Source organism: Kribbella sp. NPDC050820 (assembly GCF_040653975.1).
Lineage (GTDB): Bacteria > Actinomycetota > Actinomycetes > Propionibacteriales > Kribbellaceae > Kribbella.
The window spans coordinates 1-54,677 of record NZ_JBFAHB010000060.1 but is presented as its reverse complement, the minus strand read 5'-3'; the positions used below and the strand labels follow the sequence as shown (position 1 = coordinate 54,677).

At 68.6% G+C, this 54,677-nt stretch carries 56 protein-coding genes and 1 tRNA gene (1 of these 57 running past the window's edge); 22 read left to right on the top strand and 35 right to left on the bottom strand.

The features are described from left to right. Positions 1-308: the 5' portion of a DUF4913 domain-containing protein gene (locus tag AB0H36_RS35980; protein WP_360534277.1), read on the bottom strand. 43 nt of this gene lie to the left of the window's left edge; only the first 308 of its 351 coding nucleotides appear in the window; it begins with the start codon at positions 306-308; its stop codon lies off the left edge, out of view. On the opposite strand from AB0H36_RS35980, the gene AB0H36_RS35975 reads away from it, so the two are divergent. Next, positions 303-533 carry a hypothetical protein gene (locus AB0H36_RS35975; RefSeq protein WP_360534275.1) on the top strand — a complete coding sequence of 77 codons (231 nt, stop codon included), beginning with the start codon at positions 303-305 and terminating at the stop codon, positions 531-533. The genes AB0H36_RS35980 and AB0H36_RS35975 overlap by 6 nt on opposite strands. Here AB0H36_RS35975 and AB0H36_RS35970 read toward each other — a convergent pair. After that, positions 510-1,079 carry a TraG/TraD/VirD4 family protein gene (locus AB0H36_RS35970; protein ID WP_360534273.1) on the bottom strand — a complete coding sequence of 190 codons (570 nt, stop codon included), beginning with the start codon at positions 1,077-1,079 and terminating at the stop codon, positions 510-512. The two genes, AB0H36_RS35975 and AB0H36_RS35970, sit on opposite strands and share 24 nt — an antisense overlap. Positions 1,080-2,065: 986 nt before the next feature. On the opposite strand from AB0H36_RS35970, the gene AB0H36_RS35965 reads away from it, so the two are divergent. Beyond that, complete coding sequence (locus AB0H36_RS35965; protein WP_360534271.1) at positions 2,066-3,445, top strand: helix-turn-helix domain-containing protein; 1,380 nt, start codon at positions 2,066-2,068, stop codon at positions 3,443-3,445. A 98-nt stretch (positions 3,446-3,543) separates the two neighbouring features. On the opposite strand, the gene AB0H36_RS35960 is transcribed toward AB0H36_RS35965, so the two are convergent. Beyond that, positions 3,544-3,616, bottom strand: a tRNA-Thr gene (locus AB0H36_RS35960). A 36-nt stretch (positions 3,617-3,652) separates the two neighbouring features. On the opposite strand from AB0H36_RS35960, the gene AB0H36_RS35955 reads away from it, so the two are divergent. Continuing rightward, a complete protein-coding gene (locus tag AB0H36_RS35955) occupies positions 3,653-4,813 on the top strand; it encodes an MFS transporter (RefSeq protein WP_360534270.1) in 1,161 nt (386 codons plus the stop codon). Here the strand turns inward: AB0H36_RS35955 and AB0H36_RS35950 are convergent. Next, complete coding sequence (locus tag AB0H36_RS35950; RefSeq protein WP_360534268.1) at positions 4,770-6,008, bottom strand: MFS transporter; 1,239 nt, start codon at positions 6,006-6,008, stop codon at positions 4,770-4,772. The two genes, AB0H36_RS35955 and AB0H36_RS35950, sit on opposite strands and share 44 nt — an antisense overlap. An 82-nt stretch (positions 6,009-6,090) precedes the next feature. Between AB0H36_RS35950 and AB0H36_RS35945 the strand changes: the two genes are divergently transcribed. Continuing rightward, complete coding sequence (locus AB0H36_RS35945; protein ID WP_360534266.1) at positions 6,091-7,470, top strand: aminotransferase class V-fold PLP-dependent enzyme; 1,380 nt, start codon at positions 6,091-6,093, stop codon at positions 7,468-7,470. Here AB0H36_RS35945 and AB0H36_RS35940 read toward each other — a convergent pair. Next, the gene (locus AB0H36_RS35940; protein WP_360534264.1) at positions 7,450-8,043 is read right to left on the bottom strand and encodes a TetR/AcrR family transcriptional regulator; all 594 of its coding nucleotides are present in this window, start codon (positions 8,041-8,043) and stop codon (positions 7,450-7,452) included. The genes AB0H36_RS35945 and AB0H36_RS35940 overlap by 21 nt on opposite strands. 63 nt (positions 8,044-8,106) lie before the next feature. On the opposite strand from AB0H36_RS35940, the gene AB0H36_RS35935 reads away from it, so the two are divergent. After that, a complete protein-coding gene (locus AB0H36_RS35935; RefSeq protein ID WP_360534262.1) occupies positions 8,107-8,874 on the top strand; it encodes an ANTAR domain-containing protein in 768 nt (255 codons plus the stop codon). A gap of 67 nt (positions 8,875-8,941) precedes the next feature. Further along, positions 8,942-9,235: a DUF4287 domain-containing protein gene (locus AB0H36_RS35930; RefSeq protein WP_360534260.1), complete on the top strand. Its 294-nt coding sequence runs from the start codon at positions 8,942-8,944 to the stop codon at positions 9,233-9,235. Here AB0H36_RS35930 and AB0H36_RS35925 read toward each other — a convergent pair. Next, entirely contained in the window at positions 9,219-10,037 is an 819-nt protein-coding gene (locus tag AB0H36_RS35925; RefSeq protein ID WP_360534258.1) for an ACT domain-containing protein, read from the bottom strand. The genes AB0H36_RS35930 and AB0H36_RS35925 overlap by 17 nt on opposite strands. 64 nt (positions 10,038-10,101) lie before the next feature. Between AB0H36_RS35925 and AB0H36_RS35920 the strand changes: the two genes are divergently transcribed. After that, on the top strand, positions 10,102-10,842 hold the full coding sequence (locus AB0H36_RS35920) for an RNA methyltransferase (RefSeq protein ID WP_360534256.1): 741 nt from the start codon (positions 10,102-10,104) through the stop codon (positions 10,840-10,842). Here AB0H36_RS35920 and AB0H36_RS35915 read toward each other — a convergent pair. The 6 genes from AB0H36_RS35915 to AB0H36_RS35890 all read right to left on the bottom strand — a co-directional run bounded on the left by AB0H36_RS35915 (position 10,829) and on the right by AB0H36_RS35890 (position 15,559). Continuing rightward, positions 10,829-11,716 (bottom strand): nucleotidyltransferase domain-containing protein, encoded by an 888-nt coding sequence (locus AB0H36_RS35915; RefSeq protein ID WP_360534254.1) that lies wholly within the window; start codon positions 11,714-11,716, stop codon positions 10,829-10,831. The two genes, AB0H36_RS35920 and AB0H36_RS35915, sit on opposite strands and share 14 nt — an antisense overlap. Beyond that, on the bottom strand, positions 11,707-12,378 hold the full coding sequence (locus AB0H36_RS35910; RefSeq protein ID WP_360534252.1) for an HAD family hydrolase: 672 nt from the start codon (positions 12,376-12,378) through the stop codon (positions 11,707-11,709). Before AB0H36_RS35910 ends, AB0H36_RS35915 begins: the two co-directional genes overlap by 10 nt. Continuing rightward, a complete protein-coding gene (locus tag AB0H36_RS35905; RefSeq protein ID WP_360534250.1) occupies positions 12,372-13,166 on the bottom strand; it encodes a methyltransferase domain-containing protein in 795 nt (264 codons plus the stop codon). The genes AB0H36_RS35910 and AB0H36_RS35905 overlap by 7 nt, the downstream gene beginning before the upstream one ends. A gap of 141 nt (positions 13,167-13,307) precedes the next feature. Next, positions 13,308-14,258 (bottom strand): hypothetical protein, encoded by a 951-nt coding sequence (locus AB0H36_RS35900; RefSeq protein ID WP_360534248.1) that lies wholly within the window; start codon positions 14,256-14,258, stop codon positions 13,308-13,310. 129 nt (positions 14,259-14,387) lie between these two features. Then, the gene (locus AB0H36_RS35895; RefSeq protein WP_360534246.1) at positions 14,388-15,068 is read right to left on the bottom strand and encodes a hypothetical protein; all 681 of its coding nucleotides are present in this window, start codon (positions 15,066-15,068) and stop codon (positions 14,388-14,390) included. Beyond that, positions 15,065-15,559: a GNAT family N-acetyltransferase gene (locus AB0H36_RS35890; protein ID WP_360534244.1), complete on the bottom strand. Its 495-nt coding sequence runs from the start codon at positions 15,557-15,559 to the stop codon at positions 15,065-15,067. The genes AB0H36_RS35895 and AB0H36_RS35890 overlap by 4 nt, the downstream gene beginning before the upstream one ends. 87 nt (positions 15,560-15,646) lie before the next feature. On the opposite strand from AB0H36_RS35890, the gene AB0H36_RS35885 reads away from it, so the two are divergent. Beyond that, positions 15,647-17,929, top strand: coding sequence for a helix-turn-helix domain-containing protein (locus AB0H36_RS35885; RefSeq protein WP_360534242.1), 2,283 nt, complete (start codon positions 15,647-15,649; stop codon positions 17,927-17,929). On the opposite strand, the gene AB0H36_RS35880 is transcribed toward AB0H36_RS35885, so the two are convergent. Beyond that, the gene (locus tag AB0H36_RS35880) at positions 17,926-18,861 is read right to left on the bottom strand and encodes an alpha/beta hydrolase (protein WP_360534240.1); all 936 of its coding nucleotides are present in this window, start codon (positions 18,859-18,861) and stop codon (positions 17,926-17,928) included. The genes AB0H36_RS35885 and AB0H36_RS35880 overlap by 4 nt on opposite strands. A 72-nt stretch (positions 18,862-18,933) precedes the next feature. Between AB0H36_RS35880 and AB0H36_RS35875 the strand changes: the two genes are divergently transcribed. Continuing rightward, a complete protein-coding gene (locus AB0H36_RS35875; protein WP_360534238.1) occupies positions 18,934-19,485 on the top strand; it encodes a TetR/AcrR family transcriptional regulator in 552 nt (183 codons plus the stop codon). On the opposite strand, the gene AB0H36_RS35870 is transcribed toward AB0H36_RS35875, so the two are convergent. The 4 genes from AB0H36_RS35870 to AB0H36_RS35855 are packed head-to-tail and all read right to left on the bottom strand — an operon-like array spanning position 19,448 to position 22,448. Continuing rightward, positions 19,448-20,149 (bottom strand): hypothetical protein, encoded by a 702-nt coding sequence (locus AB0H36_RS35870; RefSeq protein ID WP_360534236.1) that lies wholly within the window; start codon positions 20,147-20,149, stop codon positions 19,448-19,450. The two genes, AB0H36_RS35875 and AB0H36_RS35870, sit on opposite strands and share 38 nt — an antisense overlap. After that, positions 20,146-20,457, bottom strand: coding sequence for a PadR family transcriptional regulator (locus AB0H36_RS35865; RefSeq protein ID WP_360534234.1), 312 nt, complete (start codon positions 20,455-20,457; stop codon positions 20,146-20,148). The genes AB0H36_RS35870 and AB0H36_RS35865 overlap by 4 nt, the downstream gene beginning before the upstream one ends. Before the next feature lie 52 nt (positions 20,458-20,509). Continuing rightward, complete coding sequence (locus AB0H36_RS35860) at positions 20,510-21,436, bottom strand: hypothetical protein (protein WP_360534232.1); 927 nt, start codon at positions 21,434-21,436, stop codon at positions 20,510-20,512. 13 nt (positions 21,437-21,449) lie between these two features. Continuing rightward, entirely contained in the window at positions 21,450-22,448 is a 999-nt protein-coding gene (locus AB0H36_RS35855) for a TerC family protein (RefSeq protein WP_360534230.1), read from the bottom strand. A gap of 199 nt (positions 22,449-22,647) precedes the next feature. On the opposite strand from AB0H36_RS35855, the gene AB0H36_RS35850 reads away from it, so the two are divergent. The 7 genes from AB0H36_RS35850 (at position 22,648) to AB0H36_RS35820 (ending at position 29,499) form a co-directional block, all read left to right on the top strand. Continuing rightward, positions 22,648-23,499, top strand: a complete 852-nt coding sequence (locus AB0H36_RS35850; RefSeq protein WP_360534228.1) for a hypothetical protein — start codon at positions 22,648-22,650, stop codon at positions 23,497-23,499. Positions 23,500-23,708: 209 nt separating this feature from the next. Then, positions 23,709-25,343 carry a sugar ABC transporter substrate-binding protein gene (locus AB0H36_RS35845; protein ID WP_360534226.1) on the top strand — a complete coding sequence of 545 codons (1,635 nt, stop codon included), beginning with the start codon at positions 23,709-23,711 and terminating at the stop codon, positions 25,341-25,343. 3 nt (positions 25,344-25,346) lie between these two features. Continuing rightward, positions 25,347-26,300 (top strand): ABC transporter permease subunit, encoded by a 954-nt coding sequence (locus tag AB0H36_RS35840; RefSeq protein ID WP_360534224.1) that lies wholly within the window; start codon positions 25,347-25,349, stop codon positions 26,298-26,300. Beyond that, positions 26,297-27,172, top strand: coding sequence for a carbohydrate ABC transporter permease (locus tag AB0H36_RS35835; RefSeq protein WP_360534222.1), 876 nt, complete (start codon positions 26,297-26,299; stop codon positions 27,170-27,172). The genes AB0H36_RS35840 and AB0H36_RS35835 overlap by 4 nt, the downstream gene beginning before the upstream one ends. 29 nt (positions 27,173-27,201) lie before the next feature. Continuing rightward, positions 27,202-28,218: a LacI family DNA-binding transcriptional regulator gene (locus AB0H36_RS35830; RefSeq protein ID WP_360534220.1), complete on the top strand. Its 1,017-nt coding sequence runs from the start codon at positions 27,202-27,204 to the stop codon at positions 28,216-28,218. After that, the gene (locus AB0H36_RS35825; RefSeq protein ID WP_360534218.1) at positions 28,199-28,948 is read left to right on the top strand and encodes an aminoglycoside 3'-phosphotransferase; all 750 of its coding nucleotides are present in this window, start codon (positions 28,199-28,201) and stop codon (positions 28,946-28,948) included. Before AB0H36_RS35830 ends, AB0H36_RS35825 begins: the two co-directional genes overlap by 20 nt. 5 nt (positions 28,949-28,953) lie before the next feature. Then, positions 28,954-29,499: a molybdenum cofactor biosysynthesis protein gene (locus AB0H36_RS35820; RefSeq protein ID WP_360534216.1), complete on the top strand. Its 546-nt coding sequence runs from the start codon at positions 28,954-28,956 to the stop codon at positions 29,497-29,499. A 30-nt stretch (positions 29,500-29,529) separates the two neighbouring features. Here the strand turns inward: AB0H36_RS35820 and AB0H36_RS35815 are convergent, their stop codons facing one another. Next, complete coding sequence (locus tag AB0H36_RS35815; protein WP_360534213.1) at positions 29,530-29,781, bottom strand: hypothetical protein; 252 nt, start codon at positions 29,779-29,781, stop codon at positions 29,530-29,532. Between AB0H36_RS35815 and AB0H36_RS35810 the strand changes: the two genes are divergently transcribed. Next, positions 29,780-30,277, top strand: coding sequence for a class E sortase (locus tag AB0H36_RS35810; protein ID WP_360534211.1), 498 nt, complete (start codon positions 29,780-29,782; stop codon positions 30,275-30,277). The genes AB0H36_RS35815 and AB0H36_RS35810 overlap by 2 nt on opposite strands. On the opposite strand, the gene AB0H36_RS35805 is transcribed toward AB0H36_RS35810, so the two are convergent. The 4 genes from AB0H36_RS35805 to AB0H36_RS35790 form a co-directional block, all read right to left on the bottom strand. Continuing rightward, positions 30,270-31,433, bottom strand: coding sequence for an FAD-dependent oxidoreductase (locus tag AB0H36_RS35805; RefSeq protein ID WP_360534209.1), 1,164 nt, complete (start codon positions 31,431-31,433; stop codon positions 30,270-30,272). The two genes, AB0H36_RS35810 and AB0H36_RS35805, sit on opposite strands and share 8 nt — an antisense overlap. Next, positions 31,430-31,987 (bottom strand): TetR/AcrR family transcriptional regulator, encoded by a 558-nt coding sequence (locus tag AB0H36_RS35800; RefSeq protein ID WP_360534207.1) that lies wholly within the window; start codon positions 31,985-31,987, stop codon positions 31,430-31,432. Before AB0H36_RS35800 ends, AB0H36_RS35805 begins: the two co-directional genes overlap by 4 nt. A 97-nt stretch (positions 31,988-32,084) precedes the next feature. Continuing rightward, on the bottom strand, positions 32,085-32,507 hold the full coding sequence (locus AB0H36_RS35795; RefSeq protein ID WP_360534205.1) for a hypothetical protein: 423 nt from the start codon (positions 32,505-32,507) through the stop codon (positions 32,085-32,087). 117 nt (positions 32,508-32,624) lie between these two features. Beyond that, entirely contained in the window at positions 32,625-33,368 is a 744-nt protein-coding gene (locus AB0H36_RS35790) for a methyltransferase domain-containing protein (RefSeq protein ID WP_360534203.1), read from the bottom strand. 210 nt (positions 33,369-33,578) lie between these two features. On the opposite strand from AB0H36_RS35790, the gene AB0H36_RS35785 reads away from it, so the two are divergent. Continuing rightward, entirely contained in the window at positions 33,579-34,772 is a 1,194-nt protein-coding gene (locus tag AB0H36_RS35785; protein WP_360534201.1) for a neutral zinc metallopeptidase, read from the top strand. Positions 34,773-34,802: 30 nt separating this feature from the next. Beyond that, complete coding sequence (locus tag AB0H36_RS35780; RefSeq protein WP_360534199.1) at positions 34,803-36,176, top strand: neutral zinc metallopeptidase; 1,374 nt, start codon at positions 34,803-34,805, stop codon at positions 36,174-36,176. Here the strand turns inward: AB0H36_RS35780 and AB0H36_RS35775 are convergent. After that, positions 36,169-36,651, bottom strand: coding sequence for a GNAT family N-acetyltransferase (locus AB0H36_RS35775; RefSeq protein WP_360534197.1), 483 nt, complete (start codon positions 36,649-36,651; stop codon positions 36,169-36,171). The two genes, AB0H36_RS35780 and AB0H36_RS35775, sit on opposite strands and share 8 nt — an antisense overlap. 242 nt (positions 36,652-36,893) lie before the next feature. On the opposite strand from AB0H36_RS35775, the gene AB0H36_RS35770 reads away from it, so the two are divergent. After that, the gene (locus AB0H36_RS35770; protein WP_360534195.1) at positions 36,894-37,778 is read left to right on the top strand and encodes a hypothetical protein; all 885 of its coding nucleotides are present in this window, start codon (positions 36,894-36,896) and stop codon (positions 37,776-37,778) included. A gap of 335 nt (positions 37,779-38,113) precedes the next feature. Here the strand turns inward: AB0H36_RS35770 and AB0H36_RS35765 are convergent, their stop codons facing one another. The 11 genes from AB0H36_RS35765 to AB0H36_RS35715 all read right to left on the bottom strand — a co-directional run bounded on the left by AB0H36_RS35765 (position 38,114) and on the right by AB0H36_RS35715 (position 50,061). Then, positions 38,114-38,902, bottom strand: coding sequence for an IclR family transcriptional regulator (locus AB0H36_RS35765; RefSeq protein ID WP_360534193.1), 789 nt, complete (start codon positions 38,900-38,902; stop codon positions 38,114-38,116). Positions 38,903-39,061: 159 nt separating this feature from the next. Then, the gene (locus AB0H36_RS35760; protein WP_360534191.1) at positions 39,062-39,961 is read right to left on the bottom strand and encodes a hypothetical protein; all 900 of its coding nucleotides are present in this window, start codon (positions 39,959-39,961) and stop codon (positions 39,062-39,064) included. After that, positions 39,958-41,208, bottom strand: a complete 1,251-nt coding sequence (locus tag AB0H36_RS35755) for a CaiB/BaiF CoA-transferase family protein (RefSeq protein ID WP_360534189.1) — start codon at positions 41,206-41,208, stop codon at positions 39,958-39,960. Before AB0H36_RS35755 ends, AB0H36_RS35760 begins: the two co-directional genes overlap by 4 nt. A gap of 31 nt (positions 41,209-41,239) precedes the next feature. Next, positions 41,240-42,667 carry an SLC13 family permease gene (locus AB0H36_RS35750; RefSeq protein ID WP_360534187.1) on the bottom strand — a complete coding sequence of 476 codons (1,428 nt, stop codon included), beginning with the start codon at positions 42,665-42,667 and terminating at the stop codon, positions 41,240-41,242. 234 nt (positions 42,668-42,901) lie between these two features. Further along, positions 42,902-43,432: a hypothetical protein gene (locus AB0H36_RS35745; protein ID WP_360534185.1), complete on the bottom strand. Its 531-nt coding sequence runs from the start codon at positions 43,430-43,432 to the stop codon at positions 42,902-42,904. Positions 43,433-43,442: 10 nt separating this feature from the next. Next, complete coding sequence (locus tag AB0H36_RS35740; protein ID WP_360534183.1) at positions 43,443-44,450, bottom strand: BadF/BadG/BcrA/BcrD ATPase family protein; 1,008 nt, start codon at positions 44,448-44,450, stop codon at positions 43,443-43,445. Beyond that, positions 44,447-45,703, bottom strand: coding sequence for a 6-phospho-beta-glucosidase (locus tag AB0H36_RS35735; RefSeq protein WP_360534181.1), 1,257 nt, complete (start codon positions 45,701-45,703; stop codon positions 44,447-44,449). The genes AB0H36_RS35740 and AB0H36_RS35735 overlap by 4 nt, the downstream gene beginning before the upstream one ends. After that, positions 45,700-46,584: a carbohydrate ABC transporter permease gene (locus AB0H36_RS35730; protein WP_360534179.1), complete on the bottom strand. Its 885-nt coding sequence runs from the start codon at positions 46,582-46,584 to the stop codon at positions 45,700-45,702. Before AB0H36_RS35730 ends, AB0H36_RS35735 begins: the two co-directional genes overlap by 4 nt. 11 nt (positions 46,585-46,595) lie before the next feature. Next, positions 46,596-47,537 carry a sugar ABC transporter permease gene (locus AB0H36_RS35725; protein ID WP_360534177.1) on the bottom strand — a complete coding sequence of 314 codons (942 nt, stop codon included), beginning with the start codon at positions 47,535-47,537 and terminating at the stop codon, positions 46,596-46,598. Next, on the bottom strand, positions 47,537-48,865 hold the full coding sequence (locus AB0H36_RS35720; RefSeq protein ID WP_360534175.1) for an ABC transporter substrate-binding protein: 1,329 nt from the start codon (positions 48,863-48,865) through the stop codon (positions 47,537-47,539). The genes AB0H36_RS35725 and AB0H36_RS35720 overlap by 1 nt, the downstream gene beginning before the upstream one ends. Before the next feature lie 8 nt (positions 48,866-48,873). Continuing rightward, positions 48,874-50,061, bottom strand: a complete 1,188-nt coding sequence (locus tag AB0H36_RS35715; RefSeq protein WP_360534173.1) for an ROK family transcriptional regulator — start codon at positions 50,059-50,061, stop codon at positions 48,874-48,876. A 146-nt stretch (positions 50,062-50,207) separates the two neighbouring features. On the opposite strand from AB0H36_RS35715, the gene AB0H36_RS35710 reads away from it, so the two are divergent. Both AB0H36_RS35710 and AB0H36_RS35705 read left to right on the top strand, forming a co-directional pair. Further along, positions 50,208-51,863: an ABC transporter ATP-binding protein gene (locus AB0H36_RS35710; protein WP_360534171.1), complete on the top strand. Its 1,656-nt coding sequence runs from the start codon at positions 50,208-50,210 to the stop codon at positions 51,861-51,863. Continuing rightward, positions 51,860-53,647: an ABC transporter ATP-binding protein gene (locus tag AB0H36_RS35705; protein ID WP_360534169.1), complete on the top strand. Its 1,788-nt coding sequence runs from the start codon at positions 51,860-51,862 to the stop codon at positions 53,645-53,647. The genes AB0H36_RS35710 and AB0H36_RS35705 overlap by 4 nt, the downstream gene beginning before the upstream one ends. Here the strand turns inward: AB0H36_RS35705 and AB0H36_RS35700 are convergent. Then, entirely contained in the window at positions 53,592-54,551 is a 960-nt protein-coding gene (locus AB0H36_RS35700) for a DUF2891 family protein (protein ID WP_360534167.1), read from the bottom strand. The genes AB0H36_RS35705 and AB0H36_RS35700 overlap by 56 nt on opposite strands. Positions 54,552-54,677 lie beyond the last annotated feature (126 nt).

The following is a 54,677-nucleotide window of genomic DNA, read 5'->3' as shown; positions in this document are numbered from 1 at the left end:
GTCGCCCATGGCAGCGGTTCGAGCTTGCCGTCCTGTTGGTGCTGGTCGCGGGTGCAGCCCTTGAAGGCGCCGTCGGTGGCGAGGAGTCGGGTCACCTGGTGGTCGGCGTGGTCGCGCCACCACACGCTCATGCCGGTGCCGGGTTCGTGGCGCAGTGCTTCCCAGGAGCGCCACAGCGCGGACAGCCGGAGGACGGCTTCGGGGTGGTTCCACCAGTCGGTGCACCAGGTGGCTTTGGCGGCGGTCTCGCGTCGGTAGGCCTTGGTGGGGAACTGGTCGACGAAGTCGGGCAGCTTCTCGAAGTGCACCCGCGGTTCGTCGGCTGCCTCTGCTTCGAGGGCGGCGCAGGCAGCCACGGCCTGCTGCTCGAGCTGGTCGGCCTGGAGCTCGCGGAGCGCCTGGTCGACGGCGGCCGCCATCCTCGGTACGGCGGGATCGGGCTCGACCTCGGCACCGTCGAGGACGGCCGCGAGCTGCCGATCGGCGGCCCCGTCCAGCCGGGCCCGGAGTCAGCGGCGGGCGGCGTCGACTAGCAGCGCCTGGTCGACCGTCGTACCGGCGGCCGCGGGTTGCGGGTCGTCCCATTCGGTGTTGGGCAAGCTGACGTGGGCTCCTGCGCGGTACGGCGGCCGGGGAGGCGGCGCGGGCGCCGGGTCGAACCGTGCGAGGGAGGCGCGGATCCGGTCGGCGTACGGCCGCTCCATCCAGGGGATGGACGGGATCAGCGTCGCACGCGATCCGGACGAGAACACGATCGGCCGGCCGGCCGGGAGGTCGGCGACGTCGAGGATCTGTTCGCGCTGCAGCTGCCGGTTGACCGACGTGCCCTGCTCGCTGGTCGACGTCGACGCGAGCAGCAGTTCGCGGTCGCCGATCAGCTTGCTGAGCCGGTCCAGGAACCCTGCGTCGGAGACACCGCCGCCGTAGATGCGCCGGTTGGCGGCCGACCAGAGCTTCTCCATGCCGCGCTCGCCCCAGCAGTCCACGCCCTGGGCCCAGGACTGCAGGATCGTCATCAGCACGATCCCGCGGGAGCCGTAGTGGCTGTAGAGGTCGGGCAGGTCCTTCCACCGGCACACGTTGGCGGCCTCGTCGAAACACCGATCATCGGGACCGGAGCCGGCCGCCGGCAGGCGGTGGCGTAGTCCTCGGCGGCCTTGACGACAGCGACGGTCAGCGCGGTGACCAGCGGCCCGGCGTTCCCGGCGCATTCCCGGGAGACGCTGAAGAGGTTGCCGCGGCGGCGGAGGAACTGGTGCGGGCTGAACTCCGGCCGGGGCGTCGGGCCGGGGTTGACCCAGGGCGCGACCCGGCTGGATCCGAGGCGGGCCGCCAGCTACGATGCGGCGTCCGGATGCCCCGACCGGCGCGTTCCCGGGCGAGGCATGGACGGCTCCGGGGGACGCGGCCAGTCGGCAGGTTGGCGGGTTGCGCGGCGGGTCAGCGGGCTGGGGTCAGACCGTCCTCCCGACACTGAGCGCGCGACCGGTCTGCTCCGTCACTGCTCCGTGGGGTAGCGCTAAACGATGGTCGTTGTAGCGAAATTGTGAGCACGGATGCAGGTTTGCATGGCGGATCGATGGGGCCTGATCCGCCGTGCAGATCACTTGATGGAGATGCCGTCCTTGTGCTTGGAGAACCACTCTTCGAAGGATTGGAGGGCGGGTTGAGCGCACGGACCTGGTCCTGGTCGCGATCGCCCGTGAAGCGGTCGGAGTTCTCGGCGTAGTACTGGAACTTCTGCGCAGAGTCCTGATGGGTGGCGTTAGCCGGCGCACGCGGGCGTTTCGTGCGGGCTCATACGCGTCTGCCCGGCGGACGGCCGTGCTTTCGGATGCTCGTCGCTATGCGGCCCGAGCGGTCGGACGACGCTGTCTTGCTTGGCGGATGACCACGCTGGTCCGCGGAGTTGATGGGCTCGATCGTTGAGCAGGCCTCGGAGTCGTTCGGCTTTGCCTGGGCGGCGTGTCGGTTGGGAGGTCTGATGGCGAGGGAGCCGTTGCCGTTGGGGACGTGGGGGAATATCACGTCGCGGGCGGTTCGATGGGACGAGAAAGGTCGGCCGGTGAAGTACGAGGCCCGTGCGTACTTCAGGGATTTGGATGGACGGACGAGGCTGGCGGCGCGGTGGGGTAAGACCTCCAACGAGGCGGAGAATCGGCTTCGTGCGGTGTTGAAGGAACGACGTCGGGCTGGGGGCTCAGGGCAGTTGAGCTCGAAGGACCGGATCACTGTCGCCGTCGAGCTGTACTTCGCTGAGCTGGAAGGGCTCGTTGAGCAGGATCTGCGGTCACCGGAGTCGTATCAGACGTATCGGTATCAGTACGACAAGAATCTCGAGTCGCGCATCGGTGAGCTTCGGTTGTTCGAGGTTACGACTCAGCGGGTGAGCGATGTGATCACTGCCATCCGGAATCAGGTGGGCGTCGCGACGGCGAGGACGTGCAAGAGCATCCTTACTGGAACGTTCGGCCTCGCTGTTCGGCATGGCGCGATGGACTCGAATCCGGTCCGTGAGATTCAGATCGGTCGCAAGGGTAAGCGGAAACCTCCGCGTGCGCTGGATGATGCAGAGGTTGAACGATGGTTCGAGTTGTTGGCGCAGGACGAGCGAGCGGTCCGAGCCGACCTCGTTGATCTGAGCAAGTTCATGCTTGCCACCGCCGAGCGGATCGGGGAGTGCCTGGCTGTGACGTGGGACGACCTCAACTGGGAGACCGCTGAGATCGACTGCAGTCATCAGATCCAGCGGATCAAGGGCCAAGGATTGGTGCGGCGCCGCCCGAAGTCGCTGGCCGGTGAGCGCGTGCTGGTCCTGCCGCAATGGTGTCTGACCATGCTGCAAGCTCGGTGGGTGCCTGGCACGACGCTGACATCGCCGATCTTCCCAAGCAGCACTGGTGGCTTCCGCGATCCTCACAATGTCCGCAAGGCCATTCGCGACGTGCGCAGACCGGTCGGAGGTCAGCGGCGGCTGGAGCTGGGGCGAACGCTTCGGGCTCACCGGCGTGAGGCAGGTCTGACTCAGGTCGACGTTGTCGAGAAGCTGGGCTGGCGTAAGACTCGCATCAGTCTCATCGAGACGGGTCGGGTGGCGCTCGAGCCTTCCGAAGCCGCCGCACTGGCCGGTCTCTACACTCTGTCCTCAGCTGGCCGGGCGGCACTGATGGAGCTGGTCGAGCTTGCGGGCCTTAGGTCTCTGGCGGATGAGCTGGCCTGGGTCACGTCTCATGTCTTCCGCAAGACGACGGCGACGGTGCTGGAGCGGTCCGGCCAAACGCCACGGCAGATCGCCGACCAGCTCGGACATGCGTTCACAAGCACCACGATGAACGACTATCTCGGGCGGAAGGCGCGCAACCCCGACGCTGCGCTGCACCTTGAGGAAGCGTTCCGAGAGATCGCTGATCAGCATCGGCAAACGACGGACGAGCCCGAGCTCTGATGGCATCCGGCGCTGCCTTCAACAGGCCAAAGTGATGAGTAAACGATGAGTTGAGGCTCCAGGCAGTATGCCTGAACGGGCATACTGCCTGGCCAGAGAGCCGGTGAGGGGACTCGAACCCCTAACCACCGCTTTACAAGAGCGGTGCGCTGCCAGTTGCGCCACACCGGCGGGTGTAACGTGCTGGACCATCTTAGAGGATGGTGGGTGGTGGGGTTTCGGCGGTTGTGGGTGGCTCGGGCGGTTTCGTTTCTGGGGGACTCGCTGGGGCTGGTGGCGTTGCTGCTGTACGTCGAGGGGGCGACGGGGGCGGGGTTGGCGGTGGCGTTGTTGCTGTTGGCGGGGGACTTCACACCGGGGTTGTTCGGGGCGTTCGCGGGGGCGATCGGGGATCGGTTCGACCTGCGCCGGGTGATGGTCACGTGTGACGTGCTGCAGGGTGGGCTGGTGGTGGCGATGGCGGTTACGTTGCCGCCGCTGCCCGTGCTGCTCGTGATGGTCGCCGTACGGAGTTTGGTGGCGCAGGTGTTTCAGGCGAGCTCGCGGAGTGCGGTGCCGGCGCTGGTGAAGGATGAGGAGCTGGAGCGGGCGAACTCTTGGCTCGGGGCGTGGACCAACGGGCTGGAGGCGATCGGGCCGCTGATTGCGGCGGGGTTGTTTCTGGTGGTTGACGTCCGGGGGATTCTGTTGGTCGACGCGGCGACGTTCTTCGTGTCGGCGGTCCTGCTGAGCGGGATGCCGAAGCTGCCGCCGAGCGGGCCGAGGGAGCACAGCCTGGTCAAGGATGCGAGGGATGGGCTCGGGTACATCTGGCGTACTAAGGCTGTCCGGGTCATCGGTCTCGGGTTCTTCGCGGTGGTGGCGTTCAGCGGGGTGGATGTCGTCGCGATGGTGTTCCTCGGCAAGGACGAGTTGCGGGGGAGCGACTCGGCTGTGGCGACGCTTTACGCGGGTGTGGGTATCGGGCTCGTTGCCGGGTACGCCGTACTCAGCCGGTATGCGGGCCGCTTCCGGATGCCGGCGTTGATGCTGGTCGGGTTCGCCGTGAGTTGCGCGGGGAATCTGTTTACGGGGCTTGCGTGGGCGGTGTGGGCCGCGCTCGCGCTTCAGGTCGTGCGTGGGATCGGGATCGCGGGGGTTGATGTGGCGATCAACACTCACCTTCAGCGCATTGTGCCGGCGCATATGCGGAGCCGTGTTTTCGGGAATCTGTACGGCGCTATCGGGCTGGCCGCCGGCGTGTCGTACGTAGGCGGTGGTCTGCTCCTCGAGCACACCGACGCGCGGGTCACGTTTGTTGCTGCGGGCATCGGTGGGTTGCTGGCTACTGCGGCGACGGCGGTTGGAGTTCGGCGATCGGCTGTTTGAGGGATCGGGCGCCTGGTACGGCGATCAGCGCGATCACTGCCATCACGAGGAATGCCGCGGTCGGGTGGTCGACGAGGAGGCCGACTACGACGGCTACGAGGAGGCCGCCGAGGTTGCCGGCCATCCAGATCAGGCCGGCTGCGGTGCCTTCGGCTTCTCCGGTACGGCGTTCTACGAGTTCCAGGACGATGGGGAGTGCCGGGAGGAGGAGCAGGCCGATCAGGGTGATGGCGACGAAGCCGGTCAGGACGCCGGGGGCTATGGCGAGTGTGAAGCAGGCGAGGGCGGTGAAGGTCAGGCTCAGGGCAAGGTGGGTTGATTCGGCTCGGTGGCGGGCGATGACGACGGGGATGATGGCGCTGCCTAGGACTCCTGCGACTACGTTGAGCAGGAGGATGGTGCTCGCGGTGGTGCTGCTCACTCCGGCTGGCTCCAGGAGGGCCTGGGCGAAGGTGCTTAGGGCAACGAAGACGCCGAAGGGGAAGATGGCGAGGACGGACAGGCGACGGATGAGCGGGTCCGCCCAGGCGATCCGAAGGGGACCGCGCTCACCGGGGCCGAGCCTTGTCGGGTCGAGGTTCGCGGGGCCGGCGGTGTTGTGGGCGGTGAGGCGGTTGGTGGCGGGCGTGAAGTTGCCGGCGGTGCGGAGGGTGGTGGCGAGGACGAGTGCCGCGGTTGCGCAGAAGGCGGCGCTCGCGGCCAGCATGGGGCGCAGGGAGGAGCCGAAAACGGCGCTGAGGAGGAAGGCGAGGATCATGCCGGCGAAGATGCTGGCAGTGCCGACGGCGATGCCTTTCGGCCGGTCGTCCGGGGACAGGTAGCGGCCGGTGATGCCGGTGACGGCGTTCAGGACGAGGGGTTGGGCGATCGAGGCGACGATCTGTCCGGCGAGCAGCCAGCTGTAGTCGTCGCCGATCAGCCGGACGGCAGCACCGGCAAAGGTCAGCCAGGCGCCGATGAGCAAGGCGGGGCGGAACCAGCGGTCCAGGAGCAGACCGCACGGGATCGCGAGTACGACGTACAGCAAGGGGAAGACCTGGGCGAGCCAGCCGATCGCGCTCTCGGAGACGCTGTAGTGCGCGGCAGCGTCGGTGGTGACGCCGGCGAAGTTGAGCCAGACCAACTGGGTGGCCGCACCGACCAGGGAATAACCGACGATCGCCGTCCAGCGACTCCCGGTCACGACTCGCGCCATCCACGCCCTCCCAAAGCCGGTCTGAGCGCACTGTAATGCCGTCACACGGCCCTTCACACGCGACCGGCGTACAAAAGGGGACATGACTGATTGGGAGGGCCCGCTCGGCGAGGCGTACGAGCGCGCGCAGGAATATCTCATCACGCTGCCAGAGCGACCGGTCGGCCCGCGGGCCACCGCGGCGGAGCTGTACGACGCGCTCGGCGGCGCGCTGCCGGAGCAGTCGACGGATCCGCAGGAGGTGATCGCGCATCTCGCCAAGGGCGTCGAGGAGGGGTTGTTGCCCAGCGGCAGTGGCCGGTTCTTCGGGTTCGTCTTCGGCGGCGCGACCCCCGCGGCGCTGGCGGCGGACTGGCTGACGACGGTCTGGGACCAGAACGCGGGCCTGTACGCCGCCTCGCCCGCGGCGGCTGTGGTCGAGGAGGTCGCGGCGCGCTGGCTGGTCGAGCTGTTCGGGCTGCCCGCACACACATCGGTGGGCTTCGTGACCGGGGCGCAGATGGCCAACTTCACCGGGCTCGCGGCGGCGCGGCACGCCGTACTCCAGAGCCGAGGTTGGGACGTCGAGCGGGACGGCCTCATCGGTGCGCCGCCGATCCGCGTGCTGGCCGGCGCCGAGCGGCACGACACGGTCGACCGAGCGTTGCGCTTCCTCGGCCTCGGCACCAGCTGCATCGAGCCGATCGAGGTCGACGGTCAGGGGCGGATGCGGGCCGATGCGCTCGCAGCGGCCCTTCAAGACAACGAGTCCACGATTGTCTGCGCCCAGGTCGGCAACGTGAACACTGGCGCGATCGATCCGATCGGGGAGATCTGCGAGGCAGCGCACAAGGCCGGCGCGTGGGTGCACGTGGACGCGGCGTTCGGTCTGTGGGCCGCGGTCAGCCCCACCCTTCAACCACACCTCCACGGCATCGAAAAGGCCGACTCCTGGGCGACGGACGCGCACAAGTGGCTCAACGTCCCGTACGACTCGGGCCTGGTGCTCTGCGCCCAGCCCCAAGCTCACCGCGCTGCGATGTCGGTCCGGGCGTCGTACCTGATCCATGACGAGAACGGGGAGCGCGACTCGCTCGAGTTCAACCCGGAGTTCTCCCGGCGGGCGCGTGGTTTCGCGGTGTACGCCGCCATCCGGGCGCTCGGGCGTGAAGGGATCGCCGAGATCGTCGACCGGTGTCACGCGATGGCGCGGCGGTTCGCGGACACGCTCGAAGCACACGGAGTCGCCGTACTGAACGATGTCGTGCTGAACCAGGTCCTGGTCCGCTTCGGCGACGACGACGAACTCACTCGCCGAGTCGTCAGTGAAGTGCAGCAGGAAGGCACCTGCTGGATGTCCGGCACCACCTGGCACGGCAAGGCCGCCATGCGCATCTCGGTCAGCAACTGGACCACGAACGAAGACGATGTCGACAAATCAGTCGCCGCGATCCTCCGCTGTCTAGCTCGCGAAGGACTCTAGTTGGGCGAGGGCGGCGTTGAGGGAGTCGCGGAGGGGGGCGGGGCGGCGGAGGGTTTGGGAGAGGAGTACGCCGCCCTGCATCGCGGCGAGGAGTGTGTTCGCGAGGGAGTCCGGTTCGGCGTCGGGGCGCAGCAGGCCCTGGTCGCGCATGCCGTGCAGGTCGTGCCGGAACTGGTCGAGCCAGCGGTCGTAGCCGTCGGCCAGGTGGGCGCGTGTCTCCGGGCTGGTCTCGGCGAGCTGGCCGGCGAGTGAGCCGAGCTCGCAGCCGCCCTGGAACTTCCGCGCCGTCTGCCGCGCCACCAGTTGGTCGGCCCACCGGTGCCACGCCTCGAACGAGTCCAGCACCGGCTCGCGTTCCAGCGCCGCATCGGTCTGCCACGCGATCACGTCGTCGATCAGCGTCTGCTTGTCGTGGAAGTAGTGCGTGAGCTGCGAGCCGCTCACACCCGCCGCCCGGCGGACGTCGTCGAGCCCGGTCCCGGCGACGCCCCGGCGCAGTACCAGGTCGGCCGCGGCCGCCAGGATCCGCTCGCGGGTCGCCCGGCCCTTGGCGGTCAGGCGCTCCTCGTCCATGACATCGAGGCTACCGCCCGTTTGGGTCTCGGAACCCAGAAAGCCATGGCGCATGATGGAGCCATGGGTGAGGGGATTCTGGAGCTGGCGCAGGAGCTGGTCGAAGTCAGCCGGCTGGTCGAGGACGACGATGTCGCCACCACGCTGGGCCGGTTCGTGAGCCGGGTGGTGCGGACCGTGCCGGAGTGCGAGGAGGCCTCGATCACCGTACTCACCGGCGACACGGCGGAGATCGTCGCGCGCTACCACAAGACCGCCGACCCGGTCGCCGAACCCACCCGCGCCACCCTCGGCGCCCAGCTGACCGAGATGGACGGCCCGCTGCACGACGTCCTGACGTACGGCGAGCCGCACCGGGTCGCCGACCTTGCCGCCGATCACCGCTGGCCGGAGTTCGCGGCGGCCGCCATCAACGCCGGGTACCGGAGCAGTCTGATGCTCCCGTTGCCGGCGGTCACCGGGTCCGCGTCCGCGTTCAGCCTGTTCTCGGCCAAGGTCGACGCTTTCGGGAGTACGTCGTACGACGTCGTGCTGCTGTTCGCGCTGCACGCCGGGGTCGCGTTCGACAACGTGCAACTGTTCAACGACAGCCGCAGCCTGGTCGAGCAGCTGCGTACGGCGCTCCTCACGCGGACCGTGATCGGCCAGGCGCAGGGCGTGCTCATGCACCGCTACGGGATCACGACCAGCGTCGCTTTCGACGTACTCAAGCGCGCCTCGCAGGACAGCAACGTCAAGCTCCGCCAGCTGTCCTCCGACCTCGTGGACGGGCAGAACCAGGGGCGCCTGGCCGACGCGCTCCGCAAGTACGGCCTGCAAACCGGCGAGTGAGGGTGTCGATTTCGGGCCGAGCCGTACGACGCACTGGTGCAAGCACACTTCGTGAAGGAGACACCAGATGTCGTTCCAGGCGTACTTGGACAAGATCGAGGAGAAGACCGGTCGCACCCCGCGGGAGCTGGTCGAGCAGGCGAAACAGCTCGGGTACGACGCTCCGGACGTCAAGGCCGGCGTGATCTGCGACTGGCTGAAGGCGGACTACGACCTCGGCCGCGGGCACGCGATGGCGCTGGTGCAGGTGATCAAGAACGGCACGGTAATCAGCGACAAGCACGTCGGCCGGAAGGGTCCGCACGGGGACGCGTCCAACGTCCTGTGGCTCGACGGCAAGGCGACTAACCCGGCCGGTTGACCAGGGCGAGCTCCGCCAGTTGGGCCAGGCGGTGGGCTCGGGCGGACTCGGCGGGCGTGAACGGCTCGCCGGGCCGGGTGAACGCGAACAGGCCGGTCCAGGGCGACGGGATCTTGAGCACGGTCCCGTCGGCGGGCAGCGGACCAGCCAGCGCGACCCGGTCGGTGACGAGCTGGGCGCCGAGCAGTTCGGCGACCGCGTGCGGGAGCTCACTCGGGTCGCCGACCACGCGCGCCGACAGGCTGAGGGCCTTCGTCTGGCCGTCGACGAGCGCGAGCGTGGTGGTCGGCCAGACGTGGACGTCGCGGCCGCCGGCCGACTCGATTGCTTCCAGCAACGATTCCGGGGTGGTCGGGTCCGGTGTCGAGACGACGAGCTCGTCGCGGACGCCGTCCGGTATCGGGTGCACGTGGAGCCCGAGGATGTTTGCATCCAGCTCGGCCAGCTCGTGCGTCAGCCGCTCGAGCGCGCCGGCCCGGTCCGTGAGAGTGACGCGGATCCGCCAGAGCGCGTCGATCCCGGCGTTGGGCCGGATGTGCGGGGCGTGCAACCACGAGCGGAGCAGCCGCATCGTCGACGGCTCGATGACCCAGATCACCAGGGCGGTGGTGGCGATCACGAGCAGTGTGACGGCGACGACGTACGGCGGATGGAACGCCAGCACGACCGCGTGGAGGGCGAACTCGACCGGGAAGATCGCGAGCAGCTTGGCCACGGTCAGCCGCATCCGGCGGGGATGGGGGAGCCGTCCGCACACCTCACAGGCGGTCCCGCCGACGAGCGCCGTACGTAAGGGTTCCATGCTTCCGAGCGTGCCGGACGGACGTTGCTCAGCTGTTGCGGCGATATGAAGTTACCGTAGGCGGGTGGAATCGAAGAGGTCGCCGCGGGACAAGTGGATCACCATCTACGGGCGGAAGCCGGTCCTCGAGGCGCTGCACGACCCGAAGCTGTCGGTGGCGAAGCTCGTCGTGGCCGACAACGCGACCGGGCAGTCGCTGCACGAGATCCTCCGGGCGGCATCGAAGTACGACGTACCGGTCGAGCGGGCGAGCGCCACGCGGGTGAAGTGGCTGGCGGGCAACGGGAAGCACGACCAGGGTGTGGTCGCCGACGTGGACGCGCCGCGGATGACGCCGCTGGAGGAGTTCGTCCGGGCCCGCGGGAAGCGGCCGACGAACGTGTTCCTGCTGGACGGGGTGACGAACCCGGGGAACGTCGGGATGATCCTGCGGACGGCGACCGGGGCGGGGTTCGACGGCGTGATCCTGCCGCGCGCGGGGACGCCGCACGTCGGGCCGCTGGTGATCAAGGCGTCGGCGGGGGTCGCGTTCCAGGCGCCGATCGTCAATACGTCCACTGCGCAGGCCGCGGTCGACTTCCTGCGTACGGCGGGCTACCACGTCTACGGCCTCTCGGCGCGCTCGCAGGAGTCGCTGTTCAAGGCCGACCTGGCGCCGCGGGCCGTTTATGTCCTCGGCGGCGAGACCAACGGCCTGACCGTCCGCACCGACTCCGACCTGCAGATCCCGCTGCACGCCAACGTCGAGTCCCTCAACGTCGCCATCGCCGCCGCCGTCGTCGCCTTCGAGGTCACCAACCGCTGACCTCGGCCAGCCGCTGGGTCGCGAGCTGCACCCGGTCCGGATCGCCGGAGGCGAGCTCGTCGAGCTGGTACTGCCGGTAGAGCCTGAGGAAGTGGTTCTGGAAGTCCAGCGCGCGGTCGCACATCGCGCGGAGTGTTTTGCGATCGGCTTCAACAGACGGGACCTCGTAGTGCCACTGGTTGCGGCACAGCTCGTGGACCTGGGCAACGAGCTCGGTCCACTCATCGGCGACGTGCTCTCGGTAGAGCTCGACGCAGGCAGTCTTGTCGCGCACGTACTGACCGCTGCGTAGCGCAACGATCGCGGTCGCCGTCCAGCCGACCGTGCCGACGAGCAGCTTGGTGCTGGGCTCGCCGTCCCATTGATCGAACCCGAAGAACGGTCCGTCGGGATCGACGTGCTCCAGCGGGTAGTTCAACGGCCCGCGAGGGTAGGAGTAGCTCAGGAACGGCGTGTGCACCACCGACCGCACGTAGGTGTCCGCATCGTACGGCGGCAACTCAGGCCGGATGTCCTCGCCGTACAGCAGCCGGGTCGACAGCTTGAGATTCAACGCGATCCCAATGCCCTCCGGCCGCCGAAGCCCACGCTCACCGACCAGCACAACCTCGAGCAACACCGGCGCCAGTCGCGCACAATGACTGACGAGCGCCTTGGCACGCTCGTACTCGCCGTCCACGAACCGATCCTTGAACACCACGAACAAGTCGAGATCACTCCCAACCACGCTCGTCCCACTGACCCGGCTTCCTCGCAGGTAGACCCCCCGCACCCGACCCGGAAACACCACCTCGAAGATCCCCACCACACCCTGCACGATCTGGTCGCACTGCGGATCTCCGGTGGACTCGACCAGGTCCGGCGTCATGAGCATTGCCCGAGGACGGCCGGCAGCTCTGTCAGGGAGGCGATCTCGGCGTCCGGGGTGCAGTCGGGGGGACAGGTTCTCGCGTCGCGGTTGAGCCAGATTCCGCGCCAGCCGGCGCGCTGCGCGGCGGTGACGTCGTTCTCAGGAGAGTCGCCGATCATCGCGATGCGGTCGGCTGTAGCGCCGATCGTGCCCGCGGCGATGTCGAACAGGCGGCGGTCCGGCTTGGCGACATCGTGGTCCTGGGCGAACACCACTGCGTCGAAGAGTCGTCCGAGGCCGAAGCGGTCGGGGTAACTGTTGCCGTTGGACAGTAGTCCGAGCTTGTACGTCGTACGCAACGCGGTGAGGGAGTCGAGGACCTCGGGGTAGAGGTCAAGGGCGCTGAAGCGTTGCTCGAGATAGAAGTCCGTGAGGTGGGCCGCGAGTCCGTTGTCCGGGATGCCCAGCCGGCGCAGCGTCCGTTGGAACGCCGCATATCTCAACTGCTCCATCGATCCGCGCAGTTCGCCAACCGCCTGCCGGTCAGCCACTGCCGCATCGACGTCGATCGCGACCTCTGGGTAGCGAGCTCTCAGTTCCTCCAACGTCGCACCCAGGGCCCGTCGCATCATCGCGTCGAAGTCCCACAAGGTTTGGTCGCCGTCGAAGAAGAGGGTGTTCAGCACGGTGGTTTACAGGCAGTCGTGGTGACGTGTTCGTAGAACCAGGTTCGGAGGTTCGGGTTCTGGGTCAGGGCGGCGTACTGGGTGAGGTCTTCGGTGGTGAGGGTGGTGTTGGTGGTGAGGATGTCCTGGATTTGGAGGATGTAGTTGCGGTGCAGGTGATTGGCGATGTCGCCGCCGTGGGTGGTGATGGTGGACGCGGTGGCATGGACGTCGCTCAGGCCGGCGGCTCTCAGGTGTGAGTCGACCTCGCGGACCCAGTCGTAGGAGATGCCGTGCGCGTGCGTGAGGTAGGTCGTCGTGACGTCCTGGACGCGCAGGAAGAGCTTGGCGTCCGCGTCGGTGGGCGCGGACAGGACGCGGACCCGCTGCCGGTCGAAATCGCCGAGGACCAGTACGCCGCCAGGCGCCAGCGCATCCAGCAGCGTCTGGAGAATCTCCTCCCGGCGCGAGAGGTGCATCAGCATCAGGCGCTCGTGGATCAGATCGAACTGACCGTCCACCGGCAGTCCTTCGTTGATGTCGTGGCGGTGCACCTCGACCCCCGGCACGTCGTCGAGCCAGGAAGTGTCCAGGTCCACCGCGACAACCGAGCCGTCCGGCCCGACGCGCTCGGCCAGCCAGCGGGTGATCGAGCCCCCGCCGGCGCCGACGTCCAGGCACCGCATCCCTGGTCGTACGCCGGCCGCGTCGAGACACCGTGTCGTCTGCGGATCCAGCAGTTCCGCCAGGTAGTCGAGCTGACGGCGGCCGAGGTCTGAACCGCTGTCGAGGACGTACTCCTTCTCCATACCGTTCCCCCATCCGTCGGTACGACGAGATTCGCCTTACAAAGCGGGCCATCCGTCAGCAGCGTAACCAAGCAAGGTGTCACCGGGAGAAGACGACACCGGCCGCCGGAAACGATTCCGGCGGCCGGCGGGTGGATCGGATCAGGGGCAGCGGGGTGCCTTCTTGCCGTCGGGGGCGATGGCGAACCAGGCGTTGGCGACGCCGTAGCCCGCGGTCTGGCCGAGCTTCTTGTCCTTGTGGAAGTAGTACAGCGGCCAGCCGTTCAGCGTGAGCTGCTTGCCTTCCGGGCGGTCGATCGTGCCGACGGAGGCGCGGTTGATCTTGCTGCTCAGGATCTTGACGCCGTTCTTGCCGGCCAGCACGGGCTCCCACTTCTTCGTGCACGCACCGAAGCAGGTGGTGCGCGAGGGCTTGGCGGAGTCGTTGTCGAACCGGTACACGGTCCGGCCGGCCTGGTTGGTGACGAACGGCATGAAACCGTCGACCACATTGACGGTCAGCGTCTGCACGTCCTTCTGGACCGGTGCCGTCGGCTCGGCCTGGGTGGTCGACTTCGCCTTGCCACCTTGCGGGTTGACCGCGAACCACACGCCACCACGGCCCTGGCCGGCGAGCTCGCCGAGCCGCAGGTCGTCCTTGAAGTAGTACAGCGGCCAGCCCTTCAGCGTGACCTGCTTGCCCTCCGGGCGGGCGATCGTGGAGATCAGCCGCTCGTCGACCCCGCCACCGTCGATCTCGACGCCGGACCCGGCGAGCACCGGCTCCCACTGCTCGGCGCAGGCGTCGAAACACGTCGACTTCGACGGGTTCGCGGAGTCGTTGTCGAACCGGTAGACGGTGCGGCCGCTTGCACTCGTCAGGATCGGCGTCAGGCCCGGCACCTGCGAGACGTTCAGCACCTTCGGCTCTTCCTGCTTCTCAGCACCGGCGGCAGCGGCCGGAGCGTTGGCGGCGGGAGCGTTGGCAGGTGCCGGAGCGGCCTTGTCCTGCTCGGTTTCGGGAGCGCTTTTGTCGGCGAACGCCGTACTGCAGGCTGACAGTGTCAGTACGGCGGCAAGCGCGGTGATCGTCGCGGCAAAAGACTTCCTCATCAGATCCTCCACAGGTCTGGAACGGTCTGGTTCGCGTGCTTTCTCGGACCAGGACACGTGCACTCCGGAGGATCGGTTCAACGGTCGCGAAGAATTTCCTCGCGACCGCCGAACCGTTGCTACAGGCAATCAGTCCTGCCTGAGCAGGCCGATCGCCGCGATGGTGAGCCACAGCGGCCCGGTCATCCCGGCCATGTACTGCGCCGGGCTGACTCCGAGGAAGACGGTGAGTCCGCCGAGGACGAGGCTGACCCAGGCGAGCCACGGTGCGACCGCCTTGAACTTCCGGCCGGCGATACCGACGGCGAGGGCGGCGACCCCGGCGCCGACCCACAGCCACGGCACGGTGCCGATCCAGTGCCCGAAGAACGCCGCGGTTTCCGGAACCAGCAGGTCCGGTTCCTTCACCCCGAACACGAACTCCGTGGTCAGCGCCGACCCCATCAGCAGCGCCACCGACACCAGCATCAGGCCGGACCCGGCCACCTGCGGGAGCAGGCTGCCTTCCGGCGTCGTGTTCACGAGCCGGCGACGCATCCCGGCGGCGAACACGAGCAGGAGTACGGCGGACAGCATGGCGGCAGTGTGCATCGCGAGGATCGGCCCGGTCTGCTCCGCCAGCTTCGCCGTGATGCCGGCAGCGTCTCCGGCGAGCTTGTCGTCGTACACGGCGTTCGCGAGGCTCGAGCCGACCACGGTGGCGATCCCCGCCAGGCCTGCGCCGATGCCGGCCAGGACCCATCCCTTCCCCTGTGAGTGATGGATCGTGGCGGCGTGACTGCCGCCGGTTGTCACGAACGTGCTGGTCATTTCAAGTCCCCCTGGTTCGAATACGGTGTCGAGTGGTGCGTGTAGTGCGGGTTGGTGAGCGGCCAGTCGGCCGCGATCCAGCGCGGCACGAGGTCGTCGAGGGCTGCCTCGATCGGCCCGCCGGTGAGCCAGTCGACGACCCACCAGGAGATCTCCGCGTCCGTCCCCTCGTGGATCGGCGGATCGATGTAGACGCAGCCGAGCAGTTCGGTCTCGCCGTTGTCGAACAGCGCGTAGTTGAACGACTCGTGGGTCTCCATCTCGGCCTCGTGCCGGGCCAGGTCCGCGCGGTCCTGCTCGGCGGACATCGTCGCGGGCGGCCACCCCCAGGCTTCGCCGTACAGCGACCAGAGCCGTTCCTGCGAGCCCATCACAGCCTGCATGTCCAGGTCGACGTCGGTCGCCCGGATCGGGCGGAGGTGGTGCCCTGTCGTCAGTGGCACCCGGAGCGGGTGGTTCCAGCCTGCCGGGAGCCAAGCGGTTGTTGTCATGGCTCCAGCGTCGGGGCCGAGCGCGCCACAGACCACGGGCAGGACTCGTACACTGCTCGCACAGTTCAAGGCGCGGGGGAGACCTGGATGTCCGAGGACGGGGCGACGTCGGATGGGCACTTCGGCCTGCTCCTGCGCTCGTTGCGCGAGCGGGCCGGCCTGACTCAGCAGGAGCTCGCCGAGCGGGCCGAGCTGACCACTCACGCCATCAGTTCGCTGGAGCGCGGCACTCGGACGCGCCCTTATCCACACACGGTCCGGTCACTGTCCGATGCGCTCGGCGCCACCGAAAGTGAGCGTACGGCGCTCATCGCCGCGATTCCTCGTCGCAAGACGGCTGCCGAGCCGGTGCGTCGGCAGACCGGCCTGTTGGTCCCGCCGACCCCGTTGTTCGGCCGTGAGGACGACATCGCGGCGATCGCCGAGCTCGTCCGCGACGGCGGCCGCCTGGTTACGCTCACCGGGCCCGGCGGTGTCGGCAAGACCCGGCTGACGGCTGCGGTGTCCGACGTACTCGCGGCTGACTTCCCGGACGGCGTCGTACAGGTGTCGCTTGCGCCGCTTGCCGATGCGTCGGCGTTGATGGCGACGATCGGGCGAGCGCTCGGTCTCGCGGGCGTCGATGCGCCGGGCGCCTTCGACCTGGTGGCTGCGCAGTTGCGGGACTCGCGCCTGCTGCTGGTGCTCGACAACTTCGAGCACCTGCTCAGCGCAGCCGCACCGACCGGGCAGCTTACGGCGCTGTGCCCGGGGCTGACCGTGCTCGTCTCGAGTCGCTCGCCGCTGCGGGTGCGGGGCGAGCGCGAGTACATCGTGGAGCCGCTCGATCTGCCGGCGCGGGACGCGGCCACGCTCGACGACATCCGCGCGCACGCGGCCGGTGCTCTCGTGCTGGACCGAGCCCTCGCGGTCGGAGCACGGCCGGCCGAGGACGACGTACCGGCGTACGCAGAGTTGTGTCATCGCCTCGCGGGCCTGCCGCTGGCCATCGAGCTCGCCGTCGCACAGTTGCGGCTGCTCTCGCCCAGAGCGCTTCTCGATCGGCTGGAGTCGGCGGGCAGGACGTCGGGAGCCCGCGACCTGCCCGAGCGGCAGCGCACCATGCGGGCCACTCTGGACTGGAGCTACAGCCTTCTGGATCCCGATCAGCAGCGGCTATTCACGCTGCTCGGCGTGTTCCGCGGTGGTGCCACGCTGGAGGCGGTCGAGGCGGTGGCGGACGACGGCGACGTTCTCGGGTTGCTGCAGGACCTCGCGGAGCACTCGCTCGTTCGCGTCCGGGGCGATCGTCTCGACTTGCTGGAGCCCATTGCGCAGTACGCCCGAAGCCTGCTCGTCGGTGACCGCGCTGCGGTGGTCGGGCGCGCTCACGCTCGCGTGTACCTCGGCCTCGCCGAGCAGGCGGCCGCCGGATACGAGCGCGCCGACCAAGTCGAATGGCTGGAGCGGATCGAGGAAGAGGAGGCGAACCTCCTGGTCGCCGTCGAACGCTCCCTCGACACCGGCGATGCCACCACCGCCGCGCGGATCACCTGGTTTATGTGGCTCTACTGGTGGATGCGCGGCCAGTTCACGATCGGCCGCCGGCTCGCCGAGCAGTGCCTCGCCACCGAGCTTCCGCCCTGGGAGCGCAGCCGCGTCAACCTGGCCGCCGCCACCATGACGTACGCCGCCGGCGATCAGGCGGCGGCCGCGTCGTACTGGGCCGCGGCCGATCTCTGCGCCGTCGACCAGGACGATCCCGAGGTCCGCGGCAAGGCTATCGCCGGGACCGGGCTCGCCGCGCTCGCGGGCGGCGACCTCAACCTGGCCGAGGATCGCTTCCGGGTCGCGCTCGGCTTCGCCCTGCACGACCGCGGCTCGCCCTGGATGGCTTCGCTCGTCCACGTTTGGCTCGGCACGGTGCAACTTCTGCGGGGCGACGCCGCGGCCGCCGTACCGGAGATCGAGCGCGGTCTTCAGCTGGCTCGCAAGCGTGGCGACCGGCTGGCGACGTACGTTGCCCTCTACAACCTTTCCCAGGCTGCCCTCGCGCTGGCCGACTACCAGCTCGCTCGTCGGCGGGTGGAGGAAGGCATCGCACTGTCCCGCGAGACCCGGGACCTGGCCAATCTCGCGTACTTCGTCGAGAGCCTGGCGGTCATCGAGTCGAAGGAGGGCAACCACCTCCGCGTCGCCACGCTGCTCGGAGCCGCGACCGGCCTGCGCGAGACGGTCGGTGCTGACGTGTACGCGTACTACATGCCTGACGAGAGCCTTCGGGACGCGGCCCAGCAGACAGCACAGCTCGCGCTGGGCGAGGAGGCGTACGACGCAGCCGTTGCTGCCGGCCGCTCCCTCGACCCAGCCGTCGTACCGGAGCTTGACTAGAGGTGGTTGCGGAGGAAGCCGGTGATCTGCGTCCGCGCAGCACGGGCCTGCGGCGCGACGCCCGGCATGCTCAGGAACGCGTGCCCAGCCCCTGCATGCTCGGACAGTTGCGCCGGCGTCCCGGCCTCCCGGAGTCGGTCGACGTACGTGCGCCCGTGGTCGGCCAGCGGATCGGCGGTCGGTACGACGACGAGCGCAGGAGCGAGCCCGGTCAGGTCGTCGGCGTACACGGGTGACACCGCGCGGGCGTCGGCGCTGTCCGGAACGGCGAGGTGGCGGAAGTGCTCCAGACGGCCCAGCGTGAGGGTCGGCGTCTCGGCGTACTCGTACATCGAGGTGTAGTCCAGCGCAGTCTTGGTCAGGTCGACAGCAGGGTTGACCAGCACTTGCGCCCGCAGCGGCAGGCTCGCGTCCCTGGCTCGGATCGCGGTCAGGGCGGTGATCAGTCCACCGGCGCTCTCGCCGGCGACGGCGACTCGCTCTGGGTCGATGCCCCACTCTGACGAGCGGTCGACCACGTGGCGCAGTACGTCCCAACCGTCGTCGGCCGCTGCTGACAGCGGTGTGGTGGCGTCGACGAGCCGGTGCTCGACGGACACGACCACAGCAGGGAGCTGAGCGGCCAGGTGGCTGTTGGCCCAGTCGCACTGCACCGCCGTACCCATGAAGCCGCCGCCGTGCACCTGGACGATCAGCGGCAGTGGGCCCGAGGTGGCCGGTCGGTAGACCCGGACAGGGATCACGCGGTCGGACAGCTTCACCTCCTGCCAGCTGATGGTGGCTCCGCGGTCGGGGAACCCGGTGATCAGGCGGGCCAGGCCGGACGCCACCTTGCGGTTCTGCGCATCCCGGAAGACGACCAGCTCGGCCTGCGACATCGCCGCGAAGTCCGGCTCCTTCCTCAGCGCCTGCAGTACCCGGATTCGGCTCATGTCCGCTCCTCACGAGATTTCGCTACCAGAAGTATCGATACCGAAAGTAGCATAACTCGCTAAGGTATGACCATGTCCACGTCCACCAGATCACCCGGCCGCCCGCGCTCGAGTGTCGACGCCGAGGTCTTCGCGGCGACCCTGCGCACGGTGCACGAGCTCGGCTACACGCGCGCCACCGTCGACCGGATCGCCGCGGCCGTGGGCGTCGCGAAGACGACGATCTACCGGCGCTGGCCGACGAAGGGCGCCCTGATCACCGCCTGCCTCGTCGACACCTTCGGCCCGCTGCCGCTGGAGCCGGGCGACACTCGGGACGACGTGATGGCGAAGGCGATCCGGTACGGCGCTGCCAAGATCGGCGAGCCCGGCGTCGCCGCAGCCTTCGCCGGCGTGTTCACCGACGCGATCAGCGATCCCGACCTGCGCGAGATCCTGTCCACCCAGCTGCAGGACCCCTACAAGTCCGTGCTCCAAGAGGCGCTCGGCGAATCGGAGCAGCGCGTCCTGTTCGTCATCGACGTCGTCATCGGCACCCTCCTGCACCGCATGGGGATGACCGGCCGCCCCATGGTCGAGCCCGACGTCAAGGCCCTGATCGAGATGATCCAACGCCAACTCTGACCAACCCCGCCCCGAGCAGCGGCCACGGCGCGGTGAACAGGAGGTAGAAGAACGTCAGGCCCTGCAACGCATCCTGCATCGCCGCCGTGGAGCCAGGTATACCGCCGACGGGGGAGTCGCCGTCCAGGATCCAGACGCCGGCTTCGTGGTACCAGCGCAACGACTCGGGTACGGCGATCACGAGGACGCCGGCCAGTGACGCAAGCAGCGCGCTCACGCCGTACTCGAGCCCCGTCCGGAAGGATCGTGTCACCCGGGCCGCGGTGAGAGCGATGCCGAAGAAGAGCAACTGCGGTACGCCGAACAGCACCGCCAGGACCCCGGTCCGGTCGCCGGCGAGCATCACCCGCGACGCGACCAACGTCGTGATGCCGAAGGCAACGAACGACGCGGTCGCGACCAGCAGTGCACGACGGTCGAGCCGTACGGCGGTCAGCGCGCAGCTGACCGCGAAGCGGCGGCGTTCCCGCGGGTCGTCGATACAGGCCAGCTCGGCGCGCATCGCCGTACCCCACTGCGCCTGCTGCCCGCGCTGACCGGCCGTTGCCAAGGCCAGCAACCGGGCAGGGAGATCGATGCCGTGGGCAACTCTGGCTACCTGGTGGACGACAACCGCAGCGGCGAGCAGCCAGAGGGTCAGCAAGACAGCCGCGGCGGGGTTCATCCTTCCTGGCCGATCGGACGGGGCGCGACAGCCCGCTTCGGTGTGCGGTGCAGTGATGCCACGAGCTCGGCTCCACTCGCGGAGAGGCGGTACAGGTGCCGCGGCGGGCGGCCGGGCGGTGGCTGTTGCTCCCAGGTCGTGTCGAGCTGGCCGCGCTCGGCCAGCCGGATCAGGATCGGGTACACCGTGCCGGCCTTCAGATCGACCGCCCGGCAGAGGTCGTAGCCGTACGACCAGCTCGCCGGTTCCTCGGCCAGCGCCAGCAACACCGCAACCGTCTGCGGCGAAGGCCTGCGACTACGTGCCATGCACCCAATGTCTACCTATATAGACTTATCCGTCAAGAAGCTGGTGACGGGTTCAGAAGCCGGTGGTGTAGCCGGTGCTGTACGGGAAATGGTGGGTGCGGGTCTTCTTCTCGATGTGCCGTTCGAGGTCGTAGCCGTCCAGCAGTCGGTAGCCCGTGGCCAGCAACCACCATTCGGTGAAGGGCATCCCGGCCGTCGCCGCCCGGACAGACTCCTGTACGCCGTCCTCCCACAGCAGTCTGGTCGTCGGTCCGCCGAGGCCTTTGGTGGATGCCAGCAGGTACCCCTTGACCCCCAAGCCCGGGATCGCCGGACCGTCGATCATGCCCGCCTCCCGCCACACCGGCTCCAGCTCGCGGGCCAACGCATCCGCGGTCAGCCGACCATCAGACGTCCGCCGGATCCGGATGACGACGCGCTTCGCCTCCCGGCTGACGTCGTACGCCCAGTTCGCCTGCTCGGCGAGTGAATGCGCCAGCCGGTTCTGCTCGGCCCGCAACGCTTCGACCTCCTGGCGTTGCCGCTCGAGCTTGTCGCGCTGCTCCTGGTCGCGTGCAGCCAGCACGTCGTGCACGGGGCGGTACTGCTGCTCCGCCGCGTCCGCGCGTGCCGCGTAGCGCTGCCGGGCCGCGGCTCGCCGACGCGCAAGAATCCTTGCTCCACCAGGAACAAGCACCAACGGATGGCCGATCGTCAGCGCGTACTCATCGAGCAGTTCGGCGTCGGCCGCCTCCCGCTCCGTGGTGTACCTGAGCTCCGCTTGCGTGTCACGACCGAAGGTGGGCAGCGGCTCGATCCAGGGCGGCAGGTCCGCGGTGAACCCGGGCCGGCGAACCAGTGCGACCGGCCGGCGGCGCCCGTGCTTCCAGCCCGCCGCGGCGCCGCTTCGCCAGTACCTGCGCAGTTCCGGGCGTCCGACGTAAGGCCAGAAGAACCACACGACGACGGCAACCCCGACGACGAGTCCCAGCGTTGCCATCCGTCCAGCGTAGTCAGTCCTGCGGGTCCTCGCGGTGGCCGTGCAGCGAGCCGGCGTGGGCCTTCGCGGTGGGGTCGTTGCGGGTCTTGATCAGGCTGGCGATCACGACGACGACCAGAATCGTGATGATGACGCCGAGGCTGAGCGGCGTCGGGACCTCGGGGATGCTCTCGTCGATGTCGACGTGCGCCCAGTGCAGGATCAGCTTGACGCCGATGAACGCGAGGATGACGGCCAGCCCGGCGGACAGGTACACGAGCCGGTCCAGCAATCCCTTGACCAGGAAGAACAACGCCCGCAGGCCGAGCAGCGCGAACGCGTTGGCGACGAAGACGATGTAAGCCTCCTCGGTGACGCCGAACACCGCGGGGATGGAGTCGAGTGCGAACAGCAGGTCGACGCCGCCGATCGCAACCAGGACGACGAACAGCGGCGTGACCACCTTCCGGCCGTCGACCCGGGCGAACAGCTTGCCGCCGACGTAGTCGTCGCTGACCGGCAGCACCCGGCGCGCGGACCGTACGACGACGTTGTTCTCGACGTCGGGATCCTCGTTGCGATGGCGGAACAGTTGCACCGCCGTGTACAGCAGCAGAAGACCGAACACCACGAACATGAACGAGAACAGTGACAGCAGCGTCGCCCCGAGCGCGATGAAGATCGCCCGCATCACCAGCGCCAGCACGATGCCGAACGTGAGCACCTTGTGCTGGTGCTCCTCGGGGACGGCGAACGTCGTCATGATGATCACGAACACGAACAGGTTGTCGACCGACAGGCTCTTCTCGACGATGTAGCCGGCGAAGTACTCGGCGCCGAAGTCACCGCCGTGCGCGGACATGAACCAGATCCCGAACCCGACCGCCACCAGCACGTAGAAGACCGACCAGGCGGCCGCCTCCTTGAACCCGACCCGGTGCGGGCGGAACGCGGCGACGACCAGGTCCACCGCCAGCAGCGCGACGATCAGGCCGATCGTGACAGCCCAGGTCAGGCCGGTGATCTCGAGCACGTGTCCTCCGGTTGTTGAGGGCAACCATCTCGCCACCGACGGTACCGGGCCGGGCCAAGTCCAGGCTGTTGCCGCTCGCAAACTCTCGGCACGCTGAGTAGTTGTGCCGGGTGGCCGGCCGGTCCATACTCGTCTCACCTGCGTTCAGCGGGTGTGGGGGAAGTCTGAATCTGGGGTGGGGGGCTTGACGATGCATGCCTTGAGACTGCTGCGTGCTGCGCTGGTGACAGCGGTGGCCGGAGCCGGCCTGGTGGCCGTGCCACAACTTGCGACGGCGGCGCCGCCGTCGAGTGCGATCGAGCTCAGTCCGACGTCGGCGCGTCCGGGCGAGACCTTCACGGTCACCCAGACGCTGCACAACGACCGGGACTTCACGGTGACCGGCGCGAAGGCCGGCCTGTACGGCAAGGAGACGTCGCTCCCGGGGCTGGTCGACCTGGTGTCGTGCCCGGGCGCGTTCGCCTGCGACATCCTCGGTGGCAGCATCCGCGGGGGCTTCGGTGACATGGCGCCCGGCGAGACCCGGACCGTGGTGTTCACCTTGCGGGTCAAGGACACCGCGCCGGCCGGGCCGGTGACGCTGCAGCACCAGTTCATCGGCGAGAACTACGCGTTCGAGACCTTCGACGGTCCGGTGCTGACGATCCTGCCGCCCGCGCCGGCCGACGCCGATATCGCGGTGTCGCTGAGCGCGTCGGTCCGCACCCTGCTCGTCTCCCGGATCACCTACACGGTGACCGTGAAGAACAACGGGCCCAGTGACGCCACCGGCGTCCGGGTGGTCGGCGCCTACCCGGCCGGCCTGGTGTACGCCGGTTCGTCGGGCTGCACCCGCGTGGGTACGACGCGGACGGTCAACTGCGACATTCCGGCGCTCGCGAGTGGGGCGACCGTGACCCGGACGTTCTCGGCCGACGCCGGCCTGCTCACGCTCGGATCGCTGGTCGCGACGGCGCAGCGTACGGCGAGTTCGCCGACCGACCCGAATGCGGCGAACGACCAGGCGAGCCGCACCTGCACCGCCCTCACCAGCCTGATCGTGCGGTGCTGACCCACACCTGTTCCTGAAATAGCTCCACCGGGTCGCGAGACCTGGTGTCCGGCCGGCGGCCGCGGGAGTCGTACCCCGCGGCCGCCTTCTTGTGGGACGAACACCGTTTTTTGGACTCACGCCTTGCATCCGGGGCGCGGAGCGGTTTACGGTCCGAGTTAACGTTTAAGTGTGCAGTAGTGAGCACTTGTTCATGACTTGGAGCAACTATGATCAGTCGGCGGCGATTTCTGCAGGTTGGCGGTGCCGTGACCGGCGCCATGCTGGCCGGACCCACGCTGGCCGCGTGCGGTGACGGCGGCGCGGCGAACGGTGGGGCGAAGGCATCGAGTGAGCTGACCCTGCCGACGTACAAGCCGTTCGAGGGCCTGCGGCCCGACCTGGCGGGCGCCGAGTCCGGCCTGGAGCCCGGGTTCCTGCAGTTCCCGCCGGACGCGATCTCGAGTGTGAAGGCGCCGCCGCTGAAGAACGCGGTGAGCGCGCTGACCGAGACGTTCGCGACCCCGCCGCCGCCGATGGGCAGCAACCCGATGTGGCAGTCGCTGAACCAGGCGCTCGGCGCCGAGCTCCGGCTCACCATCGGCACCGACCCGGGCTACCCGGAGAAGTTCGCCACGCTGCTGGCCAGCGACTCGCTGCCGGACCTGATGTGGCTGCCGCCGAACCAGGGCATCCCGAACATCGGCCCGATGCTGGAGGCCAAGTTCCAGGACCTGACCAAGTACCTGTCCGGCGACGCCGTCCTGGAGTACCCGAACCTGGCCGCGCTGAAGCCGGCCTCCTGGCGGACCGCGGTGGTGAACGGCAAGATCTGGGGCGCGCCGATCCCGTCGACGCCGTTCGGCCAGGTGATGATGGGCAACCCGCGGACCTGGCAGAAGGTCGGCGGCCTGCAGAGCAGCAGCGCGGACGAGTTCTTTGCCAAGTGCAAGGAGTTGTCGAACGGCACGAACTACGCGCTCGAGCCGGCGATCATCAACATGCTGCACATGTTCGGCGAGTGGTTCGGCGCCCCGAACGGCTGGCGGGTGAACCAGGACCGCTCGCTCACCCACCTGTACGAGACCGACAACTACCGGGCCGCGGTCGAGTACGCCGCCAAGCTCTGGGCGGCCAAGGTCTTCTACCCCGACCTGAACCTGGCCGACGCCACGCCGAAGACCGTGAACGGCCAGATCGCCGCGCAGGTCACCGTCGGCCCGCGGGCGACCGCCGACTTCCGGGCCCTCGACCCGACGCTGTTCGTCGACACGCTGATCCCGTTCGGCCACGACGGCAAGGCCAAGCCGATCTACGACATGGGCTACGGCACGGTCGGGTTCACGCCGTTCAAGAAGACCGACGAGGGCCGGATCCGCGAGCTGCTCGCGCTGGTCGACTACCTGTCCGCGCCGTTCGGCACCAAGGAGTACCTGCAAAAGAACTTCGGCGTCGCCGGCCAGCAGTACGAGCTGGACGCGAAGAAGAACCCGGTGCTGACGAAGTCCGGCACCCAGCAGGCGCCCGGACTGGTCAGCGCGCTGCAGATCATGACTGCGCCGGAGAGCGTGATATTCAACCCGGCGTTCCCCGAGGACACCAAGAAGATCTACGCCACCGAGCAGAAGCTGCTCGAGTTCGCGATGCGCAACCCGACCGCGGGCACCTACTCCGACACCAGCAGCAAGGTCGGCCCGAAGCTGACCGCGGGCTTCCGCGACACGATCGTCGACATCGTCACCGGCCGGCAGAAGATCTCGGCGTACGACGAAGCCCTCAAGCGCTGGAAGTCCGGCGGCGGCGACAAGATGCGCGGCGAGTTCGAGGCGGTGCTGCCGTCGAGCGTCCCGGTCACGGGGTCCTGACGGATGCTGAAGAAAGCAGTCACCCGGCGGCAGGCCAAGACCGGCCTGCCGCTCGCGGTGCGGTGGCGGCGGGACTGGCAGATGGTGCTGCTGATGATCCCCGGCGTGCTGTTCCTGCTGGTGTTCTTCTACCTGCCGGTGATCGGCAACGTGGTCGCGTTCCAGGACTTCCAGCCGTACCTCGGCATCATGCACAGCGAGTGGAACGGCCTGCAGAACTTCGTCAACCTGTACGGCAACCCGGACTTCTGGGACGCGTTGCGGAACACGCTGATCCTGGCCGGCGTGCAGCTGGTGCTGTTCTTCCCGGTTCCGCTCGCGCTCGCGCTGATCGTCGACTCCCTGGTCAGCAACCGGCTGCGGCGCTGGTTCCAGACCATCGCCTACCTGCCGCACTTCCTGTCCTGGGTGCTGGTGATCACGCTGTTCCAGCAGTCGCTCGGCGGGGCCGGGTTCGTCAACAACCTGCTCCGGCAGGCCGGGCTGGACCCGATCCCGTTCATGACGAACCCGGACACCTTCCCGCTGCTGGTGGTCGCGCAGCTGATCTGGAAGGACGCCGGCTGGGCGATGATCATCTTCCTGGCCGCGCTGACCGCGGTCGACGTCTCGCTGTACGAGGCCGCGGCGGCCGACGGCGCCGGGCGCTGGCGGCGGCTCTGGCACATCACGCTGCCGTCGATGCGGACCGTCATCGTGCTGCTGCTGATCCTGCGGATCGGCGACATCCTGAGCGTCGGGTTCGAGCAGTTCATCCTGCAGCGCGACTCGGTCGGTCCGGGCGCGGCCGAAGTACTGGACACCTTCACCTATTACGCGGGCGTCGTCGGCGGCGACTGGAGCAGTGGAGCCGCGGCCGGCCTCGCGAAGGGCGTGCTCGGCGCGCTGCTGCTGTGGGGCGCGAACTCGCTGGCGCACCGGCTCGGTGAGCCCGGAATCTTCCAGAGGCGCTCATGAGACCGATTTGGAAAGCGAACCCGTCCCCGCTGTACCAGACGATCAAGGCCGTCGTCCTCGGCGGCTTCGCGCTGGTGATCGTGATCCCGATCATGGTGGTGATCTCGACGTCGCTGGCCAGCGACCAGGACATCATCGACGCCGGCGGGTACGTGCTGTGGCCGTCGCACCCGACGCTGAAGGCCTACGACACGTTGTTCAGCGGCGGGTTGATGGGCCGGGCGATCATGGTCAGCATCTTCGTCACGGTCGTCGGTACGGTGATCGCGCTCGCGGTCACGATCGCGCTGGCGTACGCCACGTCGCGGCCGGTGCTGTTCGGCCGGCCGGTGCTGCTGATGGTGCTGTTCACCCTGCTGTTCGCGCCCGGGATCATCCCGATGTTCCTGGTGGTCAAGCAACTCGGGCTGCTCGACAGCCTGTGGTCGCTGATCCTGCCGGGGGCGCTCGGCGCGTTCAACTTCGTCGTACTGCGGACGTTCTTCATGAACGTGCCCGGTGAGCTGCTGGAGAGTGCGCGGATCGACGGGGCGAGTGACTTCACCATCCTGCGGCGGATCGTGATGCCGCTGTCGAAGGCGGTGATCGCGGTGGTCGGGCTGTTCTACGCGGTCGGGTTCTGGAACGCGTTCTTCAACGCGCTGCTGTACCTGAACGACACGTCGAAGTGGCCGGTCCAGGTGATCCTGCGAACGTACGTGCTGCAGGGCAAGTCGCTGTCCGCCGACCAGCTCGGCGTGGAACCTCTGCCGCAACCACAGTCGCTGCAGATGGCCGTCGTCGTGGTCGCCCTGGTGCCGATCGCCCTCGTCTACCCGTTCCTCCAACGCCACTTCACCAAGGGCGTCATCACGGGCGCCGTCAAGGGTTGAACATTTCTGCAAGAATCAATCACATGTCGATGGGGCAACGACCTGTGGCCGCTGACCGGCCGACGCTGCGGATGGTCGCGGCCGAGGCCGGAGTATCGGTCGCGACCGTGTCCTACGTGCTGTCCGGCCGGCATCGCAGCCACACGATCAAGGAATCGACCGCGGACCGGGTCCGCGAGGCGGCGGCCAAGCTCGGCTACCGGCGCAACGACGCGGCGCGCGCGATCCGCACCGGCAAGTCCGATCTCGTGCTGCTGTCGCTCAGCGTGCTCGCGGACCCGTGGTCGCAGGCCGTCGCGGAGACCGTCAGTCAGGCGGTCAGCCCGCTCGGCAAGACGGCGCTGATCGTGGCCGACGGCGACTGGCGGACCGTGCTGTCGAACCGGACGCCGGACGTGATCTTCATCGACAGCGTCAACCCGGACCCCGACCAGATCGCCGAGCTCGAGACGTTCGCGGCCCGAGGCGTGCAGATCGTCGCCTTCAGCGAGACGCTCGAGCCGCGCGGTTTCGACGTGATCCGTTCCGGCGCGGAGCCGCGCTGTCACCTGGCCGTGGAGCACCTGATCGAGCACCACGACCGCGTCGGCGCCCTGACCTCGCGTACGTCGGGATTCGCCCGGTACGACGCCTACGTCAACACGATGCGGAACGCGGGCCGGTCGATCCGGTCCGAGGACATCGAGATCTTCGAGCGGCACCCGGAAGGTGCGTACCGGGCCGCGATGGCGTTGCTCACCAAACCGGACCGCCCGACCGCGATCTACTGCACGACGGACTTCGCGGCGATCGCTGCCGTCCGGGCGGCCCATCGGCTGCGGCTCGACGTACCCGGGGATCTTGCGGTCGTCGGGGTCGGGAACACGCCGGAGGGCGAGCACCTGGACCCGTCGCTGTCCACGGTCGGGCCGGTCGGTTTCAACGAGGCGCTGGCGCGGATCATCGTCGGCCGGCTGACCGATCGCGAGGGTGCCGACGGCGAGGTCTTCGATTTCCCATGGCAGCTGATCGTGCGAGACTCGTCCCGTGTTCCGGCTGAAGGATGACGACTGGGAACCGGTGACGATCGGGGAGTCCGACGACTCGGTCTTCCGGCGGGGTGACGTCTTCGCCAAGTGCTGCGCGGTCTCCGGTGTCACTGCGTTGCGGGACGAACGGGACCGGGTCGAGTGGCTCGCCGGCACCAATGTGCCGGGGGCAACGGTCGCGGACTGGCTCGAGTCGCCTGACGGGGCCTGTCTGATCACGACGGCTGTGCCTGGCGTCGCAGGGACGGACCTGCCCGAGGCCACGCATTTCAAGGCGATGCGCAGCCTCGGGTCGACGCTGCGTGAGCTGCACTCGCTGCCCGACTGCCCCTTCGAGCGGCCGCTCGCGTCGGTGGTCGCGACGGCGGCGGACGTCGTACGGCGGGGCGCGGTGAACCCGGACTTCCTCACCGACGAGTGGCGTGCGCTGGACCCGGCCGAGCTGCTGAACCGAATAGTTGCTGAGAGCCCCTATATCGAGTCGGCCTCCGACCTTGCCGTGTGTCACGGCGACGCGTGCCTGCCCAACGTCTTCTTCGACCCGGTCACGCTGGAGGTCACCGGGCTGATCGACGTCGGCCGGCTCGGCGTCACGGACCGCTACTCCGATCTCGCCCTCATCACGATCCAGTTGCAGGACGAGTGGTCGGCGGACCCTCAGCCGTTCCTGAGCGCGTACGGCGTACCGGATCCTGATCAGCGGCGGCTGGAGTTCTACCGCCTCCTGGACCCACTCACCTGGGGGTGATCCGCATGTCCGTGCCGGTGGAGATCGTCGCCTTGATGGTGTCGGCGGTGCACGCGTTCGAGGGGCGGCCGCAGGACGGCCCGCGACCGGACCCGGAGCCGGTGGGGCGCTCGGAGGTCGAGGTCCGCGCCGGCCTGGGCATCGTCGGCGACCGCTACTTCGGCCAGACGGTGCACCGCAACGCGGCGGTCACGTTCTTCGACGCGGCCGTGCTGGACGACCTCGCGGTGACGCTCGAGCTCCCCGCCGTACCGGATCCGCTGCTGCTTCGCCGCAACATCGCGCTGCGCGGCTATCCGCTGGATGGCCTCGCAGCTCACCGCTCGCTCGATGGCGCGCGGACCGCGGGCCGTCGGTTCAGCCTGGACTCTGGCGCCGGGGCGGTTGAGTTCCAGGCCAATCGGCCGGCCAACCCATGTGCGTGGATGGACACCGTTCTGGCTCCTGGCGCGTTCAAGGGGCTCCGCGGGCACGGTGGCATCCGCACGACGCCCTTGACCTCCGGCGTACTGCGGCTCGGGTCGGCCGTGCTCACAGTGTTCGACGACTGACCGGTTTCGGGCGGCTTTCGGTGGATCGAGCTACCGTCGAGAGGTGAGGCGGTGGATGGTTGGTGCGGTGGTGGCGGCGGCTGGACTGGTCGGGTGTGCTGATGTGGCAGGCCCGTCCGGCGAGACGTCCAGCCGAGTGACGCCCAGCCCCACCACACCGAGTGCTGCTCCGAGTACGACGAGCAGCCCAACGCCGACCAGTCCAACACCGACCGCCAGTCCGACGCCGACCCGCAAACCCAGCCCGACCGCGACGCCGACGAACTCGGCCGTCGCCAGCATGTCGATCCCGGCGATCAACGTGCGGCGACTTCGGGTGATGCCGTACGCAGGCACGGCGGACGACCGCCCAGGCACCGTGATCCAGGATCGCGGCGTCGCGGCCAGCCCGCGTGGTGACGCTGGTGGCGTCGGGCCTGGCGATGTCGGCAACTACATCATCACCGCGCACCGGACGACGCACGGCCGCCCGTTCGGCCGGGTGCCCGAGCTCGACAACGGCGACCACGTCCTGGTGACCGCGGGCGGCGTCGTCTACGACTACGTGATCAACCGGACGATGACGATCTCCTTCCGCCAACCCGCCGAGAAGGCCCAGCAGAACGCGGCCGTTCCCGGCCGGCCTGGCGTGAAGCCGACCCAGGCGATGATCACGCTCTCGACCTGCGCCACTCCCGAGGACCACGCGGCCGGCAACTACTGGAGCGACGAGCTCGGCAACCCCGAGCACCGGATCAACAAGATCGGCGTCCTGGTCTCGACCCGCCGGATCAGCTGAGCGACTGGACCAGCGTCGTCGGTTTGCCGGCTACCGCAGTCGGGGCCAGGCGGCTCAGCAACGGAAGCCGCAACAGGTGCAGAGCCAGGCGGCGGGCGATCAGCGCGAACTGCGATCCCGGGAGGAACCAGTGCGCGGCCCGGCGAGCCGCGCGCTGTCTGGCTTCGGCTTCTGGACGCCAGAGGTCCTCGTACGCGGCCAGCGCTGTCTCGATCGACGAGCAGTTGGCGAGCCGGTCGGCGAGCACGTAGGCGCCGGCGATCCCGAGTGACGCGCCTTGGCCGGCCAGCAGCGAGACGGCGTGTGCTGAGTCGCCGAGCAGGACCACGCGGCCCTTGCTCCAGGCGGGCATCACGATCTGCGCCACCTGGTCGTAGTAGATCTCGTCAGGCGCCGGACACCGCTCGATCGTCTCCGGCACGACCCAGCCGAGCTCGCTGTACGCCGACCGGATCGCCGCACGCGGATCGGCCGGCAGCGACGGATCTGCCGTACGGTGCACTGCGAAGGCCGCCACCCGCCCGTCCCGCAGGCCGTAGAACCCGAACTGGCTGCCGATCGTGTCGGTCAGCACGAACCGCCCGTTGACCGCCGCGTGGATGTCCGGGGCGTCGAAGGTGTAGGCCGCGGTGTGGAAGCCGAGATAACGCAGGTACGACGACTCCGGCCCGAAGACCAGCCGCCGGACGGTGGAATGGATGCCGTCGGCACCTATCAGCAGGTCGGCCTGCGCCGAGGTCCCGTCCGTCAGCGCGACCTGTACGCCGTCGGCCTGTGGCGTCACGCTCTCGAGACCGACGCCGTACCGGAGGTCGACGCCGGTCGGCAGCGACTCGCGCAGTACCTGCTCGAGGTCCGGGCGCATCACGCTGACGAGCTTGCCCGCGGCGAACTGGCCGAGGCTCATGCCGGCCAGGCGGCGGCCGTCGTCGTCGACCAGGACGGCCTCGGTGACGTTGTAGCCGGCGTCCTGGAGAGCTGGGAGCAGGCCCATCGCCTCGATCGCGTCGTACCCGGGGCCGAAGAAGTCGATCATGTAGCCCTGGGTGCGCGGGCTCGGGGTGCGTTCGACGACGAGCACGTCGTACCCGCGGGTGGCGAGCAGGTTCGCCGCGGCCAGGCCGGCGATTCCGGCTCCGCAGATGATCGCCTTCACGAGGTCACCAGCCTGCGCAGGACTTCCGCCGTACCTTCACCGGTCGAGCCGAGGCCGCGGTGCAGGAGGATGCCGTCGATCGCGGCGGCCAGTACGGCGGCGGTCGCGGCCGGATCGGGGACCTGCTGGACCGCGAGCCAGTCGCCGACGCGCTGCCGGAACTCCGCGACGAGCGTGGCGAGTTGCTCGCGCAGGCGCTCGTCGCGGGTCGCGGCCAGATAGGCCTCGACGAACAGCAGTGACAGCGGGTCGACGCCGGAGTGCTGGTCGATCGAGGCGAGCATCGCATCGATGGCCTCTGCCGGCGACCCGGCCGCGGTGAGCTGCTCGTCGGTGGCGGCCAGCACCTGGCGCATCGTGGTGACAGCAGCCTCGGTGAGCACCGCCTGCACCGACGGGAAGTGGTAGTGCACGACGCTCGGCGTGACGCCGGCGCGGTCGGCCAGGATCCGGGTGCTCACCGCGGACCAGCCGCGCTCCGGGATCAGTTCTGCCGCCGCGGTCAGCAGTCGGTGCCGCACCTCCTGCCCGCGGACAGCGGCTGGAGACGTCATCGGTCCCACCTCCTGGGCAATCGCCCTGAGCGTTCGTCCTGTACGATCGCCCTGATTCTAGAACAGGCTATCAGAACCGGGCAACACCGGGGGTGTGTTACTTGCGGCCGAACTTCCACCACTTCGGCTTGTTGGCCTTGATCTCGTCCTCGGTCAGCGGCGGCGGCACCGGCGGCCGGGACTGCTCGGTGAGGAAGTCGCCGGACTCGGTGTCGTACGGCGTGACGCCGAGCACCCGGCTGATCTCCATCACGATCGGGATCGAGCGCGGGCCGTCGTTCAGGTAGAACGTGATGTCGCGGACCTCGACGCCCTTGCCGATCGTCATCTCGACGTCGAACTCGTCGCTGCGCAGCGCGAGCCAGGACGGCTTTCTCGCGTCCACGTCCGGGACGACCTCACGGACCTTCGCCACCACGTCCTCGGATGTGCCGACCGACGGTGGCTCGTACCCGTCCGGAATGTCGTCGAGGCGGCGTACGCCTCCTGGCCCTCGCATCGCGTACACAGCCCAGCTCATCCACGTCCTCGCTTCGCTCCGGGCGCGGATGAGGCACAAATCGCACTGTGCTCAACGATGAACTCGCTTCGCTCGTTCATGTCCCCAGCATGTCCTACCGGGGTGTACGGGCAACAGTCAGGCTGCGGGTTTGCGCGCCGCCAGCATCGCGAAGGTCAGGTGCTCGCCCTGGTCGGCCTCGAGCATGTCGAGCGCGCCGTCGCGAGCACCCTGATGCTCGGAGACGGCCTGCGCCCAGGCCATCCAGTCCTCCCAGCCGGACTCCTGGAGCCGGGCCGCGGTGACCTCGACGAGCTCGGTGATCTCCCACTGGAACCGCCACCAGTCGGCCGTGTGCCAGGCGAGCGCCTCCCAGCCGACCAGCTTCTTGATGTGGTCCGGGATGTGCCCGAGGTCGCGGATCTCGGTGCGCAGCGCCGGGGTGGCGACGCCGAACTGCCCGCCGGGCTTGAGGAACTGGGTGATGTAGGCCAGGTAGCCGTCGGCGGTGCCGAAGTACTCGTAGGCGTCGATGCAGACGATCGCGTCGAAGAACCCGTGCGCGAACGGCAACGCGTGCGCCTCCACCTTCACCGGCACGATCCCGTCGACCTGCTGCGTCCCGACGTACGCCGCGATCTCCGTCGGCTCGACCCACAGATCGGCCGCCCAGACCTGAACGCCGTACTCCTTGGCCAGGAACACCGACGTGGCGCCCTTCCCGCACCCCAGATCCAGCACCCGCATCCCCGGCCGCAACTCCAGATCCGTGGCCAGGTCCTCCAGCAACCACAACGGATGCGGCCCCATGTCCCCATCCAGCACCCACGCCACGTCATACCCACCGGCCCGCGGATACCTCTCCTGCTTCAACTCCACCACGCGCCGCAGCGTAACCCGGTCCGGTTCGGCCGCGCCGGGGATTTTCTGGCGGGTGGTCGCGAAACGATGTCAATAGTGGCAAGGCGGTATCGGGGGGTGGGGGGTAGGGCTTAGCATCTTGCGGGCGTTTCGGGAGGGGGTCCCTGGGCGCTGAAGGGACCTGAGTGGGTGGGACCGGCCACGTCCGGTACTGGGGAGAAGCGGGGAAGAATGGCGGACAAGCCGGCGCCCAAGCCTGGCCATTTCCTGCCCGGAGGCGCGGGCACGGACGACTCGACGAACGGTGGATCCACGCCGGGATCGGCCCCACTGGCCGCGCCGACGCCACGTCTCGGGGCCGGCGCCCCGGCCGGGCCGCCGCAGCTGTCCGGGTCGCGGCTGGAGTCGCGGCGGTCGGTGCAGCTGTCCGGCACGCGGTTCGGTCCGCCGCCGCCGGATGACGCGGCGGCCGCGGCGTACCGGGAGGTCTACCACCCCGACCCGATCCCGTTCGCCCCCAAGAAGCAGTCGAAGGTGCTGATCGCCGGGATCGTGGTCCTCGCCCTCGTGCTCGTCGGAGGCGGGGTCGCGCTCGGCGCGAAACTGCTTTCGTCGTACGACGACTTCGTCTCCACCCCGCTGGTCACACCGTCCTTCCACCCGTCCGGCGTGCCGACGCCGACCCCGGAGACCGAGCCGACGCCGGACGTCAAGGTGCAGCGGGAGAACCCGTTCTACTCCACCGGCCCGCTGGCCACGGTGAAGTGTGCCGAGCCCGCGTACCGGCCGACGTCGAAGGAGAACGTCCGCTCGTACTACCAGGCCCTGATCGCCTGCATGGACAACGCGTGGAAGCCGCTGGTGACCCAGGCCGGGTTCACCTTCCGCTCGCCGCGGCTGATCGTGTTCGACGACGGCCAGGAGACCGCGTGCGGCGTCCAGAAGGAGGTCGCGTCGTACTGCGCCGACGAGCAGGGCGGCAGCGTCACGATGCCGTGGCAGGAGCTGACCGAGACCTACTCGCAGCGCAAGGCGACGACCCGGGCCGACATGGCCCAGTCGCTCGGCTTCGCGTACGGCGCTCACCTGCAGAACCTCACCGGCATCTTCGACGCCACCGCCAACCTCCGCGACACCGCGCCGACCGAGGCGGCCCGGTTGGAGATGGACCGGCGCCAAGCGCTGCAGGCGAACTGCTTCTCGGCCGCGTTCTTCGGTGCGGCCAAGGCGAGCTTCCCGCTGCGCGGCGAGCTGATGACCCAGTGGACCTGGCTGATCCGGAACGGCGGCGACGAGAACTCCGAGGACAACGTCCGCGACCACGGGTCCGCCAGGAGTCTCGCGCTGTGGATGAACCAGGGCTTTGCGAGCACCGATCCCGGCACCTGCAACACTTTCGTGGCAGCATCCGCCAAGGTCGGCTGACGGACAGGGTACAAACGATGGGGACGAGCGATGCCTGAGGAGCACCCGGACACTGATCCATCGGCCCCGGCCGGCGCGGGAGCAGCGCCCGATCCAGGCCGGGGCGCCGCGTCGGCCGGTCCGAGTACGGCGCGGTCCGGCTCGCCGAAGCCCGGCCACTTCATGCCCGGTGGCGCCGGCGACATCCTCACCGAAGGCGACCGGGCCCGTGCGGCGGAGCGCAAGCAGTCGCTCAACCTCGGCAAGGCCCGCACCCTCGGACCCATCGACCCGACGCTGCGGAAGATGGCCCGGCCGCTCCCGGTCGACCCCGATGCCGAGCCCGGTTACGGAGCACCGCCGCCCGCGCCGCTGGCCGGCGCTCCGGTGACCCCGCTGACCGGGACCCGTCGGGTCGGCGGATCCCGCCGGGTCGGCTGGCACTCGCCGTACTCGGGGGTCGGCGGGCAGTACTCCAACGAGCCGCTGCCGACCGGACCGGTCCGCCAGCAGTCGAAGGCGGTGATCGCCGGGCTGTCCGCGCTCACGCTGGTGCTGCTCACCGGCGGCACGGTCGCGGGGTTCCAGTTGATCAACTCCTACGACTCGGTCGACAGCCCGATGGCTCGGCCTTCGGTCAAGAAGACCGAGGCGCCGTTGCCCGTTCCCGCCGACCCGACCGTCACGGTCACTGTCACGCCGGTGCCGGACCTCGATCGGCTCCGGAAGAACAAGCTGTACACGGTGGGCAAGGTCGCGTCCGTGAACTGCAAGGAACCAGCGGTCAAGCCGAACAGCCAGTCCGCGATCCTGAACTACTACAAGGCGCTCCTGCCCTGCCTGAACAAGGCGTGGGCGCCGGTGGTGACGAAGGCCGGGTACGAGTTCGTGCCGCCGAAGGTCGTGCTGCAGAGCAAGCAGGCGCCCGCGTCCACGTGCACCGGTGAGGCGGAGACGGCGTACTACTGCCCGAACGACCACACCATCGCCATCGACTGGCAGGACGACCTGAAGAACTACAAGGAGGACCCGCTCGCCGCCCGGGTCTGGATGATGGACACGATGGCGCACGAGTACGGCCACCACGTCCAGGAACTGACGCACATCCTCAACGCGGCCTGGTCGCGGAAGGGCTGGGCCAAGACGCAGGCGGAGAAGCTCGAGTGGTCCCGCCGTACCGAGCTCCAGGCGACCTGCCTGGGCGCCCTGTTCCTCGGCGCGAACAAGAAGTCGATGGGCCTGTCCGGCGAGAAGCTCGAGATGTGGGAGTGGCAGACCCAGCACAGCGGCGACGAGTACAACCCGAAGAAGATCCGGGACCACGGCTCCCGCAAGAACCAGTGGCTCTGGGCCGACCCCGCGTTCAAATCCACCGCCACCGCCGCCTGCAACACCTACACAGCCGCCGCGAAGAAGGTCAGCTGAGTTTGAGTTTGAAGCCCTCGTGGGAGTTGGTGAAGCCCAGGCGGGTGTAGAAGCGGTGGGCGTCGGTGCGGGCTTTGTCGGAGGTGAGCTGGACCAGGGTGCAGCCGCGGTTGCGGGACTCCTGGACGGCCCAGTCCATGAGCGTCGTACCCAGGCCTGAGCCGCGGGCGGAGGCTGCCACCCGGACGGCTTCGACGAGGCCGCGGCTGGAGCCGCGGCGGGACAGGCCGGGGATGATCGTGAGCTGGAGGGTGCCGACCAGCTCGCCGGCGCGGTCGGCGACGACGAGGACCTGGTTCGGGTCGGCGTCGATCGCCTCGAAGGCGCGCAGGTACGGCGTGAGGTCGTCGGCCGACTCGCGGGTCGCGCCGAGTTGGTCGTCGGCGATCATTGCGACGATCCCGGCCACGTCGTCGGTGGTGGCTCGGCGGATCAGCACGTCGGGGTCGGACTGGGCGGACATCTCGGCGGTCATGGCCCCAGCATCTCAACCGGCTTGACCGGTTCACCCCGTGGGGTAACGGGCATAGCGGTTCGACGGTGTTGCCTTATGCAAACACTTTTCGTTGCGACCGAGGTTTTACATGCCTGAGACAACCGTTTGGGGTGCACGGCGCGGGGCACGGGGAATACTAGACACCACTGCATCCGCCCGTGCCGGGGTCGTGTGCAGTGTGGCGCGGCAGCGGATGCGGGCCTGTCCGGAAGGAAGTTTCGATGTCTGCGCTTGCGATCGACTTCACGCAACCCTTCGAAGATGCCTTCGGCAAGCTTCTCGGGTTCGTCCCGAATCTCCTCGGCGGCCTCGTCATCCTGGTGGCCGGCTACTTCGTCGCCAAGGTGCTCGGCAAGCTCGTCGGGAAGCTGCTCGGCAAGGTCGGGTTCGACCAGTGGATGGAACGAGCCGGCGTGTCCGGCGTCCTGCAGCGGTCCGGCACGGGGCTGACCGCTTCGGCGATGCTGGGCAAGGTCGTGTTCTGGTTCGTGTTCCTGATCAGCTTCACGATGTTCGCCTCCGCGCTCGGGGTACCCGAGATCTCGGCGTTCATGAGCGACATGCTCGGCTACATCCCGCGGATCTTCGCCGCGATCGTGATCATCTGCCTGGCCGCGTTGTTCGCGAACTTCCTGGCCGCGATCATCCGGGGCGCGACCGGGAACGAGACGCTGGCCAAGGTCGGAAAGTACGCGATCCTCGTGTACGCCGCCTTCGCCGCGCTGACCCAGCTCGGCATCGCCGTACAGCTCACTGGCAACACGCTGCTCATCGTGCTCGCGGGCGCTGCGTTGGCGATGGGGCTGGCCTTCGGGCTCGGCGGGCGTGAGATGGCGGGCCGGACACTGAACAACCTCTTCGACCGCAGCCAACTCAAGCCGCAACCCGACCACACGATGGCCAATGGTGCCGGGGCGAACGGTGCCTACGAGCAGGGCAGCTACCAACAGGCCGGCAACGACCAGGCCGGCTACCAGCAGGGTGGGTACGACCAGGGCAACTACCCGCCGCCGCAAGAGCAACACCCGGCAACCCACGGCGCCCCCCAGTCCGGCTGGCCCAATGGCACCACCCCCGAGGGCAACTGGCAAGGCAACCAACGCTGACAACAACCAGAGATCGCACGCCCCGCTCCCCACGCGGGGCGTGCGCGTCGCAGGACCAGAAAGCAATTGGATCGTGTAGCCCGTGAGCGCAGCGAGTGTGGGGGTTGTGGCCGGACAGCGAGCTCGGCAAACAGCCGGTCCGCACCGACCGAGCGAAAGCAGGAGCAGGTGCGTGGTGAGCGGCGTGCAGGTCCGGGCACGCGCGGAGGAGTCGGTCGGGGGAGGTTGTCTGCTGGTGTTGGGGGTTCTCTGGTGGTGTGCGAGGGGAGAAGGCACAACACGCGGGGTTATCCGGTCTTGTTCTGGTCGCCGGGAACCCCGTGGATCTTCGTGGGTCAGATGGTGGTGGGGAAGCGGCCGCCTAGGAGGCGGGTGGCGTGTTCGGCGGATTCGACGAGGAGGTCGAGCCACTCGAGGCAGCGGTCGAGGGGGATGCGGATGGTGGGGCCGCTGATGGTGATGCAGCCGGCCAGTTCGCCGTTCGCCTTGAAGACGGGGGCGGAGAGGCCGGAGGCGCCCTGTTCGCGTTCGCCGATGGTGATCGCGTAGCCGTCGGCGCGGGTCTGCTTGATGACTGCGGCCAACTCGTCGGCGCTGGTGATCGTGCTGTCGGTGATCGGCCCGAGCGGTTGCGACAGCACCGTCTGCGCCAGCGAGTCGTCCCACGCGAGCAGGACGCGGCTGGCCGACCCGGCGTGCAGCGGCATGATCTTGCCGACATGCATCTCGCGACGCAGCGCGTGATGCGTCTCGGCGAGCGCCACACACACCCGATGCCCCTGCTCGGCCCGGAAGAACGCGGCCGTCTCACCGGTCGCGTCGCGCAACTGCTTGAGCACCGGCACAACCAGATCGAGTACGTCGACTCCCTTGACCGCCGGCGCCGCCCAGTACGCCATCTTGACGCCGACCCGCACCTGGTCACCCTGCCGGTCCAGGAACCCGAGCGACACCATGTTCGTGACCAGCCGCTGCACGGTCGACGTCGGGAAACCGGTCGCGTCCCGGATCTCGCCGAGGGTCAGCGAGGGCCGATCGAGCGAGAACGCATCCAGGATCTCCCCGATCTTCCCCAACACCAGAAGCGGCTGCCCACTCCCACCCACCGGATCCGCTGACGCCATGGACTCAGCGTAGGCGACACCTGGTTGCGAACCCTCGATCATGTCTCACCACCACCTTCCGGCCGGGGTCCCCCGACCCGGGAGAGGAGGCCGGCCGGGGGACGACCAGCCGGTGCCGGCCCCGGCTTCCGGCCGCAGGGGGCGGGTGGGGCGGGTGGTTCATGACGCCCAGGGAAAGGTCGTGGTGCTGGCGCCGGCCCCCTGGGCGGACCGGGACCGGTTCGGTTCGTCAAGGTCGGCCAGCAGATCGCGCCCGAGCCCGACGAGCTCACTGAACTTGGCCGGCGTCAGCCAGTCCGGCCGAAGCGCGAACACAAGATCCTCGGTGGAGGTGTTCCCGGCCGCGCCCGGCGCGAACGGGCATCCGCCGAGTCCGCCGAGAGAGCCGTCGACGGTCTTCGCGCCGGCATCGATCGCGGCCAGGCTGTTCGCGACGCCGAGGCCCCACGTGTCGTGGCCGTGGTACACGATCGGGCGGTCGTCGATCTGCGCCGTACGGCTGACCAGGTCGTAGACCTGTGACGGAATCGCCTGGCCAAGGGTGTCGCACAGTACGACGTCACTCGTGCCGTCGGCCCGGTGGTCGAGCACGATGTCCAGCACCCGCTCCACCGGTACCTCACCCTCGAACGGGCAGGTGAACGCCGTCGCGATGCACAGTTGCACCGAGCCCGAGCCGGCCAGCTCCACCGCCGACGGCAGCGCGGCGAGGCTGTCCGCCGTGGAGCGCCCGATGTTCGCCTGGTTGTGCTTGTCCGACGCCGACAGGCAGTACTGGAAGTTTCGCGCCCCGGCCTCGGCCGCGCGCGATACGTGCCGCGGCGTCGCGACCCAGATCCAGCACTTCTCCAGCTCCGCCGGGGTCAGCGACCGGATCACGTCGAGCGTGTCGGCCATCGGGGGCACCAGGTCCGGCCGGGCCATCGAGCCGATCTCGAGCGCCGGAACCCCCAGCGCCAGCAGGGACCTGATCAACTCGACCTTACGAGCCGTAGGCAACGGTTTCCCGGTGAGCTGCAGTCCGTCCCGCAACGTCACATCCCGCAGCACCGTCGTCATGACGCCTCCTCGAGATCCCGCATCCCGCGCCGGATCTCGGCCGGACTCAATCCGAGCAGCTTCCCGAGGACCTGCTCGGTGTGCTCACCCAGCTCGGGCCCGAGGCTCCGGATCGGCAGCGACTGCCCACCGATCACCGGTACGACGCCCGGGAAGCCGACGTCCTTCAGCACCTCCGCGCCGTTGGACACGTCGAAGCGCTGGATCATCGCGCGAGCGGCGTACTGCTCGTCCCGGCTGATCTCCCGCGCGGTGTAAATCGGTCCGCACGGGACGCCGGCCTGCTCCAGTTCCTCGATCGCGGTCGCGGCAGAGCGGCCGGCCGTCCAGGCGCCGATCGCCTCGTCCAGCTCGTCCCGCCGCGCCCACCGGCCCGCGTTCGAGCGCAGCTCGGCGTCGGCGGCGAGATCGGCCCGGCCGATCAGCGTCATCAGCCGCTGGAAGATCCGGTCGCCGTTGCCGGCCACGATGATGCTGTCGCCGTCCTGGCACAGGTACGCGTTCGACGGCGCGATCCCTTCCATCCGGCCGCCGATCCGCTCGCGCAGGACGTCGTACGCCTCGTAGTCGGGGATCAGCGACTCCATCATCGACAGCATCGACTCGTTCAGCGCCACGTCGATGACGCGCTCGGCCAGCGGCGCCGGCGGCAGTCCGGCGGTACGGCGTACGTCGCGCTGGAACAACGCCATCACCGAGCCGAAACCGGCGTACAGGCCCGCGATCGAGTCGCCGATCGAGATCCCGACCCGGGCCGGCGGCCGGTCCGGGTGCCCGACCAGCTCGCGGAAGCCGCCGTGCGCCTCGGCGACCGCCGCGAACCCGGGTCGGTCCGACATCGGGCCGGTCTGCCCGAACGCGGAGATCCGGGTCAGTACCAGCTCCGGGTTCGCCGCGCTCAGGACGTGGGGACCGATGCCCCAGGCCTCGAGCGTGCCGGGACGGAAGTTCTCCAGCACGACGTCGCACTGACGGACCAGGTCGATCACCGTACGGCGGCCGAACTCGCTGCGCAGGTCCAGCTCGATCGACTGCTTGTTGCGGTTGATCGTCCGGTAGAGCAGCGACGTGGTCCCGGCGTACAGCCGCCAGTTGCGGAGCTCGTCGCCGGTGCCGGGGCGCTCGACCTTGATCACCTCCGCGCCGAAGTCCGCCAGCAGGCGGCCCGCGGTGGGCGCGGCGATGTAGTTGCCGAGCTCGAGGACCCGGACACCGGCCAGTGGCGCCGGCGACTCGCTCGTGGTCATAGCAGTAGCTCTCCAGAGGTTGGGTTGTGATTCAGAACAGGAGGCTCAGAGGCATCAGCAGGACAATGGCGACCACCGAGGCGACCGAGACGCCGATCGTGCAGCTTTTCAGCGTGCCGCGGGTGGTCTGGCCCATCAGCGACTGCAGCAGCCAGAAGGTGTTGCTGGTGACGTGGACCGCGAACAGCGAGCCGGAGCCGGCCGCCAGCGCGATCAGGACCGGGTCGAGGCCGAGCGCCGGGGCGATCGGGGCGAGGATGCCGGCGGCCGTGATGGCGGAGATGGTCACCGAGCCGACCGCGACGTGCAGGGCGGCGGCCATCACCCAGACCAGCAGCAGCGGGGCCACCGTGCTGGCGCTGAAGTACTCGCGCAGGATGTCGCCGAGTCCGCCGGCCGCGACCACGGCGGCGAGCGAACCGCCGACCGCGGTGAGGATCAGGATCTGGCCGCTCTCCTTGAACCCGCGGGCGATCGCCTTCTCCACCCGCGGCTGGCCCATCGCGTACCGGCCGATCAGGCAGGTCCCGATCAGGCCGACCAGCAGCGCGACCACCGGGTCCGAGATCAGCGCGACGATCTTGTTCTCCCAGTTCGCGGCCTCGGCGATCGCGCCGAAGCCGATCAGCAGCAGTGCGGTCAGCATCGGCACGAACAGCACGAACAGCGGCGGTTGCCCGCTCTCGTCCACGTCGGCGGCGTCACCAGCACCACCGGCCGATCCGGTACGTCGTACGTCGGACGAGCTCTCGCCCGAGCCGCCGCCGACCGTCACGGTGTCCTTCACCTCGGCGGTCTCGGTCAGGACGTCCTGCTGCTCGTCGACGGCCTCGTTCCAGAAGCCGCGGCGGAACAGGAAGGTCATGATCGTGATCGCGATCAGCACGGTCGGGATGATCAGCACCAGACCCCAGATCAGCATCTTGCCGAGCGGGACCTTCAGCAGCGCGGCCAGCGCCAGCGCGCCGACGCCGGGAACCATCAGCACGATGCCGCACTCCAGGCCGATCGCCAGCGCGGTGGCCATCCGGGCCCGGCCGAGCGGGCCGATCCGGCGGGCCGCCGAACGGGCCAGCGGCGCGGAGATGACCAGCAGTACGTCGAGGTAGATCGACTGCAGCATGGTCGCGATGGTCAGCGCCATCGAGTACGGGAGGCGTTTCGGGCCGAACAGCTTGAGCAGGTGCCTGACCAGGCGCTCGATCGCGCCGAGCTCCTGCAGGATCGAGCCCATCAGGACGCCGAAGGCGATCAGCAGGCCGACCTCGGCCATGATGTCGCCGAAGCCCTTGGTGATGGTCTCGACGGTCTTGTCGAGGCCGAGCTTGCTGACCAGGCCGAGGTACAGCGAGCCGACCACGAGGGAGATCACCGGGTTCACCCGGAACCGGACGATGAGAACCACGATCGCGAGGATCGCGATCGCTGTGTTGATCAGTACTCCGACATCAGAAGTCATGAGCGGACGTCCTTCAGAACGGGCAGCTGGGGACAGGTGGGGCTTTCAACTACCCATAATGTGAACATAGACCCACGAAGTAGGCAAGATGTCGACGCCACTACCTTCATGAGAATCCCCCGAAGCAACAGTTACGGCCGCCGCTCCCGTAGGTGCGACGGCCGTAACTGGGCGTGATCAACCTCTCAGTTGTGACGCCCTTGGAGTCTGAGTTGTGAGGGAAAGGGTGGTCGGTCAGTCCTCCGCGGTGTCGGGGCCTGCGCGGCGGACGTCTTCTACCTTGGTCATGGCTTCGCGGAGGTCGGAGAGCCAGGTTTCGCTGTGCTGGGCGACGAGTTTGACGCACCAGCCGAGGGCGTCGCTGCGGGAGCGGGCGACGCCGGCGTCGACGAGGGTGTCGAGGACCTGGCGTTCGGGCTGGCGCAGTCGCGTCATCACCGGCGCGGACAGGGACGTGAAGATCGTCTTGGTGTCGCCGCAGCGGACGCCCCAGGCGACCTTGCGCCGGGTGGCGTGCTCGAGTTCGCGGGCGATCTCGATCCGCCGCTCGCGGGTGTCCTCGCGGTACTGCTTGATCCGGCCTTCCTCGGCCGCGGACCGCTCGGCGGCGCTGACGTCGGCCTTCTGCTCGGGCGCCGGAATCCGCCCGACGATCAGGATCTCGTCCCGGTCGATGGACAGCTCCGGCTCACCCTCGAACCACTCGCCCGGCAGCCGCCCGGTCAGCCAGCCCCGCACCCGCTCACTCACAGTCTTCGTACTCATGTAATCATGATTACACCTCTACAGAACTCCGTTCAAGCAGGAACGCGGCCCGCAGTTCTGCGTGGGCCTCCAGTGGCGCGCCGATCTGGTCGAGCCCTAGCAGTGCCGCCCCCACCACCGGCGGTACGTCGACCACCTGCGGCACCGCCTTCGGAGCGGCCTCGAAAAGCAGGTGTACGACGGTGTCGACCAGCAACCTGTGGCCGGCAGTCAACACACCGCCGCCGAGCACCACCGGCACCGGCTCGTCCAGCAGGTCCAACCTCCGGAGAGCCACAGTCGCCATCGACACGATCTCCTCGGCCTGACGCCGTACGATCGCCGCCGCGACCGCATCACCCGCAGCCGCGAGCTGGAACAGCAACGGTGTCGCCTCCAGCTTTCGCGACGCCGAGATGTCGCCGAGGTGGAGGCCCTCGAACAGCGCGGTCAGCGACGAGACGCCGAAGTGCGACGACAACGCGGTGACCAGCGCGGTCGCCGGCCCACGTCCGTCGTCGGCCCGGGCGGCGGCCCACATCGCCTCCTCGGCGAGTTGTTGCCCACCGCCCCAATCCCCGGTCAGCTTGCCGAGCGCCGGGAACCGCGCGGTCCGCCCGTCGGGTAGCAGGCCCGCGCAGTTGATCCCCGCACCACACACCACAGCCACCCCGAGCGGCTCGTCGACGCCGGCCCGCAACAACGCAAAAGTGTCGTTGGTGACGTGCACCGACTCCGCCCACCCATAGGAGTCGAAGGCATCCGCCAGCCACTCCTCCTCGATCGGCAGGTCCGCGTTCGCCAGGCACGCGGACACCTGCTGGGCCAGCGGTACGTCGCCGACCTCGAACCCGGCCGCCGCGGCTGCGGCGATCACGAGGGGCTCGAGTCCGGCGACTGCCGCAGCGGCTCCGATGATCTGCGGCTCGAATCCGCCGCCGCGCGCCGTACCGAGGACCGATCCGTCGGCGGCGACGAGGGCGACGTCTGTCTTGCTGTTGCCGGCGTCGAAGGCGAGCACGCCGCCTGGGACGATCATCGGGCCCACGGGAGGTACGCCGAGTTGTGCGCCAGCAGCCTGTCCGTGAGTTCGCGCGCGATCGAGACCTGCCCGACCAGGGGATGCGCCAGCAGCGCGTTGAACACCCGCTTGGCGCCGCCCTTCAGAGCAGCCTCCAGGGCCAGGTCCTCATACGCCGTGACGTGACTGATCAGACCGCCGTACAAGGGCTCGACAGGTGCCACAGGCAACGGTCGCGCACCACTGGCGCCGACCACGGCCGGTACTTCGATCACCGCGTCGTCCGGGAGGAACGGCAGCGTGCCGCTGTTCAGCGTGTTCACGACCTGGACGTCGCCGGTGTCGTTCAGCAGCGACGACGCCAGCGCGACCGCAGCCTCGGAGTAGTAGGCCCCACCCCGCTGCTCGAGCAATGCAGGCTTCTCGTCCAGCAACGGATCCGCGTAGAGCGACAGCAGTTGCTCCTCCAACGCAGCCACCTCGGCCGCCCGCGACGGCCTCGTCAGCGACTCCTGCACGACCTCGTCGTGTGCATAGAAGTAGCGCAGGTAGTACGACGGCACCACGCCCAACTGCTGGAGCAAGTCCGCCGGCAGCTTCAAAGTGTCAGCCAGCGAGGCCGCGTGGTCAGCGAGCAGCTTCGGCAGCACGTCCTCGCCGTTAACGCGTACGGCGCGCTCCCACGTCAGGTGGTTGAGTCCCACGTGATCCAGCGACACCTGCTCCGGCTCGACCCCCAGCAACGAAGCGAACCGTCGCTGGAACCCGATCGCCACGTTGCACAACCCGACCGCCTTGTGTCCCTCCGACAACAGCGCCCGTGTCACGATCCCGACCGGGTTGGTGAAGTCGATGATCCACGCGTCCGGGTTGGTACGCCGTACCCGCTCGGCGATGTCGAGCACCACCGGAACAGTCCGCAACGCCTTCGCGAGCCCGCCGGCTCCCGTGGTCTCCTGGCCGACGCAACCGCACTCGAGCGGCCATGTCTCGTCCTCGTTCCGAGCGGCCTGCCCGCCGACCCGCAGTTGCAGCAGTACGGCGTCCGCGCCGTCGATGCCCGCATCGACATCGGTCGTGGTGACCACGCGACCGGGATGGCCCTGCTTGGCTAAGATCCGCCGGGCCAGGCCGCCGACCAGCTCGAGCCGGTCGGCGGCTGGATCGACCAGGACGAGCTCGGTCACCGGCAAGCTGTCACGCAGCCGGGCGAAGCCGTCGACGAGTTCGGGAGTGTAGGTGGATCCGCCGCCTACGACTGTGAGTTTCAACCTTTGACCCCTGTGAGTGTGACGCCTTCGATGAAGGCCTTCTGGGCGAAGAAGAAGAGGATGATCACCGGCGCCAGCACCAGCAGCGTGGCCGCCATGGTGAGGTTCCAGTTGGTGTGGTGGGCGCCCTTGAACGACTCCAGGCCGTAGCTGAGCGTCCAGGCCGCCGGGTTCTCGCTGGCGTAGATCTGTGGACCGAAGTAGTCGTTCCAGCAGTAGAAGAACTGGAACAGCGCGACCGCGGCGACGGCCGGTTTCGCCATCGGCAGCACGATCCGGACCAGCGCCCTGAAGTCACCGCAGCCGTCGACCTTCGCCGCGTCGACGTAGTCCTTCGGGATGGTGAGCAGGAACTGCCGGAGCAGGAACACCGAGAACGCGTCGGTGAACGCCATCGGGATGATCAGCGGCCACAGCGTCCCGGACAGGTGCAGCTGCTTGGCCCAGAACAGGTACATCGGCACGATCACCACCTGCGGCGGCAGCATCATCGTGGAGATGACCAGCATCAGCGCGAGGTTCCGCCCGCGGAACTTGAACCGGGCCAGCGCGTAGGCCACCGGGATGCTCGACAACAACGTCAGCGCCGTGCCGAGACCGGCGTACATCAGGGTGTTCTTCCACCAGGTCAGGAATCCCGGGGTCTCCCACACTGTCCGCAGGTTCTCCCAGTGCCAGCTGTTCGGCCACAGGTCCCGGGTGAGCGCCTGCTGATCGCTCATCACCGCGGTCAGGAAGACGAACAGGAACGGCAGCACGAAGAACAACGCCGCCGCAATCGCCAGCGAGTGCACCGCGACCCACTCCAGCACCCTGGTACGGCGTGCCGCCCGGGCAGCCGACGTGATCCCGATCGGCGCGGCCGCAACGGAGATGGTCATGAATGCTCCTCTCAGTCGTTGGTCGCCAGGAAGCCGCTGCCGCGGCGCATCAGGAACGCGGTGAACACCATCGCCAGCACGAACAGCACCAGCGCGATCACGGACGCTCCGCCCGTGTCGAACCGCTGGAATCCCAAGTGATAAACGAGTTGCGGCAATGTCAGCGTCGACTTGTCCGGATAGCCCGGCTCGAACTGTTGCCCCGAGCCACCGATCACGCCACTCGCCACCTTTCCGGCGACGAGTGGCTGGGTGTAGTACTGCATCGTCTGGATCACGCCGGTGACGACCGCGAACAGCACGATCGGCGAGATGTTCGGCAGCGTGACGAACCGGAACCGTTGCCACGGGCCCGCTCCGTCCAGCGACGCGGCCTCGTACTGCTCCTTCGGCACGTCGAGCAGCGACGCCATGAAGATCACCATCAGGTCGCCGATACCCCACAACGCGAGCATCGTCAGGGCCGGCTTGGACCACTGCGGGTCGTTGAACCAGCCCGGCTGCGGCAGCCCGATGCTGCCAAGGATGTTGTTCACCGGCCCGGTGCCCGGGTTGAGCAGGAACGCGAACGCCATCGTCGCGGCCACCGGCGGCGCCAGGTAGGGCAGGTAGAACGCGGTCCGGAAGAACCCGGCGCCGGTCTTGACCTTGGTGATCAGCAGCCCGATGCCGAGCCCGAAGACCACCCGCAGGCTGACCATGACGACGACCAGCCAGAGGGTGTTCCGCAGCGCCGGCCAGAAGAACGGGTAGTCGGTGAAGACGTACTGCCAGTTCCTCAGGCCGGTCCAGGTCGGCGGGGTGAAACCGTCGTACCGCATGAAGCTGAAGTAGACGGTGGAGATCAGTGGGTAGAGGAAGAAGACGCTGACGCCGATCAGCCAGGGGGAGAGGAACGCGACGTTGCGGACGGCTTCCCGGCGGCGTTTCTGTCGCAGGCCTGCCGGCACCATCACTTGACCTGCGCCAGGTCCTTGTCGATCTGCTGGTCGGTCTTGGCCAGCCCGCCGGCCAGGTCGGTGACCTTGCCGGATTCGTAGGCGAAGCCGAAGTCCTGCAGGCTGAGCTGGTACGCGCCGCCGTTCGGGCTGGCCGGCGTGGTGCTGCTCTTCGGGTGCTGGGCGATCTCCAGGAAGGTCCGGAAGTTCGGGTCGGCGTCCAGCTTCGGCGACTTCAGCGCCTCGAGCGTCGACGGCACGTTGTGGATCGCGTTCGAGAAGCTGACCACGGCGTCGGTGTCGGTGGTCATGTACTTGATCAGCTCCCAGGCCGCGTTCTGCTTCTGGCTGGTGCTCGCGATGCCGATGATGGTGCCGGACAGGTAACCCTTGCCGTAGCTGTCGGCCTGGTCGTCGGGGACCGGGAACGGCGCGACCCCGATGTCGAACTTCACGCCGGCGTCCTTGGCCATCCCGAGCCGCCACTCGCCGTCGATCGCCATCGCGACCTGGCCGGTGTGGAACGGGTTCTTCGCGCCCCACTCGTCACCGAAGGTGGCGCGGTACTTCTCCAGCTTGGCGAACCCGCCGAGCTCGGTGACCAGGTTCTTCTGCCAGCTGAGCATCTTCGCGAACGCCGGGTCGGCGGCCAGGTTCGACTTCCCGTCGCCGGTGAAGTACGTCGGGTTCCACTGGGCGGCGAAGTGCGTGGTGGTCGACTCGTAGCCATGGAAGTTCGGCATGAACCCGAGCTGGCTGTAGGAGTCGCCCTTGACCTTGGTGAGCTTCTTGGCCGCGGCGTCGAACTCGGACAGCGTCTTCGGCGGCGCGGTGATCCCCGCGGCCTTGAAGGCGTCCTTGTTGTAGTACAGGCCGTACGCGTCGTTCAGCAGCGGCAGCGTGCACCGCTTGCCCTCGAACTGCGTGTAGTCCTGCAGCGCCTTCGGGAAGGTCTTGTCCAGGTCGACACCGGACTTGTCCAGGAACGGCTTCAGGTCCGCGAACACGTTCGACTGGCAGAACGTGCCGACGTTGTCGGTGGTGAACGAGGACACCACGTCCGGCGCGTTCGGTCCGCCGGCGCGCAGCGCCTGCTTGATCTTGTCGTCGTTGATGTTGCCGACGGCCTTCACGTGGATGTTCGGATGCTTCGCCTCGAACGCCTTGATGTTGGCGTTGATCGGGGCCACCTCGCCCGGCGCGCTCCAGCCGTGCCAGAAGGTGATGGTGACGTCCCTGGTGGCGTCGTCACTGGCCTGCGGCGCGGTCGACGTACCGGTACAGGCGGTGGCGAGCAGTGCAACGGCTGAGGTGGCCAGTAGTGCTCGGCTGAAGCTTGGCATCCGTACTCCTAGGAGATGGGTGGACCTGCGGTGTCGAAGACTTCGTCTCGGGTGGTGGTCAGCGCGGACTGCAGGGCGCCGGCCAGGACCGGATCGTCGGTGATCGCGGTCATCAGCAACCGCGGGCGCGGTACGGCGAGGTCGGCCAGCTCGTCCTGGACGAGGCCGCGCAGGCGTTCTCCGCCGGCAGTGATGACGCCGCCGGCGAGCACGATCAACTCGGGGTCGACGACCGCGACGATCGCGGCCAGACCGACGGCCAGCCGGTGTGCGAACTCGGTCAGCACGGCGTCGCCGGCGCCCTCGGTCTTGAGTGCGGTCGCGATGGCGGCTTCCGCCGTACGTGCCTTGAGGCCGTGCTCGCGGGCCAGCTTGAGGACCGGTTCGCCACCGGCGAGTTCCTGGAAGCCGCCGGCGTTGTTGCGGCCGACGTTGCGGACCAGCGGCGTGCCGGGCAGCGGCAGGAACGCAACCTCGCCTGCGCCGCCAGTAGCGCCGCGGTGCAGGCGGCCGTTGATCACGACCGCGGCGCCGATGCCTTCCTCGCCCCAGAGCAGGACGAAGTTGTCGCTGTCCTTGGCGTGGCCGACTCGCTGCTCGGCGATGGCCGCGAGGTTGACGTCGTTCTCGACCTCCAGCGGTACCGCGATCGCCGCGGCCAGCTCGTCGAGCAGGTGTGGCGAGTGCCAGCCGGGCAGGTGTGTGGCGTACCGCAGCCGGCCGGTGGTCGGGTCGAAACCGCCTGGGGTGCCGATCGAGACGCGGTGCAGCCGGCCGCGGCTCATCCCGGCCTCACCGGCCGCGCCGTCGATCGCCTTGAGCACCCGCTCGACCGTGCCCTTGGCGCTGCGGCCAGGCGTGGGCAGTTCGTAGCTGCCGACGACCTTGCCGGTCAGGTCGGCGACGGCCGAGCGGATCCGGTTCGGGGTCACGTCGAGACCGGCGACGTACGCGATCCCGCCGTTGATCTCGTACAGCTGGGCGTTCGGTCCCGGCCGGCCGGCGGTCGTGCCGCTGGCGCGGACCAGTCCGGCCGCCTCCAGCCGCGCGAGGAGCTGGGACGCGGTCGGCTTGGACAGGCCGGTGAGATTGCCGAGGGTGGTGCGGGACAGCGGGCCCTGCGCGAGCAGCAGGTCCAGGGCGGCGCGGTCGTTCATCGCGCGGAGCAGGCGGGGAGTTCCGGGTGTGGTTGCCATGGGATAACCCTGCCTCCCTCCGCCGCTGTTATGTGGTCGGCTCGCTGAACTGGGTCAACTGTTAGGAAAGTTTCCTATTGATGCGAGACCGTACGGCGGACTGACGGCGGTGTCAATCGGTTCGGCTGGGTTAGGGTTGCCTAACTATGTCGAGTGGGGAACTCTTGTGGCGCGCCGTACGGCGGCATCGTGGGCGGATGATCACCGGCGTGCTGGTGCTGTCGTTGCACCAGGCGACCGAGGCGGCCGTGCCGGTGGCGATCGGCATCTTCGTGGACCGGGCAGTGGCCAGCGGCGACGTCGAGCCGCTGCTCTGGTGTGTGCTGATGATGGTCGTGCTGTTCGCCGTACTGTCGAACGCCTGGAAGACCGGTGCTCGCCAGGTGGTGCGGGCGATCGAGTACGAGACGCATGCGCTGCGCCTGGAGATCGCCGGTCGAGTGCTGGACCCGCGGGGTCATCGCACCGGCCTGCGGTCCGGTGAGCTGCTGTCGATCGCGACGTCCGATGCCGAGAAGGCCGCCTTGATGATGCGGGCGGTGTCGATCGGGTTCGCGGCGACGACGGCGCTAGTGGTGTCGTCGGTGTCGCTGCTGCTGGTCGACGTACCACTGGGGCTTGGGGTGCTGATCGGCGTACCGCTGCTGGTGCTGGGGATTCAGGCCTTGTCTCCGCTGTTGACCCGGCGTACGTCGTCGCAGCAGGAGGCGGTCGCGCAGACGACTGCGCTTGCCACCGACCTGGTCGGCGGGCTGCGGACGTTGCGGGGGATCGGCGCGCAGCACAACGCGGCTGAGCGGTATCGGCGGTCCAGTCAGGAGACGTTGCGAGCCACGTTGCGTGCGGCCTCTACCAACGGGCTGCAGGACGGTGTGACCACTGCGCTGAGCGGACTGCTGCTAGCGGCCGTCGCCGGTGTGTCTGGGTACTTCGCGTTGACCGACCGGATCACGATCGGCGAGCTGATCACTGTGGTCGGCCTCGCGCAGTTCATCGCGGAGCCGGTCGGGTCGCTGGGCTATGCGAGCCAGGTGGCGGCCATGGCGCGTGCATCGGCCGGCCGGTTGGCATCCGTGCTGTCGTCGCCACCGCTGATTGCCAGTGGAACGGCGACGACGCTGGACCCGGCGAAGCCCCTGCTGGAGCTGGTGGACGTCTCCTACAAGTCGCTGTCCTCGGTGGATCTGACACTGCGGCCCGGTGAGCTGGTGGGAGTGCTGTGCTACGACCCCCGGGATGCTGATGCGTTGCTGGCTGTCGTGGCGGGCCGAGCGCCTGACCACACCGGCAAGCTGCTCGTCGGTGGTACGGCGATCGAGGAGCTCGACATCGACGCGGTACGACGGACTGTCCTGCTGGAGCAGCACGACACCGACCTGTTCGAGGGGACGCTGCGGAGCAACCTGCTCGTCGACTCGGGAGAGTTGGAGCGGGTGATGGCCGCGGCCGGTGCTGCTGACCTGATCGACGAGCTCGACCGGCCGCTGGCCGACCGTGGTCAGTCGCTGTCGGGTGGACAGCGTCAGCGACTCGGTCTGGCTCGGGCGCTGCTGGCGGAGCCGCCGGTGCTGGTGCTGCACGACCCCAGTACGGCGGTGGACGCGGTGACCGAGGAGCTGCTGGCCGAGGGGCTCGCTGAGGTGCGGGAAGGACTCACGACGTTGGTGCTGACCAGCAGCCCGGCGCTGCTCGGCAAGATGCACCGGGTGATCGTGGTGTCGGATGGCTCGGTGGTTGCTGAAGGCATCCATGCCGAGCTGGCCGCCGCCGACGCCACCTACCAGGAAGCGGTGCTGCGATGAGCCTGTTGCCGGTCGCTGGACCGAGGGCGACGTGGGCCGTGCTGTGGCAGGAGATCCGCCGGCTGCCCGGCCTGTCTGTGGTGGCAGCCTTGGTGATCACGGTGGCGAGTGCTGCCGGGCTGGTCGCGCCGTGGGCGCTCGGTGTGCTGGTCGACGACATCGCAGCTGGTGCCGACCGATCGGCCGTCGTACGGGTGGTGCTGGTGATCGGCGGTGCAGCGTTGGTCTCTGGTGTGCTGACTGCGGTTGGCGTCACCCTGGTCGCCCACGTGGGCGAGACAGTGCTGGCGCGGATCCGGGAGAAGGTGGTCGACCGGGCGCTGCAGCTGCCGGCTCCGGTGCTCGACAAGGTGCGCACAGGCGACCTGCTGTCCCGGGTCGGCGACGACGTGGCGTCTGTCGCAGCAGCGTTGACCGAGGTCGGGCCTGCGTTGCTGTCGGCCTCACTGACGATCGCACTGACCACCGTCGGCATGTTTGCACTGGACTGGCGGCTCGGACTGGCCGGACTGCTCGCCCTGCCGATGTACGTGTGGGCGCTGCGGTGGTACCTGCCACGCTCGGCGCCGTTCTACCGCGACGAGCGGGTGGCGATGGGTGAGCGGTCCGAGGCGATCATCGCGTCCCTGCGCGGCAGCGCGACGGTCCGGGCGTACCGGCTGGAGGACGTGCAGCTGGGCAAGATCGAGAACACCTCGGCGGTTGCGCGAGACCTGTCGCTCAAGGTCTTCAAGCTGTTCAGCTTCTTCTCGTCGCGGATCAACCACGCCGAGTTCGTCGGCCTGACCGCGATCCTGGTCGCCGGGTTCTACCTGGTCCGCGACGACGCGGTCAGCGTCGGTGCGGTGACTGCGGCCGCGTTGTACTTCCACCGGCTGTTCAACCCGATCGGCATGCTGCTGATGGAGTTCGACCAGATCCAGACCGCGTCCGCGGGGCTGGCGCGGTTGGCCGGCGTACTGGAGATTCCAGCGGTCTCAGAACCGCCGGTCGGGCGTACGCCAGTTGACGCGTCGTTGGAGCTTGTGGACGTCGGGCACGCGTATGACGGGCCGGAGGTGCTCGCTGGAGTTTCCTTGCGGCTCGAACCAGGTGAGCGGGTTGCGTTGGTTGGTGCTTCAGGTGCTGGGAAGACGACGCTGGCTGCTATCGCGGCGGGAGTGCTTACGCCTACTGCCGGTGCGGTGAGTCTCGGTGGGGCGGATGTGCGTGAGCTTGGTGAGGATCGGACTCGTGCACAGGTCGCTCTGCTGAGCCAGGAGGTCCACGTGTTCTCCGGGCCGTTGGTGGACGACGTACGGCTGGCCCGGGCTTCGGCGACCGATGATGAGGTTTCGAAAGCGCTGGATCGGGTTGGTGCGTCGGCGTGGGTGCGTGCGCTACCTGACGGGCTCGACACGGTCGTGGGCGAGAACGGGCATCAGCTGACGGGTGCACAGGCACAGCAGGTCGCGTTTGCTCGACTCGTGCTCGCTGACCCGCCCATCGCCGTACTGGATGAGGCCACGGCGGAGGCAGGTAGTGCGGGTGCGCGTGAGCTGGAGCGAGCGAGTGCGGCTGCGACGGAGGGGCGTACGACGTTGGTCGTGGCGCACCGGTTGACGCAGGCCGAGCAGGCGGACCGGATCGTCGTACTCGACCATGGGCGGGTGGTCGAGTCCGGTACGCACGAGTCGTTGCTGGCCGACGGAGGCTGGTATGCCCAGCTCTGGCACAGCTGGACGGGTACTACTCAGCAAGCGTTGCCAGCAGGGCGAACGAGACCAGCCAGTGCGTCGACATGAAGCCGCCTTCGGTCACAGTCGGCAGGACGGCCGCGACCTGACGATCGGCGCCTGCTCGTAGCGTGTCCACGACGTCAGGCAGCGCTGGCGCGATTGTGCGCAACTGCCAGGCCCGGGCGAGCGCCAGACCGGACAGGTGCGCCAGTTGACCGTCGCCCGAGTCGTCAGTGACCGCGACCTTGAGCAGGTGCTGGTGCTGGTCGGTGCCGAGGCCTGGGAGGAACGCGGTCAGCCAGGTCTTGTACTCGTCCTCCTTCAGGACGCGTCGCATCAGTTCGGCCTCGGTCAGCGCCGGCGACAGGAAGTCGGTGCCGGACGGCTCGAAGCGGGTGTCGTACGCCGTGTCCTGGCCGAACCACTCGATCGCGCGTTCTCGGATCGCCTCGACCACGTCGGTGCGGGCGAGGTCGCCGTACGCCTCGAGGAGGAGGGCGAGGGCGAACGCGGTGTTCAGATGGACGCCGTGCCGGACCGGGTAGGCCTGGCGCGGCAGCCAGCCGAGGACGAGGTCGGCGATGGTGTCGGCCAGCGGTTGTAGCGGCCAGCTGTCCTTGCCCGCCGCGGCGAGCATGGCCGCCCACGCCCAGCCGTAGGGGCGTTCGTACGACGGCCGGTCGCGCAGGTACGCCGCTTCGGTCGCGATCGCTTCGGGAGTGAGCCGTTCGTCGAGGAGGTCTGCGGGGCGCCGGCCGACCTGGTCCGGTGCGAGTGTGAGCAACCGGACCAGGGACCATTGCATGTGTGCGCTGGAGTGCCAGTCGTACGAGCCGTGGAAGGCGGGATGCAACCGCTGCGGGGTCACGTCGACGTCGTCCGGGCCGTGCGACGCGTGCGAGGCGCCGTACGGGTAGGGGGTTTCGAGAACCTCGCACGCGATCCGTGCCCAGGCGGCGGCGTACTTCATCTGCACTCCTTAGCCTCGATCCACCGACCGGCTGGCGTGGGTGGCTGATTCTCGATGCGCTGCAGGGTCGGCTGGGTGTGGCGTGGTGGGACGTCCCGCCTCGCTGCGGGGGTGTTCCACTTGCGG

Excerpts from the sequence above, each read along its gene's own strand:
- AB0H36_RS35950 (WP_360534268.1), bottom strand. The coding sequence starts at position 6,008 with ATGGCGCGAGTCGTGACCGGGAGTCGCTGGACGGCGATCGTCGGTTAT.
- AB0H36_RS35945 (WP_360534266.1), top strand. The coding sequence starts at position 6,091 with ATGACTGATTGGGAGGGCCCGCTCGGCGAGGCGTACGAGCGCGCGCAG.
- AB0H36_RS35940 (WP_360534264.1), bottom strand. The coding sequence starts at position 8,043 with ATGGACGAGGAGCGCCTGACCGCCAAGGGCCGGGCGACCCGCGAGCGG.
- AB0H36_RS35935 (WP_360534262.1), top strand. The coding sequence starts at position 8,107 with ATGGGTGAGGGGATTCTGGAGCTGGCGCAGGAGCTGGTCGAAGTCAGC.
- AB0H36_RS35930 (WP_360534260.1), top strand. The coding sequence starts at position 8,942 with ATGTCGTTCCAGGCGTACTTGGACAAGATCGAGGAGAAGACCGGTCGC.
- AB0H36_RS35925 (WP_360534258.1), bottom strand. The coding sequence starts at position 10,037 with ATGGAACCCTTACGTACGGCGCTCGTCGGCGGGACCGCCTGTGAGGTG.
- AB0H36_RS35915 (WP_360534254.1), bottom strand. The coding sequence starts at position 11,716 with ATGCTCATGACGCCGGACCTGGTCGAGTCCACCGGAGATCCGCAGTGC.
- AB0H36_RS35905 (WP_360534250.1), bottom strand. The coding sequence starts at position 13,166 with ATGGAGAAGGAGTACGTCCTCGACAGCGGTTCAGACCTCGGCCGCCGT.
- AB0H36_RS35900 (WP_360534248.1), bottom strand. The coding sequence starts at position 14,258 with ATGAGGAAGTCTTTTGCCGCGACGATCACCGCGCTTGCCGCCGTACTG.
- AB0H36_RS35895 (WP_360534246.1), bottom strand. The coding sequence starts at position 15,068 with ATGACCAGCACGTTCGTGACAACCGGCGGCAGTCACGCCGCCACGATC.
- AB0H36_RS35890 (WP_360534244.1), bottom strand. The coding sequence starts at position 15,559 with ATGACAACAACCGCTTGGCTCCCGGCAGGCTGGAACCACCCGCTCCGG.
- AB0H36_RS35885 (WP_360534242.1), top strand. The coding sequence starts at position 15,647 with ATGTCCGAGGACGGGGCGACGTCGGATGGGCACTTCGGCCTGCTCCTG.
- AB0H36_RS35880 (WP_360534240.1), bottom strand. The coding sequence starts at position 18,861 with ATGAGCCGAATCCGGGTACTGCAGGCGCTGAGGAAGGAGCCGGACTTC.
- AB0H36_RS35875 (WP_360534238.1), top strand. The coding sequence starts at position 18,934 with ATGTCCACGTCCACCAGATCACCCGGCCGCCCGCGCTCGAGTGTCGAC.
- AB0H36_RS35870 (WP_360534236.1), bottom strand. The coding sequence starts at position 20,149 with ATGAACCCCGCCGCGGCTGTCTTGCTGACCCTCTGGCTGCTCGCCGCT.
- AB0H36_RS35865 (WP_360534234.1), bottom strand. The coding sequence starts at position 20,457 with ATGGCACGTAGTCGCAGGCCTTCGCCGCAGACGGTTGCGGTGTTGCTG.
- AB0H36_RS35860 (WP_360534232.1), bottom strand. The coding sequence starts at position 21,436 with ATGGCAACGCTGGGACTCGTCGTCGGGGTTGCCGTCGTCGTGTGGTTC.
- AB0H36_RS35845 (WP_360534226.1), top strand. The coding sequence starts at position 23,709 with ATGATCAGTCGGCGGCGATTTCTGCAGGTTGGCGGTGCCGTGACCGGC.
- AB0H36_RS35840 (WP_360534224.1), top strand. The coding sequence starts at position 25,347 with ATGCTGAAGAAAGCAGTCACCCGGCGGCAGGCCAAGACCGGCCTGCCG.
- AB0H36_RS35835 (WP_360534222.1), top strand. The coding sequence starts at position 26,297 with ATGAGACCGATTTGGAAAGCGAACCCGTCCCCGCTGTACCAGACGATC.
- AB0H36_RS35830 (WP_360534220.1), top strand. The coding sequence starts at position 27,202 with ATGGGGCAACGACCTGTGGCCGCTGACCGGCCGACGCTGCGGATGGTC.
- AB0H36_RS35820 (WP_360534216.1), top strand. The coding sequence starts at position 28,954 with ATGTCCGTGCCGGTGGAGATCGTCGCCTTGATGGTGTCGGCGGTGCAC.
- AB0H36_RS35810 (WP_360534211.1), top strand. The coding sequence starts at position 29,780 with ATGTCGATCCCGGCGATCAACGTGCGGCGACTTCGGGTGATGCCGTAC.
- AB0H36_RS35815 (WP_360534213.1), bottom strand. The coding sequence starts at position 29,781 with ATGCTGGCGACGGCCGAGTTCGTCGGCGTCGCGGTCGGGCTGGGTTTG.
- AB0H36_RS35800 (WP_360534207.1), bottom strand. The coding sequence starts at position 31,987 with ATGACGTCTCCAGCCGCTGTCCGCGGGCAGGAGGTGCGGCACCGACTG.
- AB0H36_RS35795 (WP_360534205.1), bottom strand. The coding sequence starts at position 32,507 with ATGAGCTGGGCTGTGTACGCGATGCGAGGGCCAGGAGGCGTACGCCGC.
- AB0H36_RS35785 (WP_360534201.1), top strand. The coding sequence starts at position 33,579 with ATGGCGGACAAGCCGGCGCCCAAGCCTGGCCATTTCCTGCCCGGAGGC.
- AB0H36_RS35780 (WP_360534199.1), top strand. The coding sequence starts at position 34,803 with ATGCCTGAGGAGCACCCGGACACTGATCCATCGGCCCCGGCCGGCGCG.
- AB0H36_RS35775 (WP_360534197.1), bottom strand. The coding sequence starts at position 36,651 with ATGACCGCCGAGATGTCCGCCCAGTCCGACCCCGACGTGCTGATCCGC.
- AB0H36_RS35770 (WP_360534195.1), top strand. The coding sequence starts at position 36,894 with ATGTCTGCGCTTGCGATCGACTTCACGCAACCCTTCGAAGATGCCTTC.
- AB0H36_RS35765 (WP_360534193.1), bottom strand. The coding sequence starts at position 38,902 with ATGGCGTCAGCGGATCCGGTGGGTGGGAGTGGGCAGCCGCTTCTGGTG.
- AB0H36_RS35760 (WP_360534191.1), bottom strand. The coding sequence starts at position 39,961 with ATGACGACGGTGCTGCGGGATGTGACGTTGCGGGACGGACTGCAGCTC.
- AB0H36_RS35755 (WP_360534189.1), bottom strand. The coding sequence starts at position 41,208 with ATGACCACGAGCGAGTCGCCGGCGCCACTGGCCGGTGTCCGGGTCCTC.
- AB0H36_RS35750 (WP_360534187.1), bottom strand. The coding sequence starts at position 42,667 with ATGACTTCTGATGTCGGAGTACTGATCAACACAGCGATCGCGATCCTC.
- AB0H36_RS35745 (WP_360534185.1), bottom strand. The coding sequence starts at position 43,432 with ATGAGTACGAAGACTGTGAGTGAGCGGGTGCGGGGCTGGCTGACCGGG.
- AB0H36_RS35740 (WP_360534183.1), bottom strand. The coding sequence starts at position 44,450 with ATGATCGTCCCAGGCGGCGTGCTCGCCTTCGACGCCGGCAACAGCAAG.
- AB0H36_RS35730 (WP_360534179.1), bottom strand. The coding sequence starts at position 46,584 with ATGACCATCTCCGTTGCGGCCGCGCCGATCGGGATCACGTCGGCTGCC.
- AB0H36_RS35725 (WP_360534177.1), bottom strand. The coding sequence starts at position 47,537 with ATGGTGCCGGCAGGCCTGCGACAGAAACGCCGCCGGGAAGCCGTCCGC.
- AB0H36_RS35720 (WP_360534175.1), bottom strand. The coding sequence starts at position 48,865 with ATGCCAAGCTTCAGCCGAGCACTACTGGCCACCTCAGCCGTTGCACTG.
- AB0H36_RS35715 (WP_360534173.1), bottom strand. The coding sequence starts at position 50,061 with ATGGCAACCACACCCGGAACTCCCCGCCTGCTCCGCGCGATGAACGAC.
- AB0H36_RS35710 (WP_360534171.1), top strand. The coding sequence starts at position 50,208 with ATGTCGAGTGGGGAACTCTTGTGGCGCGCCGTACGGCGGCATCGTGGG.
- AB0H36_RS35705 (WP_360534169.1), top strand. The coding sequence starts at position 51,860 with ATGAGCCTGTTGCCGGTCGCTGGACCGAGGGCGACGTGGGCCGTGCTG.
- AB0H36_RS35700 (WP_360534167.1), bottom strand. The coding sequence starts at position 54,551 with ATGAAGTACGCCGCCGCCTGGGCACGGATCGCGTGCGAGGTTCTCGAA.